Below are 53,785 nucleotides of genomic sequence, written 5' to 3' on the forward strand. Positions count from 1 at the left end.
CCGAGGCCGTCGGCGACGACGGCCGCGTCGTCGCCTGCGAGGTCGACGCCGAGGTCGCCGCGTTCGCGAAGGAGTCGTTCGCCGCGTCGCGGGCCGGCGCGCGGATCGAGGTCCGGGTCGGGCCGGCCGCGGACACGCTGCGCGCCCTCGCCGGAGCCGGCGAGACGTTCGACCTGGTCTTCGTCGACGCCGACAAGGCCGGGTACCGCGACTACCTCGACCTGCTGCTCGGCAGCGACCTGCTCGCGCCGCACGGCCTCGTCGTCGTCGACAACACCCTCATGCAGGGGCAGCCGTGGCGCGGGACCACACCGACCGCCAACGGCGCCGCCGTCGCGGCGTTCAACGACGCGCTCGCCGCCGACCCCCGCGTCGAGCAGGTCCTCGTCCCGCTCCGCGACGGCCTCACGCTCGTCCGTCGCGTCCCCGAGGAGCCCCGGTGATCACGGCACAGCCCCTCGACCCCGTCGGCGCCGAGATCAGCGGCCTCGCCGTGGGGCCGCTCACGCCCGAGCAGGTCGGCACCCTGCGCGACCTGCTCGCCGAGCACGGCGTCCTCGTCCTGCGCGCCCAGGACGCCGACGACGGGGCCGATCACGCGTTCACCGCGTTCCTGCGCAGCCTCGGCGAGCTGGCGTTCACCACCGGGGAGACACCGCTGCCCGGCCACCCCGACCTCAACCTGATCTCGAACGTCGGGCGCACCACGCCGCCGCGCAGCAACTTCCACATCGACACCGGCTACGTCGCCCGGCCGCCCGCCTACACCGCGCTGCGGGCGGTGGAGATCCCCGCCCAGGGTGGCCAGACGCTGTTCAGCAACCAGTACCGGGCGCACGACACGCTCCCGGCCGACCTGCGTGACCGCGTCGCGGGCCGCACCATCCGCCACGTCGTCACCGGCCTGGACCTCGGGCCCGACGACGAGGCCGCCGCCGACCACCCGGTGCTGCGGCCCCACCCCGTCTCGGGCCGGGTCGCGCTCTACCTCGACGCCCCGAAGCGCTGCGCGGCGGTGAGCGGGATGGACGACGACGAGTCCGCCGCGACGATCGGCGCGCTCCTCGCGCACTCCACCCGCGCGGACAACGTGTACCGGCACACCTGGCGCCCCGGCGACGTCGTCGTCTGGGACAACGGCGCCGTGCTGCACCAGGCCGACCACTCCGGGGTCGTCGGGGACCGCGTGATGCACCGCGGGATGGTCGCGGCCTACCCGGGGGTGGCGTGAGCACGCGCTGGGGCACCGCGGCCCGCACGCTCGGCACCCAGGCGCTGCTGCTCGCCGCGCTGCCCGCCACCGCCGCCGTCACCGCCGGGGCCCTGGTGCGCTCCGCCGTCGTCGGGACGCCGGCGCGCGGGGTCCCGGAGCGGCCCCGGACGGTGCTGGTCAGCGGCGGGAAGATGACCAAGGCGCTGACCCTGGCGCGCGCGTTCCACGCGGCCGGGCACCGCGTCGTCCTCGTCGAGTCCGGGCGCTACCGCCTCACCGGGCACCGGTTCTCCCGTGCCGTGGACGCCTTCCACGTCGTCCCGCCGCCGGAGGACCCGGGCTACGCCGACGCCCTGGTCGACGTGGTGCGCCGCGAGGGCGTCGACGTGTACGTGCCGGTGTGCAGCCCGGCCTCGAGCCGCTACGACGCGCTCGCCAAGCCGGTGCTCGAGCAGTGGTGCGAGGTGCTGCACGGCGACGCCGAGGCGATCGACACGGTCGACGACAAGGCCGCCTTCGCCGAGGCCGCCCGGGCCTCCGGGCTGTCGGTGCCCGAGACCCACCGCGTCACCTCGCCCGACGAGGTCGCGGCGTTCGCGTTCCCCGACGACGGCACCCGCTACGTGCTCAAGAGCATCCCGTACGACGCGGTGAACCGTCTCGACCTCACGCCGCTGCCGCGCCCGACCCGCGAGGAGACGGCCGCCTTCGCCCGTTCCAAGCCGATCGGACCGGACACGCCCTGGATCCTGCAGGCGTTCGTGCCGGGCCGGGAGTACTGCACGCACGGCACCGCCCGCGACGGCCGGCTCCGGGTGTACTGCTGCTGCGAGTCGTCGGCGTTCCAGGTCAACTACGCGCCGGTCGACGTGCCCGCGATCGAGCGGTGGGTCGAGACCTTCGTCGCCGAGCGGAAGCTCACCGGGCAGTACTCGTTCGACGTCATGGTCGGCGAGGACGGCGAGCCGGTCGCGCTGGAGTGCAACCCGCGCACCCACTCGGCGATCACGATGTTCCACGACCAGCCCGGGGACCTCGCCCGCGCCTACCTCGAGCACGCCTCCCCCGGCCGCGACGACTCCGTGCTGCGGCCGAGCGCGACGGGCCGCCCCACGTACTGGCTCTACCACGAGCTGTGGCGGATGCTCCGCCACCCGACGAGCGCCCCGGAGCGGCTGCGGGTGGTCCTGCGCGGCACCGACGCGATCTTCGACCTCGACGACCCGCTGCCATTCCTGCTGGTGCACCACCTCCAGATCCCGGTGCTGCTCTGGCACGCGCTGCGCGAGGGCCGCCGGTGGGTGCGGATCGACTTCAACATCGGCAAGCTCGTCGAGCCTGCCGGAGACTGAGAACGGAGTGGACTGACCGTGCGGGTGCTGCACCTCGTCGGGTCGCCCACCGGCGAGTTCCTCGCCGAGCTGTCCCGGCTCTACGCCCGCGACGCGCTCGAGACCCTGGCCGACCCGGAGCGCTACGAGGTCGCGATCGCACACGTCGCGCCTGGCGGCCGGTGGTCGTTCCCGGCCGACCTGACCGGGCCCGGGCTCGACGCGGCCCCGGCGCTGGAGGTCGACGAGGCCGTGTCGCACCTGCGCGCGCTCGCGCCCGACGTCGTCGTCCCCCAGATGTTCTGCCGACCCGGCATGACGTCCTACCGCGCCCTGTTCGAGGTGCTCGGCGTCCCGGTCATCGGCAACCCGCCGGACGTCATGGCCGTCGGCGCCGACAAGCCACGGGCCCGGGCGGTCGTCGCGCACGGTGGGGTGGCCGTCCCGGAGGGCGTCGTGGTGCACCCCGGGGAGCACCCGGCCCTGCCCGCGCTGCCGGTCGTCGTCAAGCCGGCCGACTCGGACAACTCCCTCGGGATCACCCTCGTTCGCCGGCCCGAGGAGGTCGGGCCGGCGCTCGCGGCGGCGTTCGAGCACGCGTCGGCGGCGCTGGTCGAGACCTACGTGCCCGCGGGCCGGGAGGTGCGCTGCGCCGTCGTCGAGCGCGACCGGGCCGGGGGCGGCACCGAACTGGTCTGCCTGCCGCTCGAGGAGTACCCGGTGGACGCCGAGGCGGCGCCGATCCGGCTGCCCGCCGACAAGCTCGCCCGCGACGACGACGGCGGGCTCGGCCTGGTCGCGAAGGGCGCCGGCCGGGCGTGGATCGTCGACCCGACCGACCCGGTGACGCCCGCGGTGTGGGAGGCCGCCCGGCGCTGCCACGTCGCGCTCGGGTGCCGCGACTACGGGCTGTTCGACTTCCGCGTCGACCCCGACGGCCGGCCCTGGTTCCTCGAGGCCGGCCTGTACTGCTCGTTCGCGCGCTCCAGCGTGGTCACGACGATGGCCGTGGCGGCCGGGACCGGACCCGAGGAGCTGTTCGCCGAGATGGCCGGCCGCGCCGGCCGCCGTCGGCAGCCCGAGCGATCGCTCCCGTAGAATCTGGAGCGAGTGCTCAGGTTGTCGGAAGGAGACCGGCCGTGGCGTACGTCTTCCTCGCGGTCGCGATCGTGTCGGAGGTCCTGGCCACCGTGTCGCTGAAGCTCTCCGAGGGCTTCAGCCGGCTCGGTCCTTCGGTCCTGGTGTGCGTGGGCTACGCCGTCGCGTTCGTCATGCTCTCCCAGGCGCTCGTCCGCGGCCTCGGCGTCAGCCTCGCCTACGGGACCTGGTCGGCCGCGGGCGTCGCCCTCGTCGCCCTCATCGGGGCGGGATTCCTCGGCGAGCGGCTCTCCGGGATCCAGATCGGCGGCATCGTCCTGGTCATCGGCGGCGTCCTCGCCCTGGAGCTCGGCGCGGAGCACGGCCCGTGACCGGCACGACCGACGGCCGCCTCCGCAAGGGGGAACGGCGGCGTCGGGCGCTGATCGACGCCACCGTGCGCGTCATCGGCCGGGCCGGGGTGGCGGGGGTGAGCCAGCGCGTCGTCGCCGCCGAGGCCGACGTGCCGGCCAGCGCGGTGACCTACTACTTCCCCACCGTCGACGACCTCCTCCTCACCGTCCTCAGCGACGTCAACGCCGCCTACCTGGCCCGGCTCGACGACGCCGCCCGCGCCGACGACCCCCTCGACGCGCTCACCGACGTGGTCGTCGCCGCCGGCCGCGGCGACGGTGGCGCCCGCGCCGCGGCCGAGCTCGAGCTGTTCGCGCTGGCGGGGCGGGGCGGGCCCTGGCAGGCGGAGTACGAGCGCTGGACGGCCGGCCTCGAACGGTTCCTCGGCCGCTACGACCTCGACGGCGAGCACCTCGCCCTGGCCTCGGTGACCGTGGACGGGCTGTTCCTGCGGGCCTACTGCCTCCCGCACCTGGTCCGGCCGGCGACGGTGCGCGCGGTGCTGCGGACCCTCACCGGCGCGTGAGGTCCCCGGCCTCCCGGGCCAGGAACCCGGTCAGCGTGGCCACGAACCAGTCCGGTTCCTCCTCGGCGACGAAGTGCCCCGTCGGCGCGACGACGTCGGTGAGCCGCGGCGCGTGGGCTCGCAGGGCATCCGCGACCGCGTGGCCCATGCGCCCGCCGCCGCCGACGGCGAGCACCGGCATCGCCAGGGGCCGGCCCGCGAGGAGCGAGCGGTTGTCGGCCCCGTCGGCGAGGAGGTCGCGGTACTGGGCGAAGCCGGCCCGCAGCCGCTCCCGGCCGCGGTAGGCCCGCGCGTACCAGGCGAGATCCGCGTCGGTGAAGGTGCCGGGGTTGCTCAGGGCGGTGAACGAGTCGGTGAAGAACTCGAGCTCGTGGCCGTCGAAGAGCATCTCCGGGACGCCGGGCTGCATGAAGAACCCGAAGTGCCACATGCCGCCGCGGGCGACGTCCATGGCCTCCTCGAGCCCGAGCCCGGGGAACACGACGTCGAGGACCACCAGGGCGGCGACCTCGTCGGGGAACTCGGCCGCCCAGGCCAGGGCGATCATGCCGCCGATGTCGTGGCCGACGACCACCGACGGCCCGGTCAGCCCGAGCGCCTCGAGCACGCCGCGGAGGTCGCGGACCTGCTCGGTCTTGCGGTACCCGTCGTCGGGGAGGTCGCTGTCGCCGGCGCCGCGCAGGTCGGGGACGACGAGCGTGTGGTGCTCGGCCAGCGCGGGCAGGACCCGCCGCCAGGCCCGACCGGTCTGGGGCCAGCCGTGGAGCAGCACGAGCGTCGGGCCGTGCCCGCCGACGGCGACGGCGAGGGTGGTGCCGTGGGTCGCGACGCGGTGCAGGGTGAAGGACCCGGGCAGCCAGTCGTGGAACTCGGCGGTCTCGGTCGTGGTCATCGGGACTCCTCGGGGGTGCGGACGGCGAGCCGGCGGAGCCGCGGCTCGCCGACGGTGGTGAGCGACGGCCTCGGCGATCCACCGGTCAGGCCGCGGCCGGGTGGCGCTCGCCGCCGTTGGCGACGACGACCGAGCCGTTGACGTAGCTGCTGTGCTCGCCCACCAGGAACGCGACCACGCCCGCGATCTCCTCGGGCTCGGCGGCCCGCCCGCGCAGGGTGACCTGGCCGAGGACACCGACGTCGTCGCCGAGCATCGTCGTCGTGCCGAGGGTGCGGACGGGACCGGGCGAGACGGCGTTGACGCGCACGCCCGCCCCGCCGAACTCCAGCGCCCACGACCGCGTGAGCAGCTCGAGGGCGGCCTTGGACGCGCCGTAGGCGGTGCCGACGGGCGACGGCGAGCTCGCCGCGGTGGAGGTGACGTTGACGACGGCACCCCAGCCACGCGCCGCCATCGCCGGGGCCAGGGCCCCGACCAGCAGGAACGGAGCGCGGGTGTTGACCGCCAGGTGCCGGTCGAACAGCTCGGCGTCGGTCTCCGGGGTCCCGGTGAACGCGTAGACGCCGGCGTTGTTGACCAGGACGTCGACCTCGCCCGCCTCCCGCGCGAGCCGGGCGACCTCGGCGGGGTCGGCGAGGTCCGCGGCCACGAACCGGGCCGCGCCGCCGGCGCCCTCGATCTCGGCGACGAGCTCGGCGCCCCGGGCCCGGTCGCGGCCCTGCGCCACGACGAGGGCGCCGCGCGCGGCGAGCTCGACGGCGACGGCCCGCCCGATGCCGGCCGTCGCGCCGGTGACCAGCGCGGTCCGGCCGGTGAGCTCGGCCGGGTCGTTGTTTCTGGGTTCCATGACCCAGTTCTTAGCAACGAACTATGGGTTGCGCAACCCATTCCGGTACGGTGACGACGTGATCGAGCCCGCCACCCGCCCCCGCCTCACCCGCAAGGGACAGGCAACGCGCGACCGCATCGTGGCGGCGGCCGCCGACCTCATCGCCGCGCACGGGGTCGCCGGGCTGAGCCTCGACCAGGTGCGCCGGAGCGCCGCGGTGAGCGGCTCGCAGCTCTACCACTACTTCGACTCCAAGCAGTCCCTCATCGGCGCCGTCATCACCCGGCAGGCGACCGCGGCGACGGAGACCGAGCTCGGCGCGCTCGACAGCCTCGAGGCACTGCGGGCGTGGGCGGACGCCGCGGTCGAGCACCAGGCCCGCAACGGTGGGCGCGGCGGGTGCACCCTGGGGTCGCTCGCCGGCGAGCTCAGCGCCAGCGACGAGACCTCCCGCGCCGGGCTCGCGGACGGGTTCCTGCGCTGGCAGGGAGTGCTGCGCGACGGACTGGGAGCGATGCGCGAGCGCGGCGAGCTGCGCGCCGACGCCGACCTCGACGCGCTGGCGCTCACCCTGCTGGCGGCCCTGGCGGGCGGCAACGTCCTGAGCCAGACGATGCGGGACACGGCGCCGTTGCGCGCGGCGCTCGACGCCGCCCTGGCCCGGGTGTGCTCCTGCCTGACGACCCCCTGAGCTCCCGAGCCGCAGGACGCGTTGCGCTGTGGTGTCGGCGACACTAGTGTCGCCGACACTATGACGCAGCGCTCCGGTCTCGCCCTCGCCGTCCTCGCCCTCGCGGCCGAGGCGCCCATGCACCCGTACCGGATGCAGCAGCTCATCCGGGAGCGCGGCAAGGACCAGGTGGTCAACGTCGGGCAGCGCTCGCAGCTCTACAAGACGATCGACCGGCTCGTCCGCGACGGGCTGCTCGTCGCGCAGGGCACCGAGCGGGAGGCGACCCGCCCGGAGCGCACCGTCTACGCGGCCACCGACGCCGGGCGGGAGCTGGCGGTCACCTGGACCCTCGACATGCTCACCGCGCCCCGGCACGAGTTCGCGGAGTTCATCGCCGCCCTGGCCTACCTGCCGCTGCTCACCCCCGAGGTCGCCGCGGACGCGCTGGCCCTGCGGCTCTCCGACCGCCGCGGCGAGCTCGACCGCATGCGCCACGAGATCCGGTGGGTGGCGCAGGACCTGCCGCGCATCGTGCTGATCGAGAACGAGTACGCGATCGCGCACCTCGAGACCGACGTCGCCTGGCTCGCGAAGGTCCTCGAGGACCTCCACGGCGGCGCCCTCACCTGGACCTACGACGAGCTCGTCGACACCGCACGCCGGATGCACCCCGGCGGGGAGGACCCCTCATGAAGGTGATCGTCATCGGCGCCGGGACCGGCGGCATGTGCCTGGCCCACGGCCTGCGTCGGGCCGGCATCGAGGTCGCGGTCCACGAGCGCGACCGCACACGCAGCAGCGGGCTGCACGGCTACCGCGTCGGGATCTCCCCCAACGGTGCCCGCGCCCTCAAGGCGTGCCTGTCCCCCGAGCTGTTCGCGACGTTCGTGGCCACCACCGCGGCGCCCTACGACACGCTCGCCATGCTCACCGAGCGGTACCGCACGCTCCTGCGGATGCGCATGACGGACCTGCCGCACACCGGCGGGGGCCCCGAGGACCGCGAGCACAACGTGAGCCGCATGACGCTGCGCCAGGTCCTGTTCACGGGCATGGAGGACGTCATCACCTTCGACCACTGCTTCTCCCACCTCGAGCAGCACGACGACGCCCGGGTCACCGCCCACTTCGAGGACGGGAGCTCGGACACCGGCGACCTGCTCGTCGGCGCCGACGGCGCGAGCTCCCGGGTGCGCCACCAGCACCTCCCGCACGCCACGCACACCGACACCGGGCTGGTCGCCCTCGGCGGCAAGACGCTGCTGACCCAGCGCTCCGAGGCGCTCCTGCCGGAGGTCGTCCGCCACGGCTTCGGGATGTACTTCGACCGCCGCGGCCAGTTCGGCATCACGCACGCGGTGCGGATGCCGTGGGGTCGCGACGGCGGGCCGCGCGAGGGGGCGGGCGCGAGCGAGCGGGAGCTGGTGGAGCGCTGGCCGGGCCTGCGGTTCGACAACACCACCGACTACATCTCGTGGGCGATCACGACGTCCCGGACGATCGCGCCGAGCGACCTCCTCGAGCGCACCGGGCCCGAGGCGCTCGCCCTGGCCGCCGAGCTCAGCGCCGGCTGGGACCCCCGCTGGCTGGACCTCATCGCCACGGCCGACCCGGGCTCGACGGTCGCCCTGGCCATCCGCACCGCCGACCCCGTCCCGGCCTGGGCCCCGAGCACGGTCACGATGGTCGGGGACGCGATCCACACCATGACCCCCGGGCGCGGCGCCGGCGCCAACACCGCGCTGCGCGACGCCCGGGAGCTGCGCGACCGGCTCGTGCGGGTGCGCGACGGGGAGATGTCGCTGCTCGAGGGGGTCGGCGAGTACGAGGACCTGATGCGCCGGTACTCGTCGCTCGCCGTCCGGGAGTCCCTCGAGTTCATGAACGACGACGGCACGGCCCGCCGCCCGGTCATCGGTCCCCTGTCGGTGGCGGCGCAGCGGACGGCGCTGCGGTTCGTCGACCACTTCCCGCCGGCCAAGCGACGCATGGCCCGCGGGTTCCAGAAGGTCCGGGACTCCGAGCTGGTGCCCTCGACCGGCCGCGGCTCGGGATGATCAGTCGGGGGCGGCGAGCCCTTCCACGCCGACCATGTTCGCCGTGCTCGTCTCGTCGCGGATGACCTTGATGCCCTCGTACTCGGCGCCGCGGTAGAACGACTCCCACGCCTCCCGGGACGGGAACTCGAGCAGCACGAGGCGGGCGGGTTCCCAGGTCCCCTCGTAGACCGTGTACGCCCCGCCGCGGACGAGGTAGCGGCCACCGGCCGCCTCGAGCGCCGGCCGCACCTTCTCCATGTAGGTCAGGTAGCGGGGCACGTCGGTGATGTCGACGTCGATGACGACGTAGTAGGAGCCGTCGCTGCCCGGCGCGAGGAACGGTCCGGTCATGGCTGCCTCCCGGACAGGATCTACATCATGGGCATGGTGGTGGCGCCCGGGATGGTGAGGCCGGGAACGGCGGTCGGGGCCACGAGGACGAGGACACCGAGCACGACCAGGACGGCCGCGATGCCGTAGGTGGCGGCCCACCGCCAAGGGACGGTCTTCTCGATCGCGATGAGGGCGGCGACGAACGCCATCCACACCACGCTCATGACGCCGAGGGCGAAGAGCGCGAGCATGAGCGCCCAGCAGCACCCGAGGCACCAGCCGCCGAGCCGCACCCCCATCCGGAGCCCACCCACCGGGCCGTCGCGCCACGAACCGAAGAGGAAGCCGAGCGGACTGCGGCATTTGCTCAGGCAGACGTTCTTCCAGGGCGTCAGCTGGTAGGCCCCGGCGAGCACAAGGGCGGCGGCCGCCACGGCGCGGCCGGAGTGGTCCCAGGCCAGGGGATCACCGGGGAGCAGGCCGACCCCGGAGGCGAGCAGCCAGGCCACCACGCCCGCCGCGGTCCACGTCAGCAGGTACCCGGCCGTGAACAGCGGCGAGGACAGCGGGGCCCGGCCCCTGGTCATCCGGGCGTACAGCGCGACGGTCGGCGCGACCGACGGGAACATCATCGCGGCCATCATCACGAGCCAGACCAGCACGAACCAGCCGAAGGCCCCCAGCGCGGTCCACGGACCGTCGTCCATGCCGCGCATCTGCCCGACGGTCCACCACCAGCCGACGCCGGCGAGGACGAACAGCACGACGACGAGCCCGAGGCGCACCCGGACCGCCCGCAGGGCCGGACGCGGTCCGTCCTCGAGCACCGACCGTGGGGCCGACCCGGCGGTCACGACCTCAGGCCGCCCAGGAGAAGTCCGAGGTCGACAGCCCCGTCCGGCCTTCGTACTCGATCCCGAAGGCGTTGATGCGGGAATGCTTCGCCTCGGCCATCGTCAGGTCCGACGCGACGGGGTGGAACATCCCGTCGAACTTCACCGGCCGGCCGGTGTCGACGCCGAACGGGACGATGTCCTCGATCTCGAAGTCGATCCCGCCGGACACGCGGACCCCGTGGCGCAGCCCGTCGTGGTCGATCTCGATGGTGGCCCGCTCGGCGCCGAGCACGTCGCCGATCAGCGGTGCGAGCCCCGCCATCGGCCCACCCAACTGACCGCTGAACACGCGGACGAGCTGGTCGAACTGCGTGTCGTCGGCCTCGTCGCCCACGAACACCCCGACCCGCCAGTTCCCCTCGGTCATGACCTTCGGGGTGTCGGCGATGATCACGACCTTGCAGCCCGCGATGTCGGTGCCCTCGACCGCACCCTCGTGGATGTCGAAGGCGAAGGTCACGCGACAGAAGTCGTACGTCGCGCCGTGATCGAGGGAGAGACTGCACGGGCACATCAGGTCGCACGAGCAGGTCTCGACGTAACTGCCACGCAGATTCCACGACATCGTCATTCCCCGTTTTCCGACACCGCCCCAAGAAACGACGACTGTCCTGCGACCCCCAGGGGCTGTCAAGGAACGTCCGGCCCCATTCCCGACCCCTTTCCCGCCCGCGTCCGGGCCGGCACGGACCGTCACGGATCACTCGTGGGGCGCCTCCGTCGCGAAGTCGACGTCGCGCGTCTCGGGGCCGGCGGCCGCGCCCGCCGCGCCGAGCAGACCGCCGAGCGCCAGCAGGACGACCGACGCGGCGGCGTAGGGCACGACGCTGCCGAGGCCCTCGACGAAGAACGCGTAGAAGGACGGGATCACCACGGACACGCTGAAGCCGAGCCCGAAGCCCGAGGCGCGCACGTCGGTGCGGAACCGCTCGGTGATGTACGGGAGCACCACGCCCCAGGGTGCGGTGACGACCACCGAGAAGGCGCAGACCACCACGACGACCACCCCGAACGGCAATCCCTTCCCGGTGACCAGGACCCCCAGGAGTGCCGACCCGAACACGGCGATCGCCACGCCCGCGATGACGAAGAAGCGCCGGCGCCCGACGCGCTGGCCGAGCACCCCGGACCCGATGTAGCTCGCCACGAGACAGACGTAGGAGACGAGCAGCACCACGGTGACCTGCGAGTTGGACAGCCCGACGAGCTGGCGCAGCACCGTCGTCGGCAGGAACAGCGTGACCAGGTTCTGGGTGAGCCAGAAGCCGGTCATCATCGTGAATACCTGCAGGAACGCGCGGCCGCTCGGCCCGCGCAGCACCGCGAGCAGCGGACGGGCCGCGCTGCCCGCCGAGGTGCCCTCGGCCTTCGCGGCCTCGGCGGCCTCCCAGACCTCGGACTCGGCGACGCTGCGGACGTAGTAGACGACGAGGCACCCGGCCAGGACCGCCCCGAGCACGAAGGGCACCCGCCAGCCCCAGACCGCGTAGGCCGACGTCGCGCCCGCCAGCGGGAAGATCGCGAAGCACGCCATCGCGACGAGCGTGATCACGACGTAGGCCAGCGGGAAGGCGGCGAGGATGACCCCGCCGAGCAGGCCGCGGCGGTGCTTCGGGGCGTACTCCATCGCCAGCGGCAGGGCGCCGGTGTAGCCGCCGCCGAGGCAGACCCCGTCGAGGAAGCGCAGCACGATCAGCAGCCAGTACGACGCGATGCCGATCGTGGCGTGGCCGGGGATCAGCGCGATGAGCAGGGTGATCACGCCGAAGCCGCTCACCGAGGTGATCGTCGCGCGCCGCCGCCCGACGCGGTCGGCCAGCGCCCCGAAGACGGCTGCGCCCACCGGCCGGCCGAGCAGCGTCGTCACGAACACCAGCGAGGTGAGGATCGCGGCGGTGCCCGGGTCGAGCCCCGCGGGCTGGAAGTAGACGAGGGCCGGCGTGAGCACGACCGTCGGCAGGTAGATGTCGAACATGTCGACGAACTCGGCGAAGAACGCGCCCCGCGTCGCCGAGCGGCGCTTGGCCGCCCGTTCCGGGGTCTCGACGTCGGGCCGGGGTGCCGCCCGCTCGGGACTCGTCATCGTGCCCACTCCTCGTGCCCCGCCGATTTTCGTCTGGCTGTCAGACAATCGAGAACGTAAGCTGGGTCACCTCCGGCGTCAACCAGTCGGGGGGAAGGGGACGGCGATGCCGCTCGACGAGGAGCAGATGGCCGCGGCACTGGGTGACCACCTGCTCGCCGGGCTGCCGCCGGGACCACCGGCATCCCTGCTGCTCGACGTGGCCGGCGCACGGCTGCTCGTCGACGTCGCCGGGCGCCACCTCACCCCCCGCGGCGCGCCGGGGATCAACGACACCTGGGACGTGGCGCTCACCCTCACCGCGCAGGACTGGGCCGACGTCTGCGCCGACCCGCCGCCGCGCGGCGCCACGTCCGCGCAGGCCCTCGTCGCCACCCGGGGCTCCGACCGGGTGGGCGGACGGCGCGAGGTCTGGGCCCGCACGGCCGGGCTCCTCGACCGGATCGTGGCCGCGCTGCGGGCCACGGCGCTCGATCCGGCGCCGCGCCGCCCCGATCCCGCTCCCCCGCCGCTCGGGCTCGGGCCCGCCGTCGGGCGGGATCTGCACGTCGAGGTCGACGGGCGGCGGCTGCGCCTCCACGTCGAGACCGCGGGCGAGGGCGTCCCGCTGCTCTGCCTGCACACCGCGGGCGCCGACTCGCGGCAGTTCCGGGGCCTGCTCGAGGACCCGCGGGTCACGGCCCACCACCGGGTGGTCGCCTTCGACATGCCCTGGCACGGGCGCTCCGACCCGCCGGACGACTGGCAGGTCCGCCGCTACACCCTCGACACCGCGACCTACGCCGCCACGGTCCTCGCGGTGGCCGACGCCCTGGAGCTGGAGCGTCCGGTGCTCGCCGGGTGCTCGATGGGCGGCGCGATCGCGCTCTACCTCGCGTCCCGCCACGGCGAGCGGTTCCGCGGGGTGTGCGCGCTCGAGGGCGGGCTGGGCAGCCCGGGGCGGTTCGTCGAGTGGACCCACCGCGCGGACGTCGACCACTCGGCGTTCCTCGCCAGTTGGGTCGGGGGGCTCATGGCCCCGGGCAGCCCCGCCGGCCCCCGCGCGCAGACGCTGTGGGGGTACGCGAGCACCGGTCCCGGCGTCTACCAGGGCGACACGTACTTCTACTCCGTCGACTTCCCGAAGGTCTCCGGCGAGCTCGGCCCGGCGTCGTGCCCGCTCTACGTGTTCAGCGGGGAGTACGACTACTCCGCCACCACCGAGATGAGCCGCGAGGCCGCCCAGCGGCTCGGCGGCGAGCTCGTGGTGATGCCCGGGCGTGGCCACTTCCCGATGTCCGAGGACCCGGAGGGCATGGCCGAGTACCTGCTGCCCGTGCTCGCGACGCTGCGGGAGGCGCCGTGAGCGGCGGGGAGGTGCTCGCGGTCCGCTACGGCACCCGGACCACCACGTGTGCCGAGAGCTACCTGAACTGGCACGTGTACCGCGAGCCCGACGCCGCGTTCACGATGGACTACTTCTTCTGGGTCGTCCGCGACGCGACCGGCCGCACCACGCTGCTCGACTGCGGCTTCGCACCCGACGTCGGGCGGCGGCGGAACCGGGACCTGCTCGCCGACCCGGTGGCCGTCCTCGACGCCCTCGGGATCGACCCGGGGAGCCTGGAGCGCCTCGTCGTCAGCCACGCGCACTACGACCACATCGGCAACCTCGACCGGTTCCCGGCCGCCGAGGTGGTGATGACGCGCCGCGAGCTGGAGTTCTGGAGCGGCCCGCACGCCGCGCGGGTGCAGTTCGCGCACTCCACCGAGCCCGACGAGCTCGCCACCCTCGCCCGGGCCCGCGACGACGGGCGGGTGACGACCTTCGACGGCCACCTCGACCTGGGCGGCGGGGTCGAGCTGATCGAGGTCGGCGGGCACACGCCCGGCCAGCTCGTCGCGCTGGCCCCGGTGCCCGGCGGCCGCGCGGTGCTCGCCGCCGACGCCCTCCACTTCTACGACGAGCTCACCGCCGACCGTCCGTTCTTCGTCGTGGCCGACCTGGCGGCGATGTACGCCGGGTTCGACCTGCTCGGCGAGCTCGCCGCCCCCGCGGACCACGTCCTGGTCGCGGGCCACGACGCCGAGGTCGGGCGCCGCTTCCCGGGGCGCGTGCCGGGCACCGACGACCTCGCGATCCGGATCGAGGTGGACGCATGACCGGCCCCGTGGGCTTCGTCGGGCTGGGCAACATGGGCGGGCGGATGGCGCGCCGCCTCGTCGCGGCGGGGACACCCGTCGTCGGGCACGACCCGGTGGCCGGACGGGCCGAGGCCGCGGGCGCCGCGCCGGCGGCCGATCCGGCGGCGGTGGCCCGCGCGTGCCGCGTCGTGCTGCTCTCGCTGCCCGACTCGGGCGTCGTCGAGCCCGTCGTCCGCGGCCCCGACGGCGTGCTCGCCGGCGCCGCGCCCGGCAGCACCGTGGTCGACCTGTCGACCGCGGACCCGTCGTCGACGGCGGCCCTCGCCCGGGAGGCCGCCGCCCAGGGGGTGACCTTCCTCGACGCGGGCATCTCGGGCGGCGCGGCCGCCGCGGAGAAGGGGACGCTGATCATCACCGCGGGCGGCGACCCGGAGGCCGTCGACGCGGTCCGCCCGGTGCTCGCGGCGTTCGCGGCGACCGTCCACCACCTCGGGCCGGTCGGGGCGGGGCACACCGCGAAGCTGCTCAACAACTTCCTCAACGCGGTGACGCTCGCGGCCACCGCGGAGGTGATGGTCGCCGGGACGCGGGCCGGGCTGGACCTGCGCACGCTGCTCGCGGCGATCAACGGCGGCAGCGGACAGTCGTTCGCGTCGGTGAACCGGTTCCCGCGCATCGTCGAGGGCGACTACCTCGAGGGGGGCCTGACCACTCGGCTGATGACCAAGGACGTCACGCTCTACACCGAGCTGCTCGGCCGGCTCGGCGTCCCCTCGCTCAACGCGGCCGGCCCGCTCGCGAGCTTCGGCCTCGCCGCGCACCTCGGATACGGCGACGTCATCTCGAACCGGGTCGTCGACGCGCTCGGCGACCTCGCCGGCGGCACCCGCATCCAGCAGAGCCGGCACACCCGGCACGACCGGCCCGACCAGGAGGGATGACACCGTGCACATCGTCCACGGACGCGCCGCGGGCGCGAGCGCCGAGGCGCGGGGCGGGACGTTCACCGGCACCGTCTACGGCGACCCGGTGCTGCCGAGCACCGACGGCACCACCGTCAACTCGGTGACCTTCACCCCGGGCGCCCGGACGTACTGGCACCACCACGAGCGCGGCCAGCTGCTGGTGGTGACGGCGGGCAGCGGCTGGGTGTGCGCACACGGCGAGGCCCCGCAGCCCCTCACGGTCGGCGACCTGGTCTGGACCGCCCCGGGCGAGCGGCACTGGCACGGCGCCGGACCGGGCACGATCATGACCCACCTCGCCGTCTCGCTCGGCACCACGACGTGGCTCGACGAGGTCTCCGCGGCCGAGTACGGGGAGGCCCGGTGAGCACCGTGAGCGGCAGCAACGGCGCCGATCCCCGCCTCGAGCAGGGGATGGCGGTGCGCAAGGAGGTCCTCGGCGCCGCCCACGTCGAACGCTCGATGGCGAACACCAGCGAGTTCTCCCGGCCGGTGCAGGAGTACGTGACCCGGGCGTGCTGGGGCGACGTGTGGAGCCGCCCGGGACTCGACCGCCGCACCCGCAGCCTGCTGAACCTCGTCATGCTCACCGCGCTCAACCGCTCGCACGAGCTCGCGGTGCACGTGCGCGGCGCGGTCACCAACGGGGTGACCGTCGAGGAGATCCAGGAGACGCTGCTGCAGGCGACGGTCTACTGCGGGGTGCCGGCCGGGCTCGAGGCGTTCCGGGTGGCCGAACGGGTGCTGTCCGAGATCGCCGAGGAGCAGCGATGACCGCCGACCTGGCCGGGCGGACCGTCGGCTTCGTCGGCCTCGGGCACATGGGCACCCCCATGGCGGCGCAGCTCGCCGCGGCCGGGGTGCACGTCCGGGGCCACGACGCCGCCGACGCCGCCCGGGACGCGTTCGCGGCGCAGGTCCCGACGGCGGAGGTGGTCCCGACGCCGGAGGCGGTCGCCTCGGGCGCGGAGGCGGTGCTGCTCTGCCTGCCGGACTCCGACGTCGTCGGGACGGTCGTCGGCGGGGGCCTGCTCGACGCGCTGGAGCCCGGTGCGGTGCTCGTGGACATGAGCTCGTCCGAACCGCTGCGCACGCGCGAGCTCGCCGAGCGGGCCGCGAAGGCCGACCACGTGCTCCTCGACGCCCCCGTCTCGGGCGGGGTGAGCGGCGCGCGGGCGGGGACGCTGTCGGTGATGGTCGGCGGCGACGACGACGCCGTCGCCGCGGTGTGGCCGCTGCTGTCCGCGATCGGGCGGCCGCGCCACGTCGGACCCACCGGGGCGGGGCACGCCCTCAAGGCGCTGAACAACCTCATGAGCGCGGCGCACCTGCTCGCGAGCTCCGAGGCGCTGCTCGTCGGCGAGGCGTTCGGGCTCGACCCCGAGGTGATGCTGGAGGTGGTCAACGCCTCCACCGGGCGCAGCGGGTCCACCGAGGTGAAGTGGCCCCGCGACGTGCTGCCCGGCACGTTCGCGTCCGGCTTCGGGCTGGGCCTGATGCTCAAGGACATCCGGATCGCGCTCGACCTCGCGCGGACCACCGGGTCGGCCTCCCGGCACGCCGCGAGCACCGTCGGGCTCTGGGCCGAGGCCGCGGCCGCCCTGCCGCCCGACGCCGACCACACCGAGATCGTCCGCTGGCTCCGACGCGGGGAGGACCGATGACCACCACCGAGCTCACCGACGAGCAGGAGGCGCTCAAGGCGGAGTTCGTCCGGGTGCGCGGCACCTGGGGCGAGCCGTGGCAGCGGATGCTCGAGCTCGACCCGGCGTTCCTGCGTGCCTACCTCGGGCTCTCGTCGGTCCCGCTGCGCCGCGACCCCGGTGCGCTGGAGCCGAAGGTCCGCGAGCTGCTGTTCATCGCGGTCGACGCCGCCGCGACGCACCTCTACACCCCGGGCATCCGCCAGCACGTGGCCGCGGCCCTCGACGCCGGCGCCACCCCGGCCGAGGTGATGGAGGTGCTCGAGCTGACCAGCACGCTCGGCATCCACGCGGCGAACATCGGCGTCCCGCTGCTCGTCGAGGTGCTCGAGGAGGAGGGCCTGCGCGACGGGCCCGCCCCGCTCGACGAGCGCCAGGAGCGCCTCAAAGCCGAGTTCACCGCGACCCGCGGGTACTGGCACGACTTCTGGGACGAGATCCTCGAGCTCGACCCGGACCTCTTCGAGGCCTACGTCGCGTTCTCCTCGGTGCCCTGGCACACCGGCACGCTCGAGGCCAAGGTCAAGGAGCTCGTCTACTGCGCGTTCGACGCGTCGGCGACGCACCTCTACGTGCCCGGCCTCAAGCTGCACCTGCGCAACGCGCTGCACCAGGGCGCGTCGGTCGCCGAGATCCTCGAGATGTTCGAGATCGCCAGCGTCGTCGGGATCCACGCGGCGACGGTCGGGGCGCCGATCCTCGCCGAGGTCGCGTCCACGCGCTGAGCCGGACGCGGGTGGGACTCGGACGCGGGTGGGACCATGGGCACCGTGACGTCGTCGGTGTGGGGGTCCGAGCCGCTGCCGCGGGTCGCCGCCCCGCTGCGCGAGGTGGCGACCGACCGGGTGCGGGCGGCGATCCTGGACCTGCGCCTGCGGCCGGGACAGCGGCTCATCGAGCGCGAGCTGGTCGAGAACCTCGGCGTCTCCCGCGCGACGATCCGCGAGGTCATCCGCCAGCTCGCCACCGAGGGCCTCGTGACCGTCGTCCCGCAACGCGGGGCGGAGGTCACGTCGCTGTCGGCCTCCGACGCGGCGGACCTCTACGAGATGCGCGCGGCGCTGGAGGCCCTGGCGGTGCGACGGTTCGTGCAGCGCGCGTCGGACCGCGACGTCCGGGCGCTGCGCCGGGCGGTCGACGCCATCGCCCGATCCGCCGAGGACGACGGCGGGGCGCAGTCCCAGCTGGCCGCGAAGGACCGCTTCTACGAGGTCCTCATGGCCGGGTCGGCCAGCGGTCCGCTGCAGCAGACCCTCGCCGGGCTGCAGGCCCGGGTCCGGCTGCTGCGCGCGACGTCGTTGTCGGTACCGGGCCGGCCGCGCGAGGCCGCGGCGGAGCTGCGCGCGGTGGTCGACGCCGTCGAGGCCCGCGACGCCGACCGGGCCGCCGAGGCCTGCGTGGAGCACATCCGCCACGCCGCGGAGACGGCGACCCGGGCCCTCGGGCACGTCTGACTCAGGCGGCGACGCCCGCGACGAGCCCGGCGAGGTGGTCGGGCCGGTCGAGCATCGAGAACGTGCGGGCGCCCTCGACCACCTCGAGCCGGGCGCGCGGGATGACCCGGGCGAGACGGTGGGCGTCGTCGAGGGGGAAGAACACGTCGTCGGCGGACCAGGCGATCAGCGTCGGCAGGGTGATCTCGCCCAGCCGGTGCCCGACCTCGATGGACGTCGCGGCGTCCAGTGAGGCGGTGAGGCGGCGGAGGTCCTCGACCACGCCGGGGTCGGCGAGGGCGGGCCGGACCCAGGCGGCGGTGAGCGCGTCGATGTCGGTGTGGGCGAGCCCGCCGAAGGCGCGCCGGCGCACGGCCGCGAGGCGCAGCGGCCACACCGCCGCGCGGAAGGTGGCGCGGCTCCGCGACGCCAGGACGAAGGGGCGCAACACCGGCGGTGGGAAGTGCTCGAAGGCGTCGCAGCTGGTGAGCACGAGGGCGCCGAGCCGCTCCGGGTGGTGGACGGCGACCAGCTGGGAGACGAGGCCGCCGGTGTCGTTGCCGACGAGCACCACGTCGCGCAGGTCCAGCGCGTCGAGGAGCTCCGCGACCGTGCGGGCGACCGCGGGGAGGTCCGACGGCGCCCCGGGGTGCAGCGGCTCGGGGTGGGCGCCCAGCGGCCACGTCGGGGTCAGGCACCGGAACCCCTGGTCGGCGAGCCGTGCGGCCAGCGGCTCCCAGAGGGACCCGCCCATGGCGTAGCCGTGGACGAACACGACGGGGCGCCCGCCGTCGGGCCCCCGGGACTCGTAGTGGATGTTGGCCGTGCTCACCGCGGCGATCGGCATCGGACGCCTCCTGGTGTGGATACTTACGTGCAGGCTGTTCGCAACTTACCGGCAGGATGTATGGAAAACAAGCGACGGACCCAGGCGGAGCGCTCGGCCGCCACGAGCGCCGCCCTCCGGGCGGCAGCCCGGCGGCTGTGGGCCGAGCGCGGGTACGCCGAGGTCGGCACCCCGGAGATCGCCACCGCCGCCGGCGTGACGCGCGGCGCGATCTACCACCAGTTCGCCGACAAGACCGCGCTGTTCGTCGCGGTGCTCGACGACGTCGAGCGCGACGTCGTGGCGCGGCTGGCGGCGGCGGTGGTCACCGCCGGCAGCACCACGCCCGCGGCCGCGCTGCGGGTGGCCCTGGACGAGTGGTTGTCGGTGTGCCTCGACCCGGAGGTGCACCGCCTGCTCCTGCTCGACGGGCCGAGCGTGCTCGGGTGGGCCCGGTTCCGGGACCTCGCCCAGCAGCACAGCCTCGGCATGACCCAGCAGCTCCTGCAGGCCGCGATCGACGCCGGCGAGCTGCGTCCCCAGCCCGTGGGCACGCTGGCGCAGATCCTCACCGGCGCCCTCGACGAGGGCGCCCTGGTCATCGCGACCGCCGCCGACCGGGACCGCGCGCACGCCGAGGTCCACGAGGTGCTCCACCACCTCGTGGACGGGCTGGTCGGCCCCGCCCCGGGTTGAGCCCGCGTTCGGTCCATGATCGCGATCCGTGTGACGAAACCAGGCGGGGACCGAACGGTCCGTCACACGGACGTCGAACACGGCGCCGGCCGCGGATCGCCCGCTCGCCCGCGCTGCGCAGCGCGCGGTCCCGGGCGGTGCGGCCCACGCCGCGCTGCGGCAGGGTGCGACCCGGGAGGAGATCGCCGCGGCGATCGCGCTCGCGGTGCCCACCGGAGCGAGGACCCTGGAGCTGGGCATGGCCGCGCTGCACACCCACCGGGCCGGGCCGGACACCGACGACGAGGGGACGTGAGGGACGTGGCTGCGTTGGACACCGAGGAACGGTTCGTCGTGGAGACCGTGCGGGCGTTCGTGGACAAGGACGTCCGCCCCGTGGTGCGCGAGCTCGAGCACGCCAACACCTATCCCGAGGCGCTGATCGAGGCGATGAAGGAGCTCGGGATCTACGGGCTGGCGATCCCCGAGCCGTGGGGCTCCGCGCCGGTGTCGATGCCCTGCTACGCCCTGGTCACCGCCGAGCTCGCCCGGGGCTGGATGTCGCTGGCCGGCGCGATGGGCGGCCACACCGTCGTCTCCAAGCTGCTCGTCGAGTTCGGCACCCGCGCCCAGCAGGACCGCTACCTCCCGCGGATGGCCACCGGGGAGCTGCGCGCCACGATGGCGCTGACCGAGCCGGGCGGCGGGTCGGACCTGCAGGCCATGACGACGACGGCCCGCCGCGACGGCGAGCACTACGTGGTGAACGGCTCCAAGACCTGGATCTCCAACGCGCGCCGCTCCGGACTGATCGCGCTGCTGTGCAAGACCGACCCCGCCGCGGAGCCGAAGCACCGCGGCATCTCGATCCTGCTCGTCGAGCACGGCCCCGGCCTCGAGATCTCCAAGGACCTGCCCAAGCTGGGCTACAAGGGCGTCGAGGCCTGCGAGCTGGCCTTCACCGACATGCGCGTGCCCGTCGACGCGGTGCTCGGCGCGCAGGAGGGGCGCGGGTTCGCGCAGATGATGCGCGGGCTGGAGACCGGGCGCATCCAGGTCGCCGCCCGCGCGCTCGGCGTCGCGACCGCCGCGTTCGACGACGCCCTGCGCTACGCCCAGCAGCGCGAGGCGTTCGGGAAGCCGATCTGGCAGCACCAGTCGGTCGGGAACCACCTCGCCGAGATGGGCACGAAGATCACCGCGGCGCGGCAGCTGATCCTGCACGCCGCCGAGCGCTACGACGCCGGGCGGCGCGCCGACATGGAGGCCGGGATGGCCAAGCTGTTCACCTCCGAGATCGCCATGGAGGTCGCGCTCGACGCCGTCCGGATCCACGGCGGCTACGGCTACTCCACCGAGTACGACGTCGAGCGCTACTTCCGCGACGCCCCCCTGATGATCGTCGGCGAGGGCACCAACGAGATCCAGCGCAACGTCATCGCCTCCCAGCTCGTCTCCCGCGGGGGACTCGGCGAACCCTGAGCCGACCATTCTCGGATCGGCCTTGCGTTTCCCGGACAGTTCCCGTTCGGGGGACCCACCCTGGAATCCCTGCCATTCCTCCCTCGGTAGCCTCCCGCCGAACACCCGGTGAACGAGGAGTGTTTCCCAGGAGGATCGACCATGGCGACGGAACACGACGAATTCGACAATCTGTCGCGAATGGTGCGGTTCGCCCTTCTCCCCACCGCGGTCGGGTTGGCCGTGGTCCTCACCGGCTGGGCCGTGAGCCACCGGTCCGGCGGGCACGTCGTCGCGTTCCTGCTCGGCGACCGCGACACGGGTGACCAGGGCTCGGAGTGGACGGGCTTCTTCAAGTTCCTCGGTTCCGAGGCGCTCCTGGCGGCCACCGGGATGCTGCTGTTCGCCGTCGGGCTGGCCCACGCCTGGCGCCGCCGGGGCGGGACGGCACCATCGGCAGGCCGGGCGGACCTCGCGATCGCGGTCGGCGTGGTCGTCCTGGTGCTGGACGACCTCTTCGTGCTCCACCACACCGTCCTCCCCGGTGTCGGGATCCCCGCGAGCGTCGGCACCGCCTGCTACCTCGTCGTCCTGGGCCTCCTCGGGGTGCTCGGAAGGGGGCCTGCGCGCGACGCGGGCCTCGGACTCGCGTTCTGGACCGCGCTCACATGCCTGGCCGTGGCGGCGGTCGTCGTCGCCGTCGCCGCCCACCTCGAGGGGACGCACGAGCCCGCCGGACTGCTGGCGAACACCGGCGGCGTCGTGAAGTTCCTCGGGGTGGCGGGGCTGTGCTGGGTGCTCGTGGCGCGGGCCCGGAGCGTCACCGGCCGCGTCGTGCGCCCGGCCGGGGCGGCGACGGTGGAGGAGGCGGTCACCGGACCGGTGCTCGGCGCCGGCGCGGCCCTCGGGGACGCCACGCCGCCGACGGAGCCGCTGGCCCGCCCCGCCGGGGACCTCTGGACGGTCCGCGGGGAGCTCGGGGAGCTGTGGCGCACCGTGTCGAGGGCGGTGGTGCCGGCGGGGATCGGGTTCGCGGTCGTCCTCACCGCGTTCGCCGCGAGCGGCCACGCCATCGAGATCGCGCTCCAGGACCAGGACACCTCACCCGGCTCCTCGGCGTGGTCGGGCCTGTTCACGTTCGTCTGCTGCGGCGCGCTCGTCGTCGCGGCCGGCGTGCTGCTCGGGGCGCTCGACCTCGCGCGGACCCGACCCGGGGCGGACCGGCGCGCGCTCCGCGCCGGCCTCGGCGTCGTGGTCCTCGTCCTCCTGGTCGCCTTCGACGATGTCTTCATGATCCACGACTCGATCCTGCCGAGCTTCCGCATCCCGGAGATCGTCGGCAACGGCTTCTACGTCGTCGTCGGCGCCGCGATCCTGCTGTGGGTCGCGCTGCCGGTGCACCGCCTGGGCCTGCTGCTGCCGATGCTCCTGGGCCTCGCGGGGCTGGCCGTGTCGGTGGCCGGCGACAAGCTCGAGGACGTGTTCGAGGTGACCGACCCGTCCCTGTCGCACCTGCTGGGCAACGCCGAGGACGTCACCAAGTACCTCGGCTACGCCGCCCTCTGCTACGTCCTCGTGGCGTTCGCGCGCAGCGTCACGAACCGGACCGTCCGCGACGTCCCGCTCGCGCGGGTCCCCGGCACGCACCCGACGGGCGCCCCCGACAGGTCCATGATCACGTCTTCGTAGCGGATCCGGACGCCCAGCCCCCGAATCCGCCACCGGAAGACGATCACGGTCCGGTCGCCGACGCGCCACTGCCCCGGAACGGCACGTCCAGGTACTCGAAGACGGCCCCGTCGGGATGACGGGCGATCATCCGCGACCGTTCGGCCCCGGAGCGGGGTCCTCGAGGACCTCTCCCCCGGCGGCGGCGATCTCCTCGGCGACCGCGTCGAGGTCGTCGACGAGCACCGTCGCGGCGCGGTCACGGAAGGGCGCGAGCTCCTCGGGCGTCCCGGCGAGCAGCAGGAACGGCCCCACCCACGCGAGCTCCACGCCGCCGAAGGCGAACCGGCGGACCGGGGCGCCCTCGGCGAGGCGGGAGTAGAGCGGCAGCGCCGCGTCCAGATCGACGACGTAGACCCGCGCGAGGACCTGCTCGATGCGCGCCACGCGTCGAGTGTCGCCCCGCGCTCAGATCCGCGCGCGACCCCTCCGGCCGGCGACGAGCCGGTAGATCAGGAGCAGGACGAGCGCGCCGATCAGGGCGATGACCCAGGTGCGCAGGTCGAAGAAGGTCCCCGTCGTGACCCCGAAGAACCGGCCGCCGATCCAGCCGCCGAGCAGCCCGCCCACGATGCCGATGAGGGTCGTGACGATGATCCCGCCCGGGTCCCTGCCCGGCATGATCGCCTTCGCGAGGAGCCCCACGACCAGACCGACGACGATCCACCCCAGAATGCCCATGGCGAGCTCCTCACGCTGCGGGCCCGCACTCCGGGCCCCGCTACCCCAGTGTGACAGCGACCACAAGAGGCCGAACGGTCCCGCGCCGCGGGCACCTCGTCACGCGGGATAGGCCGCCGTCCGCTCGCCGACGGCGTCGGCGCGGGCCACCCGCCGCCCGTCCGCGTCGACGAAGGCCACCTCCAGGAGCTCGCCGGTCTCGCGGTGGCGCCAGAGCACGGTGGGTCCGCACTCGGCGGGCAGGTGGGCGTCGCCCCACTGCTGCAGCGCTGCGAGGACCGGCCTGAGCTCGTCGCCGGCCTCGGTGAGGCGGTACTCCTCGCGCGGCCGGCTCCCGGCCTCCCGGTAGTGCTCGCGCACCAGCACACCCGCCGTGACCAGCGCGCTCAGCCGGTCGCTCAGCACGTCGCTCGCGATGTGCAGCCGCGCGCGGAAGTCGGAGAAGCGGGTGACGCCGCCGAAGGCCTCGCGCAGGACCAGGAAGGCCCACGGGTCCTTCAGGACGTCGACGGTGCGGGCGATCGAGCAGGTCTCGCCGCCGCGGATTCCCCGGGCCACGACCACCAGCGTACGCGTGGTTGGCGATCCGGTTTCAGCATGCTAGGTTGGATATACCAACTCAGGAGGTCCTCCATGACCCTCGACCTCGGTGCCGCCACCGTCCTGGTCACCGGCGCCAACCGCGGCTTCGGCCGCCACCTCGCCGAGCAGCTCCTGGCGCGCGGCGCCACCGTCTACGCCGGCGCCCGCGACCCTCGCTCGGTCGACCTCCCCGGCGCCCGGCCCCTCGCCCTGGACGTCACCGACCCGGCCTCGGTCACCGCCGCGGCCCGGGAGGCCGGCGACGTCACGGTGCTGATCAACAACGCCGGCGTCGCGACCGGCGCCGCGTGGCTGGACGACGACCTCGCCGACGTCCACCGCGAGTTCGACACCAACGTCTTCGGCACGCTCGCGGTCACCCGCGCATTCGTCCCGGTCATCGAGGTGAACGGCGGCGGCGCGCTCCTCAACGTCCTGTCCGTGGTGTCGTGGTTCGCGCCCCCGCACCTGGCCGCCTACAGCGCCTCGAAGTCGGCCGAGTGGTCGATGACCAACGGGCTGCGGCTCGCGCTCGCCCCGCGCGGCATCCAGGTCAGCGGGCTGCACGTCGGGTACATGGACACCGACCTCGCCGCGGGCATCGACGACGCCAAGTCCGACCCCGCCGCGATCGCGAAGACCACGCTCGACCGGTTCGCCGCCGGCGACACCGAGATCCTCGCCGACGACGTCAGCCGCCGGGTGCAGGCGGGGCTGGCCGGCGGGGTCGCCGCCCTCTACCCGGACGTCGCCTGATCAACGAGCATCGCGCCCGTGATCCACGAGCTGAACGGGCCCGGCGACGTCGACCTGGACGCCGTCCGGCGGGTGGCCTGGGCCGGGGAGGCGGTGCGGCTGGGCCCGGCGGCGCTGGCCGCCGTCGGGCGCCGTCGCGACGAGTTCGTCGCCTTCGTCGAGGCGCACGCCGCCGACCACCTGTACGGCATCACGACCAAGCACGACGTCGCGGCCCGCACCGTCCTCGACGACGCGGCCCGCGCCGAGTTCGGCCGCGTGCTCCCGCCGACCCCGCCGTCCCCGCTCACGGTCGGCCCGGCGCTGCCCGAGCGCGTGGTGCGGGCGGTGGTGCTCGCCCGGCTCACCGACGTGCTGCACGGCACGGCGGCGATCCGCCCGGCGACCGCCGAGCGGCTCACCGGGCTGCTCGACGGGCCCCTCCCGACGGTGCCCGAGGGCGGGCACGGCGACCCCGGCGACGTCGTCGCGCTGGGCCGGCTGCTGCGCCCGGCCTTCGAGGGCACCCTCGAGGTCGGCGAGGGGATGGCGCTGATCAACGGGTCGCCCGTCGCCTCGGCGGTGCTCGCCGACGCCGTCCTGCTCGGCGTCGACCGTGTCGGGCGGCTCGAGCCGGTCCTCGCCCTGGCCGCGGTGGCCGCGGGGCTGCCCGACATGCACGTCGACGCCCAGCTCGGCGTGCTGTGGGGCGACCCGCACCAGGAGCGGGTGCTCGCGCGGTTCCGCGAGCTCCTCGCCGGCGGCCGGTGGCCCCGCCGCGCCTACCAGGCGCCGGTGTCGTTCCGCAGCGCGCCGCGGGTGCTGGGCGGGGTCGCGCGCACGCTCGACCAGGCGCGCGAGGCGGCCACGACGTCGTTGCGCGCCGCGTCGAACAACCCGGTGTTCGTCGGGCCCGACGTGCGGCCGCCGCTGGGTGCCGTGCTCTCCAACGGCGGCTACCACGACCCGCTAGTCGCCCCGACGCTCGACGCGCTGGCCCACGCCTGGGCCGACCTCGCCCAGCTGGTCACCGCCCAGCTCAACCGCCTGACCGACCCGCCCGACGGGATCGCCGCCCTCGAGTCCGAGCCGCGGACCTCGCTCTTCCCGATGACGGCCTCGGGCTGGGCCGAGCAGGCACGCGCCGCCGCCCGGCCCAGCCTCGTCGGGCTCGGGCGCAGCGGGCAGACCGACACCAGCACGCCCGACGTCCTCGCCTGGCGCCGGGCCGTCGACGCCGGCGCCGCGCTCGACGCCCTGCTCGGCCTGCTGGCCGTCACCGCGACCCACCTCGTGGCGCGCCGCGGCGACACCCTGCCCCCGGCGCTCGCCGGGCTCGGCGCCGCCGTCCTGGAGCGCTACCCCGTGGACACCGCGCCGCTCGACGTCGCCGCCGCGCTCGACGCGGTGCTCGACCACCTGGCCCGCCGCTAGGCCGTCACACGGCACCGGGCCGTCGTCCTCGAAGAAGCCGCCGGTGGGGACGCCGTCCAGCTGCTGCGGCTCATCGCGCTCGGCCGGGCCTGCGCGGTGCTGCCGACCCGGCTCTGACACCCCGGACCCGAGTCCCACGGGGTCACGACGACGGGTCGGCGCGGTCGGCCAGGAACGGCACCAGGACCTCGGCGAGCTCGTGCGGGTGCGTGAGCGGCAGCATGTGCCCGCCGGCCGGGAGCGTCGCGGCCCCGATCCCCGGCCGCAGCGCGGCGAGGTCGTCCAGCCAGGCGGCCGGGGCGATGAGGTCCCGGGGCCCGCGCACCGCCAGCACCGGGTGGTCGAGCCCGGCGAGCACCGGCGCGAGCGCGTGCCGCCGCGCGGCGTCCATCGCCCGCGCGAAGGTCAGCAGGCCGGAGTGCGGGTAGTCGCGGAGCAGGAGCGGGACCTGGCCGAGCCGCTCGTGCCCGGCGGTCGCGAGCCAGCGGGCGGCGAGCCGGGGCCAGGTCGGTGCCCGGGGGTCGGTCGTGGGGCCCACCAGGACGAGCGCCCGCACCCGGTCGGGCGCCCGGCGGGCCGCCTCGGCCACGACCTGACAGCTCGCGGAGTGACCGACGAGCACGACCGGCCCGGCGCCGAGGGCATCGAGGCGCTCGAGCAGCCGGCACGCCGAGGAGACCGGGTCGAGGAGCTCGTCGGGGCGGGCCGGGAGCCCGTGCGCGGGCAGCGCGACCGCGGCGGTGCCGATCCGCAGCCGGCCCGCCAGCAGCAGCGCCGGCGCCCGCCACCCGTCGACGGAGAGCCCCAGCCCCGGCACGAGGACGACGTCCGGTGGGTCCCCGCCCCGCCGCAGCAGGTCCGGGGGCGCGCCGGGGAGGCGACGCCGGAGGTCGGTCACCGTCGGGGGCGGCGTGCGAGGGTCACGGTGGCCGGGGGCGCATTGCGCCAGATCGTGCGGCTGACGACGACCTCCTCGAACGCCTCGTGCAGGGCCCGCTCGGCGGCGCGGGCCCAGGGCAGGAGCCGCGCCCAGCTGTGCTGCACCTGGGTCAGGGCGCCGGTGGGCGTGAGCAGCGCCCCGGCGGCGGCCAGGAAGCCGCGATCCTCGGCGAGGCTGAGCGGGAGCGTGCTGACCACGAGGTCGACCCGTTCCCCGCGGGCGGCGAGCCCGGCGAGCGCGTCGACCGCGTCGTCGCGGAGGACCTCGACCGCCGGGAACCGCGCCGCCAGCACCGCGGCCAACCGGGGGTTGACCTCCACCGCGAGGTGCCGGCCCCGTCCGCCCAGGCGGCGCTGGACGACCGCGCTGGTCGCGCCGGCACCCGCGCCGAGCTCGAGCACCACCGGATCGCCGTGGTCGGGCAGCGGGGCGAGCGCGACGTCGCACGCCGCGGTCGAGGTCGGCCACGGTGAGGCCGTCGTCCACGGGGACCGGACGAACTCGCGGCTGAAGGTCAGGACGTCGGACACGGCGCTCTCCTGAGGCGTCGAGGTGGCCGCGCGAAGCTCCCCGCTGTCGGGTCCCGGTAAACCGTCCGACCCGGCGACCCGTCCGGCACGACTTGACCTCGTCCGGAGGATCTGTTCCGCTCGTCACAGGTTCCCCCTGTCGGCGGTCCAGCCCGCGGCCGATGACCCCCTCGCACCGATGACCGAGGACGGCCCATGCCACGCACCGCACCGCTCGCCCCTGCCACCGCTACCGGCCCCCGGCAGCCCGCCGGCGACGTCCCCCGCCCACGCACCGCGCGCGAGTGGCGCGACGCCCTGGACGACTACCGCCTGCCCGCCGGCCCCGACGGCTGGTGGGCCCCGGAGTTCCCCGGGGCCCCCGAGCACGCCGCGGGCCGCGCCGCCGGGTGAGCGGCGGGCGGCCCAGGAGGAGCCCGGACGACGTCGACCCGCCCACCGGAGGGTGGGCGGGTCGAGGTCGGGGGCGCGGAGGGTCAGCCCGAGTACACCGCGGTGGGCTGGTCGTCCGGGTCCAGCTCGTCCAGCTCGTCGTGGGCCGGCCCGCCGGCCGCGTGCGCCGGGGCCGGCGCGCCACGACGCATCAGGAACATCCGCACGCCCATCGCGGCGACGCCGGTGCCGGCGATCAGCGCGATCAGGACCGGGACACCCATGCCGCCGGCGGCGTCGTCCGCGGGCAGCGCGGAGTTGTTGCTCGCCGAGACGACGTTGGCGGCGGGGTCGGCGGGCGCCGCCGCCGCGGGAGCCGCCGCGGGTGCCCCCGCCGCGGGAGCGGGCGCCGCGAGCAGCTGGGACGCGGAGAAGGGGGCCGACGCCGTGCCGAGGCTCCCGGCGTCCGACGAGGCGGCCGTCTTGGGGGCCGTCGCCGCGGGGGCCTTGGCCGCCGGTGCGGCGGCCGCGGCACGGGGTGCCGGGGCCGCGGCCGCGGCCGCCGGGGCCGCCGCCGCGAGGCGCGGCGCCGCGGCGGCCGGTGCCGCAGCACCCGGGGCGACGGCGGCGGGCGCGGCCGCACCCGGGGCGGTTGCCGCCGGAGCCGCGGCCATCGGCGCGTAGGCCGGCGCCGGCGCGTAGTAGGTCGGCGGCGCCACCATCCGGACGTCCACGTCGCACCCCGGACGGGAGATCGACGACGGGATGTGCGCCGTGGTCCCCGGCGACCCCCCGACGGTGTAGTCCTGCGGCATGCCCACCTTCGGCGTCACCCGCACCGTGTCGCCCGGCGTGGCGGAGACGGTCTGCCCGCACGAGGCGGGGACGAGGGCCGTGGGAGCCGGGGCCGCGGACGCGATCCCCCCACCGAGCGCCACCGAGCCGAGCAGCAGCCCCCCGGCTGCGGCGGCCGTGGTGACCAGACGTGCGACGAGCGCCATCGTGGACCTTTCGCGGTGCTGCTGTGCCCATCCCGGCCCCTACCCGGGCGCGGAACGGGCTCCGACGCCCCTCCAACGAGGCAGCGGGCACTTGGTCACCGCCTCGGTGAGACCGAGTCGTGACGCCGTCGTCATCCCCGGGCGCTGGACTGTCCGGACCGGGGCCGGGAGGTGACGACGTGGGCGTCTGGGACATCGCCGCGCTCCCGCCGCGCGAGCAGTTCGGCTACTGGCACGAGGTCATCTGCCAGGCCTTCGTCCCCCTGACCCCGCACCGCACGGTCGACGAGGAGGGGTTCGCGGCCAAGGTCGAGACCCGGCCGCTCGCGGAGCTCTCCCGGGCCCGCCTGCGCGCCCGGCCGCAGCGCACCGACCACGGGCCGCGCGACGTCGCCCGCACCGACGGGGCGTACTACTTCGTCAACCTGCAGCTGGCCGGGCGCTGCGCCACGCGGGTGCGCGACGAGACGGTGGTGGTGGAGCGCGGCCAGTTCGTCGTCGTCGACACCACGCAGCCCTACTGGTTCCACCTCGACCAGCCGTGGCAGATGCTCTCCTACCGGCTCCCCCACGCCGCGCTCGCGGACGCGCTGCGGGGACGGCGGCTCACCCTCGGCCGCGCCGTCGACGGCACCGGGGCCGGCGCCGCGGTCACCGCGCTGATGACGGCGCTCTGGCCGGTCGCGCCCGGGACGCCGGGCGCCGACGACCTCACCGGGTCCTTCGCGGCCGCGGTCGCCGCGGCGCTCGCCGTCGACCCGCCGGGTGCGGCCGACCCCGCCGAGCGCCGCGCCGTGACTCGCGCCGCCGTGCGGGCCCACGTCGAGCGCCACCTCGACGGCGACCTGTGTGTCGCCGCGGTCTGCCGGCGGTTCGCGATCTCCCCGCGGACCCTGCACGGCCTCTTCGCCGACGCCGGCGAGTCCTTCGCCGCGACCGTGCGCCGCCTGCGCCTGGAGCGGTGCGCGGCGCTGCTCGCCGACCCCGCGACCACGCGCAGCGTCACCGCGATCGCCGCGGCGCACGGCTTCGCCGACCCGACGTCGTTCAGCCGCGCGTTCCGCCGCCGCTACGGCGTCGCGCCCCGGGAGGTGAGGGCCGCGGGGACGGTGCCGGACGGGCCCTGAGCAGTCGGGGCCGGGGCGCTGCACGAACGGCCAGCCCCCGTGCACGCACGGCCGAGACGCCGGGTCGTCCCCCGGCGATCCTGGCGGCGTCCCCGACGTCCGAACCCTCCAGGAGCCGGCCGTGGCCGTGTCGTTCACGTTGTCCCCCGAGCAGGAGGCGCTCAAGGCCGCGGCCCGCGCCTTCGCCACCGAGCACCTGCGGGACCTCGCCGCCGCCGTCCGCGCCGAGCCCGACCCGCTGAGACGCGCGCTGCTGGCGCGGCCGGTCTTCGAGAAGGCGGTCGGGCACGGGTTCCTCAAGGGCCTGATCCCCGCCGCGGTGGGCGGCGCCGCCGGCGGCGGGGTGGAGGCGGCGCTCTTCGTCGAGGAGTGGGCCACCGAGAGCCCCGACTTCACGATCTCGTTCGCCGGGCCGCTCATCGCCCTCATGCCGGTCTACGAGGTCGGCACCCCCGAGCAGGTGCGGCGCTTCGTCGCGCCCTTCCTCGCCGACTCCGGCGCCCCGCTCGCCGCCATGGCCTTCAGCGAGCCCGGCGGGAGCGCCAACTTCGACGCCGCCCCGCCCGCGGCCGGGATCACCACGACCGCCGAGCGCGACGGCGACCACTACGTCCTCCACGGGACCAAGGCCTGGGCGTCACACCTGTCGGGCTGGGACGGCGACGGCCCCGACCTCATGACGGTGGTGTGCCGGGCCCCGGGCGGGATCTCGCTGATCGTGGCCGAGCGCGAGCACCTCGCCGGGCACCTCGAGGTCGAGGCCCACCACGACCTCCCCGGGCTGCGCGGCTGCCTCACCTCCCGGGTCCGCCTGCACGACGTGCGCGTCCCGACGGCGAACCTGCTCGGCGAGGAGGGCCAGGGCGCCGCGCTGACCCGCCGGGCGTTCCTGCCCAGCGGCGCCTCGATCGGTGTCTTCTCCGTCGCGGCGATGCGCGGCGCGTTCGACGTGGCCTTCCGCTTCGCCCGCGACGAGACCCGCGGCGGGAGCGCCGCGATCCTCACCCACCAGGCGGTCTCCGACGTCCTGGCCGACGCGAAGGCCCGCATCGAGGCCGTCCGCCTGCTGTCCTGGCGGGCCCTCGACGCCGTGATGTCCGGGCACCCCGCGGCCCTCGAGCTGGGCCTGCACGCCAAGGTCCTCGGCTCGGAGACCGCCGTGCAGGTGATCAACGCGCTGGTGGGGGTCGTCGGGGTCTCGGCCTACGACGAGGGGTTCCCGCTGGTGGAGTACCTCCACGAGGCGCTCGCGTACCCCGTCATCGAGGGCAGCAACATCGGGGTGCGCCGCCGCCAGCTCCAGGAGCTCTTCCTGTCCCCCGACTACGACCCGCTGGCCGCGTCGGGCATGGCCTGACGCCTCGACGTCGTCGGGGTCAGCCCTCCTGGGCCGCGGTGGCGGCCCGCAGCCGCGTGTCGAGCTCGGTGAGCTGGTCGCGCAGGGCGGCGATCTCGGCGCCGTCCATCCCGGTCGCGAACTCGACGTCCCGCTGCACGCCGCGCGCCTTCTCCCGCAGCGCGACCCCCTCCTCGGAGGGGGCGATCTCGAGGGTGCGCTCGTCCTCCGGACGACGACGACGGGTCAGCAGGCCCTGCCTCTCGAGGCGCTTGAGCAGCGGGGACAGCGTGCCCGAGTCGAGGTGGAGCTGCTCGCACAGCGACCCCATCGTCACGGCCTCCTGCTCCCAGAGCACGAGCATCACCGCGTACTGGCTGTAGGTGAGCCCCAGCTCCTCGAGCCCCTGCCGGTAGCAGGCGGTCATCGCCCGCGAGGCCGACACCATCGCGAAGCACAGCTGCTCGTCGATGGACGTGGTGCGCCCGGTCGGGGTCGTGTCCGCCGTGGTCATCCACCCAGGGTAACCACGTCGGACGCCCGGTCCGACCCGTCCGTCCCCCTCGGCGGACCGTGGCCGGCGCGCCCGGTCCGGCACGCGGCCGGACCGGGGCCCGGGCTCACTTCGGGTCGAGCACGAAGACCGGGATCTGCCGGTCGGTGTTCTGCTGGTACTCGGCGTAGGACGGGAAGGCATCGACCGCCCGCTCCCACCACTGCGCCCGCTCCTGCCCCGACACCTCGCGGGCGACGTAGGTCTTCGTCTCGGTGCCGTCCTGGAGCGGGAACTCCGGGTGCGCCTTGATGTTGTAGTACCAGACCGGGTGCTCGGGAGCGCCGCCCTTGGAGGCGACGACGGCGTAGCTGCCGTCGTGCTCGACGCGCATCACCGGCGTGTACCGGCGCTTGCCGGACTTCGCGCCCCGCAGCGTCAGCAGCACCACCGGCGCGCCGCGTACCTCGACGCCCTCGGTCGTCCCGTTCTCGAGGATCTTCTCGGTCTGGCCCTTGACCCAGTCGGTCGGGCTGAGTTCCACCTGGTCGTCGCTCACGTCCCCGGGAACCCCGTCGGGCCCCGACCTCATTCCCGCCGCGCCGCCGGACGGCGTCGCGGAGGCCTCCCGGGTGCAGTCGAGATGCTGATACCCCGGCGACGCCCGCCCGGCCGACGATTTCCGGCAACGCCCCGCGGGGCCCGACGTCGAGGGAGTCCGATCATGAGCGAGACCACGATCGTCCTGGTGCACGGCGCCTTCGCCGACGCCTCCGGCTTCGCGGGGCTGATCCGCGAGCTGCGGGACGCCGGCCACCGGAGCTTCGTCGCGCCGCCGAACCCGCTGCGCACCCTGTCCGGGGACGCCGCGGCGCTGGCGGCGGTGGTGTCGGCGATCGACGGGCCCGTCGTCCTGGTCGGCCACTCGTACGGCGGTGCGGTCGTCACGCAGGCCTCGGCCGGGCTGGACAACGTCACCGGCCTGGTCTACCTCGCCGCCTTCGGCCTCGACGTCGGGGACAGCTGCGCGAGCGTGACCGAGCCGTTCGCGCCGCCGCTGCTGGCGAGCACCTCCTACGCGAGCTCCTACGACGCCCCCGGCGCGCCCGGTGGCCCCGACCTGTTCATCCGGCAGGACCGCTTCCGCGAGACCTTCTGCGGCGACGTCCCGGTCGACGTCGCCGACGTCATGGCCACCACCCAGCGACCGCTCTCGGCGGCTGCGCTCGGCGAGCAGGCCACCAGCGCGGGGTGGCACACCAAGCCGTCCTGGTACCTGGTCTCGGACGGCGACAACATGATCAATCCCGACGCCGAGCGCTTCATGGCCGAACGGATGGGCGCCACCACGGACACGATCCACGGCTCGCACTGCGCGTTCGTCTCCCAGCCCGTGACCGTGGCGGAGTTCGTCGCCCAGGCGATCAAGTAGGAGGGATCACCAGGCGGTCGGCTCCATCTCGGCGGCCATCTCCCGCCACGCGACCGGCTCGCCGCAGTGCGCGCACGTCATCCGCGGCTCCGCCCGGTGCCCGCAGCCGCGGTGCACCAGGCGGACCGGTGGGACGTCGTTCTCGTGGCGGTCGCCCCACGCCATGAGGGCGACGAGCACCGGGTAGAGGTCGGCGCCCTTGGCCGTGAGGCGGTACTCGTGCCGCGGCGGGGAGTCCTGGTAGCGGACCCGCTCGAGGACGCCCTCCTCGGTGAGGACACGCAGCCGGTCGTTGAGCACGTTGGCGCCCAGGCCGAGCTTGGTGCGGAAGTGGTCGTAGCGGCGCTCGCCGCGGAAGCACTCGCGCAGGATCATCATCGTCCAGCGCTCGCCGATCACCGACCACGTCCGGGCCACGGAGCAGTAGACGTCGCCCAACTCGTCGTGCCTCACACCCCGCAGTGTAGGACTCGTTCCGAGTCCTACCTGCTTGCAGGCCTGTCGGGGCAGCCGTTACCGTCGCACTCGAATCGAGTCCGACCCACCGACGGAGGCGAGCGTGCCCTTCTACCAGTTCACCGTCCCGACCGGCGACGCGACGCTGGACCACCGGGCTGAGGTCGCGGCCGCGATGACCAAGGTGCACGCCGAGGTGACGGGGGCGCCGAGCGCCTACGTGCACTGCTCGTTCACCGAGGTGGCCCCGGGCAGCATCTTCGTGGCCGGTGAGCCGGTGACCGGCCCGCGCATGGTGGGCGTCATCCGCTCCGGACGCTCGGCCGAGGTGCGGGGCCGCCTGCTCCACGAGCTCGCCGACGCCTGGTGCGAGATCACCGGGCTGGCGAAGAAGGACGTGGCGATCTTCCTGACGGAGGTCCCGGGCGCCAACGTGCTCGAGGACGGCGCGGTGCTCCCCGAGGCCGCGGACGACCCGGTCTAGCCGCCCGTCGCGACGGTCCGCGAGGACAGCTCCGCCGGCGTGTTTCGGGCCTCGGTCAGGGTGACGGTCGCGCCGAGCACCTCGCCGGTGTCGGCGCGGCGGGTGGAGACCACCACGTCGAAGGCGCGGGGGCGGTCCGGGGCCGCGCACGGCACGACGATGCGGACTGGTGTCCGGAGCTGCCCGCGGATGGCCGCGCGGATCGCGCGCCCGACCTCGGCGCTGGGCTCGTCACCGCCTGCGTCGCACGCCGCGAGGTAGGAGCAGCCGACACCCGCCGCGCGCGGATCCCCGCCGTTGGCCAGGCAGAAGGCGTCCCAGGCGGGGTTCGTCCACACGATGACCCCGTCGGAGTCCAGCAGGGCGATCTCACCGTCGTCCGCGGCCTCGCCCGGCGCGTGCGGGAGCGCCGCCGCGCGGGTCCGGCCCACGACGACCTGGCGGGCGGCACGGATGGCGCCGTCGAGTTCCTCGCAGAGGTCGAGCAGGACGTCGCGCCGGTGCGGGTCGAGTGTGGAGGCGACGGCGGTGAGCCGGAGCACCACGTGCATCACCTCGCCCAGACTGCGGGCGCTGAGCTCGTGGAGGAGCTCCTCGGCGACGTCCTGCCGCGCGGCCCGCACGAGCGCGCGGGCGGTCTGCTCCGGGATGGGGTCGAGATCGCGGTCGGTGATCACGACACCTCCGGCGGACGACCGCGTGTCTCCCCCGCACCGTCGGGGATCGACGATTCGCCGCGGGATCGCGAGAATGGGTCCGCGGATGCGGCACGTCGTCGTCTCGTCAATTCCGCCCCTCGCCACGCGCGCCCGGCCTCCCGGCCGATCCGGCGCCGGGGTCAGGGGCTCCGCTCGGTGATCCGCACAGTAGCGACGTTTCCACCGTCGGGGCAACCGTGGCGACGGTCCGGGTGAGAATCCTCGGAATTCCGGATGCCGACAGTTCTGGCGTGCGCGGCGACCGCGTGCCCGTCGTGCTGGAATGGCGGCATGAACAGCACGGGCAGCACGGCGGAACGGGCGCCGGAGGCCGACCCGGCGGGGCGCGAGGCGGCGCTGCTCGCGGCGCTGGTGGACCTCACCTCGAAGCTGGTGTCCGACTTCGACGTCGTCGAGGTGCTCGAGGACCTGACCGGCTACAGCGTCGACCTGCTGGCGGTCGATGCGGCCGGACTGGTCCTGGCCGACGACCACGGCACCCTCCGGGTGATGTCCTCCTCCACCGACGAGGCCCGCCAACTGGAACTGTTCCAGCTCGCGACCTGCGAGGGACCGTGTGTGGACGCCCACGCCACCGGCGCCCCGGTGGCGTCCGGCGACCTCGACGAGCACCGGGACCGGTGGCCGCGGTTCGTCGCACGAGCCCGTGACCTGGGCATCCGTGGGGTGCACGCCCTGCCCCTGCGCTGTCCCGACGGTGCCCTCGGCGCGCTGAACCTGTTCACCGTCACGCGGCGGGGGCTGCCGGAGGCCGACCTGCGCGCCGCGCAGGCCCTCGCCGACGTCGCCAGCACCGTGCTCCGGCAGCAGCGCAGCCTGCACGAGGCGCACCGCACCGCCGCCCAGCTCCAGACCGCCCTGGACCACCGCGTGATCATCGAGCAGACCAAGGGCGTCCTCAGCGAGCGCGGCGGGATCAGCGCGGACGAGGCCTTCGTGCGGCTCCGCCGGTTCGCGCGGAAGAACAACCTGAAGATCACCGACGTGGCCCGCGCGGTGATGGACGACGCCCTCGACACCACGCCGCTGCTGGGCTCCTGAGCCGCGGAGCGAAACACGCGCCACGAATCGTCCACCATGCGAAAGGCCGTGCCCGGAGCGTCGTGGGTCGCGCCGATCCGGAACAGATCTCCGATTGGCTCAACCTGCCTCCGCCTCGAGCTTCCAGCGGGCCTGCGCGACGGAGACGTCGTGGTTCAGCGAGTCGATGTCGTACGCGCCGTAGTGGCGTCGACCGTTCACGAAGAACGTCGGCGTGCCCGAGACCCCGCTGCGGTCGGCGGACTCGAGGTCGGCGGCGACCCGCTCGGCGGCGTCGGGCGAGCGCAGGTCGCGTCGGAAGCGCTCGACGTCGAGACCCAGCGCCTCCGCGTGGTGCTCGAGGTCGATCGCGCGCAGCTCGTCCTGGTGGTCGAGCAGCCGGTCGTGCAGGTCCCAGAAGGCGCTCTGCGCGGCGGCCGCCTCGGTCGCGCGGGCGGCCAGCTCCGCGTGGGGGTGGACGTCGCGCAGCGGGAGGTGGCGCCACACGTAGCGCACGTCGCCGTGCTCGGCGAGGAGCTCCCGCACGCTCGGCTCGGCCTGCCCGCAGTAGGGGCACTCGAAGTCGCCGTACTCGACGACGGTGACCGGGGCGTCGTGCGGGCCGCGGATGTGGTCGCGGTCCGGGTCGACCGCGTCGAGGAGGTCGATGATCACCGGGGAGGAGCCGAGCAGCGCGCTGCGCCGCCGCGACGCCGGCATGAGCGCCAGGGCGCGGAACACCAGCCACGTCACGACCGGCGCGACGACGGCCGAGGCGAGCACCCCCAGCTTCGCCTCCGCCAGCGCGGGTCCGGTGAACGCGAGCGAGGCGATGAGCAGCGCGACCGTGAAGCCGACGCCGGCGATGGTGCCGCCGCCGACCACCCCGCCCCACCCCACCGGCGGGCGCAGCCGGCCGCGGGTGAGCCAGGTGACCAGCGCCGAGGTGCCCACGATGCCGACGGGCTTGCCGACGACGTAGGCCACGAGCACCGCCCACGTCGTCGGGGAGGTCGCCGCCCGGGCGAGGAAGGCGCCGTCGAGCGAGATCCCGGCGTTGGCCAGCGCGAACAGCGGGACGACCAGGAACGACACCCAGGGCGAGACCACCGCCTGGAGCCGGTCGTTGGGCGACACCGCGGCCCGGACCCCGACGCTGGCCGACCGCGCCAGCTCGGCCGTCGGCTGCTCCCGGAAGGCCCGCACGAGGTCGGTGGCCCGCTCGAGGTCCCCGCGGGCGGCGGGGTAGGCGAAGGTCAGCAGGCCCATCGCGAGCCCGGCCGCGACCGGGTCGAGCCCGCTGGCGAGCAGCGCCGCCCAGGTGCCGATGCCGAGCGACACGTACACCGGGGTCGACCGCGCCCCGAGCGCGCGGATCCCGACGACGACGCCGATCAGCGCGACCGCGACCAGCAGGCCGGGCAGCCGGACGTGCTCGGTGTAGGCGATCGCGATCACCACGAGGGCGGCGAGGTCGTCCACGACGAGCACCGTCACCAGGAACGAGCGCAGCGTCGCCGAACGCGTCCCGACCAGCCCGAGCAGCCCGAGGGCGAGCGCGGTGTCGGTCGACATCACCACGCCCCAGCCGTGCGCGGTCGCGCTCCCGGCGGTGAGCGCGAGGTAGAGCCCGACCGGGACGGCCATGCCGAGGAGCCCGGCCAGCAGCGGGAGCACCAGGCGCGGCCGCTCGCGCAGCTCCCCCAGGTCGAACTCGCGGCGGGCCTCGAGGCCGACCAGGAAGAAGAACAGCGTCATGAGCCCGCCGTCGACCCACGCCCGCAGGTCCTGGGAGAGCGCCTCGTCGCCGAGGCGGACCTCGAACGGCATCGCCCACAGCCCCTCGTACGACGCCGGGGCGACGTTCGCCCACACCAGCGCGACGACGGCGGCCGCGACGAGCGCCGCGGCCGGCGCGTTCTCGCCGCCGAGCAGCCGGCGCACCCGCCGGGCCCACGACAGGTGCCAGGGGGTCTGCCCGGTCATCGTGCCGGGCTCGGGCTCCACGGGAGTCGACGGTAGCCGAGCCCGCCGCCCGGCCGAAGCGTGATCGTCACCCCTCGACGAGCGACTGCGTGCCGAGCACGATCGCGAGCGCGAGGCGCTCGGCGTCCTCGGTACCGGGCTCGGCGGTGTAGACCATGATCCGGACGTCGTCGGTGGCGACGAACAGCGTGTCGCAGTCCAGCGTGATCGGTCCGACCGCCGGGTGCTCGACCGTCTTGCGCTTCGACGGGTCCGGCCGCGGTCCGGGGTGGGCGCCGGACTCCCAGAGCTCGGCGAACCGGGGACTCGCCGCGCGGAGCTCGCGGACGAGCCGCGCGAGGCCCCGGTCGGCGGGGTAGCGCGCGGCGGTCATCCGCAGGTCGGCGGCGAGGTGGGCCACGTGCTGGGCGTGCTCCTCGGGCGTGTGCACCACACGGGTGCCCGTCCCGACGACGTTGCGCCACACCGCGTTGCGCTCCGGGCCGCGCCACGTCGAGGTCTCCCCCATGAGCGCGTCGAACGGGGCGTTCGCGACCAGCAGCGTCCACGCCGCGTCGTAGACGACGACGGGGGTGTGGGTGAGCCGGTCGAGGAGCCGCTGCACGCTCGGGGTGATGCGCGAGGGCACGACGTCGGGCCCGGGCGCGACGTGGCCGGCCAGTTCGTGGAGCAGGTCGCGCTCGGCGTCGTCGAGCCGCAGCGCGCGGGTCAGCGCCTCCACCACCTGCGCCGACGGCGACGTCGCCCGCCCCTGCTCGAGCCGGGTCAGGTAGTCGGTCGAGATGCCCGCGAGCCGGGCGAGCTCCTCGCGGCGCAGACCGCGGGCGCGGCGCCGGCCGCCCGGGGGCAGGCCGACGGTCTCCGGCGTGACCCGGTCCCGGGCCCGGCGCACCAGCCGCCCGAACTCCCACGTGTCCACGACGCCGAGTGTGCTCGCGGCTCCCGGCCCTGTCCTGGTCCTGGCAGTCCTACGGCGGTGCAGTCCTACGACGGTGCAGTCCTACGGCGGTGCAGTCCTACGACACGCGGACGCCTGCCTGGCCGCCCGTCGTCGTCGCAGGCTCGGCGCCATGACCACGACACTCGTCACCGGCGCCACCCGCGGCATCGGCCGGGAGACCGCCCGCCAGCTCGTCACCGCCGGGCACACCGTGTACGTCGGCGCGCGCGACGACGACCGGGGTCGCGCCGTCGCCGAGGAGATCGGCGCCCGCCACGTCCGGCTCGACGTCACCGACGACGAGTCGGTCGCCGCGGCCCTCGCGCAGATCGAGGCCGAGGGCGGGCTCGACGTCCTCGTCAACAACGCCGGCATCGCGATGTGGGGGCGCAACGGCCCGGACGCGCTCGCCATGTTCGACACGAACTGCGTCGGCGTCGTCCGGGTCACCGAGGCCGCGCTGCCGCTGCTGCGCAGGTCCGGCAACCCCGTCGTCGTGAACATCTCCAGCGCGCTCGGCTCGTTCACCGCCAACCACGACCCGGCCAAGCCCGCGTCGCAGGTGCAGGCCATCGTCTACGGCGCCACCAAGGCGGCCGTCTCGATGCTCACCGTGCAGTACGCCCGGGCCGTGCCCGAGGTGAAGGTCAACGCGCTGGAGCCGGGCTACACCGCGACCGAGCTCGGCGGCGTCGCGAACCCGCACGGACGCCCGGTGGGCGTCAGCGCGGCCACCGTCGTGCGCATGGCCTCCCTCGGCCCGGACGGCCCGACCGGCACCTTCGTCGAGGACGACGCCGAGCTCGGCTGGTGAGCCTCGCGGCTCCCGACGGCGTCCAGTCCCGACGGCGTTCGGGGGCTCGTCGGTCCGCCGTGTGGCGCGCGCCCTGACGGTCGCGGGGTGGAACGCCGATCGGCAGCAGGGGTGTGTCGCCAACCCTGGACTTCCGTGGGTCTTGTCATCGCGCGCGTGGCTGTCGTGGGCGCCGGCGCCGCCTACCGTCGGAGGAGCGGACGGGGCCCGACGTCGACCCTTCCGGGGCGGCCCGACGTCGACCGCGGGCTCCGGACCCGCGTCCAGCAGACCGTCCCCCCGCGTGCCGGGCCGCGCTCCGCGCCCGGCGGCACGAGCCGACGCCACGAGCTCGGGGGCGGCGCGACACCGCGCACGACGGACGGGCCCTGACGGGCCGTCCCGAGGAGATCCGATGACGCAGCCAGCCAATCGCACGAGCACCACCCGACGACGTGACGACGCAGCCGACGAGTCCGCCCAGCCCGCCCGGCGCACCGGCACCGCCCGCCGCACCGGCACCGGCAGCGGCAGCGGCAGCGGCAGCGGCGAGCGCACCGAGCGCGTCCGGGCCACGGGGTCCGACGAGCGCACCCGGTCCGCCGGGCGCACCGCGTCCGGTGAGCGCAGCACCTCCGGCGAGCGCACCGCCTCCGGTTCCGCCGCACGGCGTACGGCGACCGGGAACGGTGACGCCCAGCCCGAGGGCCGGCCCGGTCCGCAGGGGCCGCCCGGCGAGAAGGGACAGCCCGGGGAACGGGGACCGGCCGGCGACCAGGGCCCGCGCGGCGACCAGGGCCCGCAGGGTCCGCCCGGTGACCAGGGCGAGCAGGGCACCCACGGCGAGCAGGGCGAACCGGGCGACCGCGGCGAACAGGGGCCGCAGGGCGAGCAGGGCACCCACGGCGAGCAGGGCGACCAGGGGCCGCAGGGCGAGCAGGGCGACCAGGGCGACCAGGGGCCGCAGGGCGACCGCGGCGAGCAGGGCAGCCGCGGGGAGCAGGGCAGCCGCGGGGAGCAGGGCGGCCGCGGGGAGCAGGGCACCCGCGGGGAGCAGGGGGTCCAGGGCGAACAGGGCGTGCACGGGTTCCCGGGCCCGCAGGGGGCACCCGGTGAGCAGGGTCTCCAGGGCACGCAGGGCGAGCAGGGCGTGACCGGCGACCGGGGCGCTCCCGGTCCGCAGGGCCCGGCCGGTCCCCGCGGCGAGCAGGGGCCGCAGGGCGAGCCCGGCCCCGCCGGCCCGCAGGGTCCCCCGGGACCGCAGGGCGAGCCCGGCCCGGCGGGCCCTCCCGGTCCGCAGGGTGCTCCGGGGCCGCAGGGCGCTCCGGGTCCGGAGGGTCCGCAGGGGTGGATCGCCGAGCCGGCGCGGCGCGGCGACGGCCGGTCCACCGACGGCCGGGATTCCCGGGCCGAGCTCGTCGACGTCGAGGACTCGGACACCGACCGCGGCGACGGCGGGTTGGGGCACGTGGTGGTCTCCACCCTGCTGTTCCCGCTGCACGCGGCGGAGGCGACGGTCCGCTTCGGGCTCCGCTCGATCGGGCTGCTCCGGCGGAGCGACCGCTCCTGAGCACCGCGGGGCGAGGGCGCGGGTCCGCCCGGAGGTCTCGTCTCTCCGGGCGGACCCCGTCGTCGTCCCCTGCGGCCGACCGGTCGGCGTCACGCGGCCCGCAGGCCGCGCAGGACGATCGCGGCGAACCGGCGCGCCGCGGCGGCGCGCGCCGCGCCCGTCGCAGCGCGGACCCCGCCGTGGGCGGTGAGCGCGAGGACCAGGTCGGCGGCCCCGACGTCGGGACGCAACTGCCCCGTGGCCCGGGCCCGCCGGACCACCTCGGCGAGGACGTGGTGGCTGTGGGCCCGCTCGGCGTCGAGGTCGGCCGCGTCCGGGTAGGTCGCCGCGAACGCCTCGACGAAGCCGGCGGTGCGCGCGTACAGCTCGCCGCCCCGTTCGACGAGGTGGCTCACCGCGCGCCACGGGTCGGGCTCCGCGAGGGCTCCGTCCACCACGCCACGGCACTCGCCGACCTGGTCGGCGAAGGCCGCGACGGCGAGCTCCCGCTTCGTCGCGAACCGGCGGTAGACCGTGGCCGGCGCGACCCCCGCGGCCCGGGCGACGGCGCTCACCGGGACGCCGAAGCCCTCGTCGGTGAACAGGGCGCGAGCCGCCGCGACCACGCGATCGCGGTTGTCGGCCGCGTCGGCACGCAGGGAGCGAGACGATCGGGCCGCCACGTCTCTCACTCTAGGGCCGCGCCCGCCGTCCTTCCCTAGCGTCGGTGGCCGGTCCCCCCCGGCGGGACCGGCGAGGAGGCGGTGGTGAAGGCGATCGTGATCCGGGCGTTCGGTGCGCCCGAGGGCCTGGCGGTCGTCGACGTGGCGGACCCGGCGCCCGGGCCGGGCACGGTGCTCGTCGACGTCGAGGCGATCGGGGTGGGCGGGGTCGACGCGGTGATCCGGCGGGGAACGCTCGGGGCGTACGGGTTCGCGGAGGGCCACGTGCCCGGCAGCGAGGTCGCGGGCACGGTGCGGGCGGTCGGTGAGGACGTCGAGGCCTCCTGGGTCGGCCGCCGGGTGTGGGCCTTCACCGGCACGGGCGGCGGCTACGTCGAGCGTGCGGTGGCCGCGGCGTCGGAGCTCGTCGAGCTCCCCCACGGGCTGTCCGCCGCGGACGCGGTGGCCCTCGGGAGCGCGGGGATCGTGGCCCACTTCGGCCTGTCCCACGCCCGGTTCGCCGCCGGCGAGTCGGTGCTGGTGCGCGGGGCGGGCGGCAGCCTCGGGATCACGACGGTGCAGCTGGCGGCCCGGGGCGGCGCGGGGGCGGTCGGCGTCACCACCTCGTCGCCGGCCCGCGGCGCCCGGCTGCACGACCTCGGCGCCACCCACGTCCTCGACCGCGCCGGGAACGGCGACCCGGAGGCGCCCGCGGAGTGGGACGTCGTCGTCGACGTCGTCGCCGGACCGGACCTCCCATCGTTCCTGGCCCGCCTGCGCCCGAACGGCCGCCTGGTGGCGGTGGGCGCCGTCGGCGGGATGCCGCCCGCGGACTTCGGGACGACGCTGCTGGCTGCCTTCCAGCGATCCCTGTCCTTCGCCACGTTCAGCGCGGCGACCGTGCCCGAGGCCGACCGCCACGCCGTGCGGACCGCGCAGTTCGCCGCCGCGGCGGACGGCGGCCTGCGCACGGTCGTCCACGAGGTGCTGCCCCTGCACCTCGCCGAGCAGGCCCACCGGGCCATGGACGCGGGCGAGGTGTTCGGACGGATCGTGCTGGTGCCGTGAGTGCTCGGGGCCGGCGGGATCAGACCACCACCGGGGCCTGCATCGCGGCGATGAGCTGACCGGTGTCGACGAACCCCCGCAGCGCTGACACCCGGCCGTCGGCGGCGAAGGTGAACAGGTGCACCTCGGTGTCGATCACTCGGCGTCCGGTGGCGCGCACGGTGTAGTCGACGTCGACGAAGGCCGCGACCTGGTCGGCGTTCTCGAGCATCGTCGCGACGGAGAACTCCGCCATCTCGAGCTCGGCGGCGCACTCGAAGAACCCCACCACCTCGGCCTTGCCGGTACGGGCCCGCTCGATCTCCAGGCCTGCCGCCTGCCCGGAGTGCCCCGGACGCTGGTGGTTCCAGGTCACGTCCTCGGTGAGGTGGTCCAGGATCGCGGGCAGGTCCCCCCGCCCGAACGCCTCGTAGATCGCGGTCACCGTGGCGGTGTGGCCGGAGGGGTCCATGAGGTCACGCTCCTTCCCGACGGTGCTCGGTGACCGTCGACGAGGTAGCACAGAGTGACACTCATGCCGAGTTGGTGGGGTCGCTGTCGCCTATCCGTCCGATAACACCCGGTTCTGCTGTGACGAAGAGTGGTCGACGGATCGCTGTAGGACGAGGTCCGCCCCGTCACCCGGTGCGGCGCAGCGCCTCCGGGGTCAGGTCCTTCATCGTCGGATAGCCGTCGACCGCCATGATCAGATCGACCTCGGCGAGGATCATCCGCAGCACGTGCTCGACGCCCGCGGTGCCGCCGACCGCGAGGCCCCAGGTGACCGGGCGCCCGATGCCGACCGCGCTCGCACCGAGCGCCATCGCCTTGACGACGTCGGAGCCGCCGCGCACGCCCGAGTCGAACAGCACCGGCAGCCCGTCCGCGGCCTCGAGCACGTCGGGCAGGCACTCGAGCGTGGTGAGGCCGCCGTTGGCCTGCCGCCCGCCGTGGTTGGAGCAGTAGATCGCGTCGATGCCGAGGTCCTTGATGCGCCGGGCGTCCTCGGGGTGACAGACGCCCTTGGCCATGATCGGCAGGTCGGTCTCCGCGCGGAGCCACTCCAGATCCTCCCAGCGGAACGGTCCGCCGAAGATCGGGAGGTTCTGGATGAACGTCTCCACGGGGTCGTCGCCCGGGTACTTCCGCCGGAACTCCGGGTCGCTGGTGTAGTTGGTGAGGCAGGTGCTCGGCACCTGCGGGTAGTGCGAACCCCGCAGGTCCCGGGGCCGCCACCCGGTGACCCACGTGTCCAGGGTGACCGCGATGCCCCGGAAGCCGGCCGCCTCCGCGCGGTGCACCAGGCTCGCCGCCAGGTCGCGGTCCGGCGGCGTGTAGAGCTGGAAGAAGCCAGGGGTGTCCCCCAGTGCCGGGGCCACGTCCTCCATGGGGTCCGCCGAGAGCGTGCCCGCGAAGAACGGGACTCCGGTCCGGGCCGACGCCTCCGCGCAGTGCAGGTCACCGTGCCCGTCCTGGGAGCAGGGCCCGTACACGCCGATCGGTGCCATGAAGATCGGCGACGGGAACCGGATCCCGAACAGCTCGATCGACAGGTCCCGCTCCTCGGGCGCGACCAGCATCCGCGGGTAGAGCCCCCACCGCTCGAACGCCCGGACGTTGGACCGCTGCGTGTGCTCGTCACCGGCACCGCCGGCCACGTACCCCCAGGTCTTGGGGGTCATCATGTGCGACGCCTTCTCCTCGAGGTCCGCGAACGCGATCGGGTACTGCGGCGAATCCCCGCGCCGCCCCTGCGCGTACAGCTCGTCCTGGTACTCGGCGAACGTCATGGCACAGGGTGACCCGTTCGATGCGCCAACCAACCTGTTCGAGGTGGCCGAGAAGTGCCGGTTCTTCGGCCGACGCCGCACCGAGGCGATCGACGCGCGCCGACCGCGGTGGCAGTCTCGTCCGCGTTCGACCACGTCGCCCGGGGCTCCCGCTCCCCTCCCTGGTGCCGAACCGAGGAGGACCGGGATGGACGACCGGGCCGGCTACACGATCGCTCGCGGGACTGCCGACGCCGACCGGCTCGCCCGGATGTCGTCGGTGATGGCCACCTCGACGCTCCGGTTCCTGCAGGGCGTCGGGCTGCGGGCCGGCGCCTCGTGTCTGGACGTCGGCTGTCGCGACGGCCAGGTCGCGATCGACATGGCACGACTCGTCGGGACGGCCGGGCGGGTGGTGGGCGTCGACGCGGACGACGGTGCCCTCGACATCGCCAGGCGTGCCGCTCGGGACGCCGGGGTGCACGCCGACTTCGTCCACGCCGACCCCGCCCGGGACTGTCTCCCGTTCACCGACGTCGACCTCGCCTTCTCGCGGCTGCTGCTCAGCCACCTGGTCGAGCCGATGGCCGCGCTCCGCGCGATGGTGTCGACCGTCCGTCCGGGTGGCGTGGTCGCGGTCGAGGACCTGTTCACCCCGACGCTGCACGCCGAGCCGCGGGTGACCGCGCTGGAGGACCTCGCCGAGGTCTACAGCGCCACCGTCCGTTTCCACGGCGGTGACCCCACGATCGGGCCCCGCCTCGGGGCCCACCTCGGTGCCGCCGGACTCGTCGACGTCCATGAGGAGACGGTCGAGAACCGCATGACCACCACCTCGCAGAAGATGTTCCTCGCCGAGCTGCTCGACAACATGCACGAGGCGATCGCGTCGGCCGGCACGGCGACACCGGACCAGGTCCGCAGCATCCGGACCGCCGTCGCCACCGAGGCGGAGCGCGCCGACACCGTGTTCGTCCAGGCCCGGATGCACCAGGTGTCCGCCCGCCGACCGCCCCGGTAGCGCCCGGGCCAGCCTGCCGTCGGCGTGTGTCGTCGCGCCAGCAGGGGGTCAGGCGGCCGGGGTGGTGTGCCAGGGGCGGTTGTGGCGTGGTCTTTGGTGGGGGTCGATGTAGGTGGGTGGGGTGAACCAGGGCAGCCCGTCGACCATGTGGACGTGCCAGCCGGAGTGGTGGATCAGGCTGTGGTGGTAGCTGCAGAGCAGCACGCAGTTGTCGAGGCTGGTGTCGCCGTCGTCGGCCCAGTGGCGGATGTGGTGGACCTGGCAGCGGCGGGCGCGGCGGCGGCAGCCGGGGTGGGCGCAGTGGCGGTCGCGGGCGATCACGGCGCGGCGTAGGGCGCGGGTGACCAGGCGGTGGCTGCGGCCCAGGTCGAGGGGTTCGCCGCGGGTGCCCAGGACGAGGGGGATCAGTTCGGCGTCGCAGGCCAGTCGGCGGGCGGTGTCGGGGCGGATCCAGGTGTTCTCGCCGAGCAGGGCGAGGCGGCCGGTGTGGCCGTCGCCGGGGCTGGTGGTGGGCTCGGGCAGGTTCGACAGCGCCGCGCGCAGGGTTTGGTAGTTCAGGGTGAGGGTGAGCGCGACCCGTTCCCCACCTTCGACATCGGCGCGGCTCCAGCCCGGCGGACCCTGACCCGGCGCCCCCTCACCAGGTGGCGTGGCGTCCCCGCCGGCGCGCGGGGCAGCGGGGACGTCGTCGGCGCCGGCGTCATCGGTGTCCTCGCTGTCGTCGGCGCAGCGTTGGCCGGCGCAGCCTTCGTCGGCGCTCGCGCCGTCGGCGCTGACGTCGAGGTCGGCGGCTGCCTCGTCAGGGTCGTCGCGCTCACCGGGGTCGGCGTCGGGGTCGGGGAAGATGCCGGCGGCGGTGGTGTCCTCCGGCTCACCGCGGTTGTTCTGGCCGGGCTCGCTGCTTTCGGGCTGGTCGGGCTGGTCGGGGGTGTTGAGGCCGCGGGTGAGGGCTTCGGTGGCGAGGTCGAGCAGGGCGTGGGCGCGGCGGGCGGGCAGGGTGTGCAGCGCGGCCTCGTCGGCGCTGTAGCCCCGCGGCCCCGTGCCGGTACCGCTGCCGGTACCGGTGTTGGGGGCGGGGTGGTCGTCGGGGACCTGGTCCGGTGGTGGGGTCGCCGCGGACAGCGCGGTGTGCAGGGCTTCGGCGGCGGCGGGGTCGCGGTAGGTGAACCGGCCGACCAGACTGCCGTTGCGCCGCCGCAGGTAGTGCAGCTCGTTGTCCGGGGCCGGGGTGTCGGTGGGGGCGGTGCCATCGGGGTCGAGCAACGCCAGGATCGCGGTCGCGGCCTGGGCCAGCGCGGCGGGGCTGTGGGTGGCCGCCAGCGCCGCGAGCTCGGCCTCGGTGGTGGCCAGCACCTCGGCGGGCAGGGCGGGTTGCACGAGCCCGAGGCGGTCCATGCTCCGGCGGATCACCTCGACGTGGCCGGGCCCGATCACCCCGGCCCCCACCTGCTCCGCGGTCGCGGGCAGCTCCGCCGCCACCACCGCCCCGGACGGTGACACCGACGCCGTCAACACCCGGGCGTGACGCGAGAGTCGGAGGGCTTCGGCGGGGTCGATGCGCAGCTGGTCCTCCAGCAGCCGCGAGGCGTACCGGTAGCCGGACTCGGCCAGCGCCTCCGACGCCGCCAGCGCCGTCAGGGCCCGGTAGCAGCGGGCGTGGGCGTGCCGCAGCACCGTCCACGCCGCCGACAGCTCGGCGAGCACCGCCCGCGACGCCGCCGACAACCCGGCCCCATCACCGTCGTCAGCCGCGGACACCCCCGGCACCACCCAGCCGGGATCGGGGCCTTCGGACCGGTCGAGCTCGGCGTCGATCAACGCGGAGAGCTCGTCGTCGATCCAGCCGCCCAGCTCCTCCACGGCGGCCTGCTCGACCAGGAACGCTTCGGAGGGGACGTCGTCCTCCCACCAGAAGGGTTCGACCGGGGCGACCATGCACCCAGTGTCGAACATATGTTCGAACAACGGAAGCCAGCGGACGGCGCAATTCGATCTCCGCAGATGGATCACCCTGGCCGTTGCGCCAGATGGACCCGCCTGCACAGACGGCTCTCCTGCACAAGGCTTGCATCTGCGACACGGTCGAGGGAACGTCTCGTGCCGTGACCCTCACCGCGCCTGCCCCCACGCGCCGCTTCGCCCTGACCCCTCCGGAGAAGCGGTCAGTAGCGGGGATGACGGGGTTCGTGGTGCTGCTGCACGTGCTCGGCTGGGGCACGCTCGCGTTCTTCATCGCGCCGGCGCACTACCAGCTCGGCGGGGCGGGCGTCTTCGGCCTCGGTCTCGGCCTCACCGCCTACCTGCTCGGGATGCGACACGCCTTCGACGCCGACCACATCGCCGCGATCGACAACACCACCCGCAAGCTCCTCGCGGACCGGAACGGCGACGGGGAGCGCACGGGGGACGGCGCCGAGGACCGTCCCCGGCCGCTCTCGGTCGGATTCTGGTTCTCGCTGGGCCACTCGACGATCGTGTTCGTCCTCGTGCTGCTCCTCGGGCTGGGCGTCCGGGCGGTCACCACGGAGATCGGCGACGACAACTCCCCGCTCAAGGTCATCGGCGGCCTCGTCGGGACCGCGGTGAGCGGCGTGTTCCTCCTCCTGATCGGCATCATCAACCTCGTCGTGCTGATCGGGATCGTGCGGATCTTCCGGCGGATGCGCCACGGCGACTACGACGAGGCCGAGCTCGAGCGCCACCTCGACGAGCGCGGCTTCATGAACCGCATCCTCGGGCGCGTCACCAAGGCCGTCCGCAAGCCCGTGCACATGTACCCCACGGGCGTGCTGTTCGGCCTGGGCTTCGACACCGCCACCGAGATCTCGCTGCTCGTGCTCGCGGGCGGCGTCGCGGCCGCGACCCTGCCGTGGTGGGCGATCCTCGTGCTGCCCGTCCTGTTCGCGGCCGGCATGAGCCTGTTCGACGCCCTGGACGGCGCGTTCATGTGCTTCGCCTACGGCTGGGCGTTCATGCGGCCGGTCCGCAAGGTCTTCTACAACATCACCATCACGACGCTGTCGGTCGTCGTCGCGCTCGTCATCGGTGGCATCGAGCTGGTGTCGATCCTCGCCGAGCAGCTCGACATCGAGCACGGACCGCTGGCGTGGATCGCCGGGCTGGACCTCGGCAACGTCGGGTTCGTCATCGTCGGGCTGTTCGTGGCGGCGTGGGTGGCAGCGCTCGCGGTGTGGAAGCTCGGCCGCGTCGAGGAGCGCTGGCAGCAGGATCTGCGCGCCTGACGGACGGGCGCGTCGTCGGCAGGAGGCGGCGCACCAGCACGACGGCGAGCACCACCGCGAGCCCGGTGACCGTGTCGACGACGAAGTGGTGGCCGGTGGCGAGGACGACCGCCACCGTCAGGGCCACGTGCGCCACCGCGAGGCCCCGGACCCACGGCCTGGTGCTCAACAGGACCAGGCCGACCGCGCTGACGGCCGCCCAGGCGACGTGCAGCGACGGCAGCGCGCCGAACGGGTCCGGGGGCGCCGGCTCGCCGCACGCCAGTCCCGAGCCCGGGAGCAGACAGGGCGGCGCTACCGGGTACGCCCAGAACACGGCGTAGGCGAGCAGGGTGGTGGCGACGAAGGTGGACCGCATCGCCCGGTACCGCTCGACGTCGTGGACCACGAGCAGGATCGCGACGACGGCGGGGACGAGGTAGATGCTCTCGGCGTAGTAGAGGTGTGCGGCGTCGAGGAGCGCGGAGTGCCCGGCCAGGGCGTCGTACCAGGACCGCTCGACGTCGACCCCCCAGGCGGCTTCGAGGTCCCACAGGGCGTGGCCGTGCCCGACGGCGCCCGCCGCGTCGCCGAGCGCGTGGGGGACGACGAGGTCGTAGAGGTCGAGGAGGACCCAGAGGAGGACCAGCTCGGTCACCACGAGCGTCACGCTCTCCCACCAGCGCTGCTCGACGAGACGGCCGGTGGGGACCGCGACGGGACCCGCCGTCGTCAGGACCATGGTCAGGAGTATGTCGACCATGGCGCGGACCTCAGGAGGCGGCGCCCTCCCCGGCCTCGTCCTCCCCCAGGTTCTGCCGGACCGCGCGGACGAACTCGAGGGCGGCCACCCGCCCGGCGGGACCCAGGTCGTCGCCCGAGGCCTCCACGCGTGCGGAGAACGACCCGAGGATCTCCTCGATCTCGCGCCCGCCGGAATCGGTCAGCTCGACGAGCAGCCGACGCCGGTCCCGCGGGTGCGGACGCCGGACCACATGCCCGAGGGCCTGCAACCGGTCGACGAGCTCGGTGGCCGAGGCCGTCGTGATGTCGAGCAGCGCGGCGAGCTCCGAGGGCCCCCGCGGGCCGTCGAGGAACAGGGTCGACAGCACCGTCACCGACGACGGGCTGAGCCCCCGACGGCGGCCCGCTCGCGCGCGGAACCGCTCCCCGGCCAGCACCAGGTCCCGGACCGCCCGCGTGAACTCCGGGTGCCCGTCCATGCTCGCTAGGTTACCTGGTGACATGGCTTCCTGACGGCCACTACCATGATGTGATCCACATCACGCCGGAGGAGGGCCGATCATGACCCGCAAGATCGTCGACTGCCGGGACGTGCCCAGCGAGAGCGGCTGCACGCTGACCCTCACCGGTGAGGAGGACGAGGTCGTCGAGGCGGCCTCGCAGCACGCCGTCGCCGTCCACGGACACGACGACGACGCCGCGCTGCGCGACATGATCCGCGCCGGGCTGAAGGACGCGCAGCCGGCGACGGTGCCCGGCGCGTTCGTGCAGCTCATCGAGTTCCCCATCGAGCGGCTCGAGGAGTTCGACGCCGCGGTGGACGACTGGATGCGTGAGATCGGCCCCGACCGCACGGCACGCTGGTTCGTGCTCGGCGCCGACCGCGAGCGGCCCGGCGTCCACGTCGAGCTCGTCGAGTTCCCCAGCTACGAGGACGCGATGACGAACTCGAAGCACCCCGCGACCGCGGCGATCGCGGAGCGTCTGACCACCATGGCCGGCGGCCAGGTCAGCTTCCGCAACCTCGACGTCGTCCGCGCCCAGATGCCCTGACGAGCACGACCAGGATCGGAGGAGACATGAGCAGCATCGCCGTCAAGCGCATGGACGCCCCGGACGAGACGCGGACGCCGGCCCTGACCCACGTGGACGTGGTCGCCCTCGGCGACGCCACGATCGCCCGGATGACGTTGCAGCCGGGCTGGCGCTGGTCGGAGTGCATCAAGCCGGTCGCCGGGACCGAGAGCTGCCAGGCCGCGCACCTCGGCTACCTCGTCTCGGGGCAGCTGCACGTCGTCGCCGAGGACGGCACCGAGGCCGACCTCGTCGCGGGGGGCGCCTACCGCATCGCGCCGGGGCACGACGCCTGGGTCGTCGGGAACGAGCCCGTCGTGGGGCTGGAGTTCGAGTCCAAGACCGCCGAGACCTACGCCCGCGCCTGAGGAGAGACGGACATGAGCGTCCTCGTCACCGTCACGTTCCCGGTCCCGGCCGAGACGATGGAGAAGGTCGTCCTCGACAACACCGCCACGATGGCCGCCATCAGCGAGGACGGCCGGCGCCACGGCGCGATCCACCACCAGTTCGTCCAGCACCCGGACGGCAGCGCGGTGGTGGTCGACGAGTGGCCCGACGAGGAGTCGTTCCACCGGTTCTTCGACTCCCAGGACGAGATCCGGAGGATCATGGCCGAGGCCGGGGTCAGCGAGCCGCCCGCGGTGCGGGTCTACCCGGTGCTCGACACCCCGGACCGCTTCTGAGTCAGGCGCCGCGCACGGCGCGGTGGGAGACCCAGCGACCGAACGGACTGTTCCCGGTCCCGACGGCCGCGACGTCGGTGAACCCGGCGGCGGCGAGCAGCGACCGCACCGTCGCCGGGTCGTTCGCGACGGGCGCGAGGGCCTCGTCGTGCCCGTCGTGCCCGCCGTGCCCGTGCCCCTCGCCGTGCCCGTGCCCGTGCCCGTCGCCGTGCCCGTGCCCCCGGCCGTGGCCCACCGCCCGTAGCAGCGGGGTGAGCAGCCGGTACGGGCGCGGCAGGCCCTCGAAGTCGACGAGGAAGAGCACGCCGCCCGGCGCGAGCACCCGTCGGACCTCCCGCAGCATCGCCTCCTTCGCCTCCTCCGGCAGGTGGTGGAACATGAAGGCCGACAGGACGCGGTCGACGCTGCCGTCGGGATGCGGCAGCTCGTCCGCGAAGCCCTGCTCGACCCGCACGGGCAGTCCCCGGCGGCGGGCCTTGGCGTGGGCGCGGTCGAGGGCCGCGGAGTCGGGGTCGAGCCCGATGACCGTCGCGGCGGGCTGCGCGCGGGCCGCGGCGAGCAGCAGGTTCCCGGTGCCACAGCCGATCTCCAGCACGGTCTGACCGGGAGCCGGGTCCGCGGCCCCCACCAGGCGGCGGTGGGCGCTGCGCGCGCCGAGCCAGGAGACCGCGTCGTAGAGCGAGAGCGGCCCGGCGGTGCCCAGGGCGGGCAGGAAGGACCGGTCGTGCGACCCGGCGGCCGGCGTCGTCGGCTCGGACATGGGTTGTGCTCCTGTCGGCTCGATGGGACGGTTCTCCGTCGTCGACTCCAGCCTCCCGACGCCGGGAGCTGCGGACAAGGAACGGAACACGGTGAGGGCAGGACTTTCCTCCGACGTCCCCGGGCCGGTGTCGACGAGCCCGGACGGGGTCCCGGTGATGGGGTACGCCCGAGCGCCGGGCGTCCCCGCCGTCACCGTGCGCCGGCGCTCCGGCCCGGGGCCGCAGGGCGGCGCCGCCCTCGGTGCGCACATCCACGACTTCCTCGTCCTGATCTACGTCGAGCGGGGCGGCGGGAAGGTCCGGGTCGACGAGCGGACGTGGTCGGTCCGGCCGGGGGACGTCGTCGTGGTCGCCCCGGGCACCGTCGTGACCCCGCTCGACGACCACGACGACCCGGCGGCGGACGTCTGGACGGTCTTCTTCCCCGCGGATCTCGTCGACGCCGAGGCGCCATCCTCCCCGCTGGCCTGGCGGGCGCACCCGTTGCTCTACCCGTTCACGCGCGGCGGGCGGCCCGGCGGCGAGCGGCTGCACGTCCCGGCCGCGGAGCGGGCGGCATGGCTCGGCGAGCTCACCGCACTCGAGACCGAGCTGCGCGACCGCCGCGACGGCTACGCCGAGGCCGCCCGCGCGCACGTGACGCTGCTGCTCGTGCGGCTCGGGCGGCTCGCCGCGGACGTCCCGGCCGACCTGCGCGAGCACGACGAGACGCTGGTCGCGGCGGTGTTCGACGCCCTCGAGGCCCGGTTCCGCGAGCCGATCACGGCCCGGGACGTGGCCGCGGCGGTCGGGCGGTCCCCCGGGCACGTCACGACCGTCGTGCGACGACGGACCGGGCGCACGGTGGGGCGGTGGGTCACCGAACGGCGACTGCAGGAGGCCAGGCGGCTCCTGGCCGGCACCGACCTGACGGTGACCGCGATCGCGCACCGTGTCGGCTACCGCGACCCCGGCTACTTCATCCGG

General features: G+C 74.9%; 63 protein-coding genes (2 of these 63 cut by a window edge). 37 read left to right on the plus strand and 26 right to left on the minus strand.

What is annotated here, in order from left to right; all coding sequences use genetic code 11:
- The 6 genes in view from HH311_RS01315 to HH311_RS01340 are tightly spaced (at most 41 nt apart) and all read left to right on the plus strand, a layout consistent with a single transcriptional unit that may run on beyond the window.
- A protein-coding gene (locus HH311_RS01315) for a class I SAM-dependent methyltransferase (protein ID WP_169181785.1) crosses the window boundary here: on the plus strand, nt 1-443 show its 3' portion. It extends 400 nt beyond the left edge of the window; only the last 443 of its 843 coding nucleotides appear in the window; its start codon lies off the left edge, out of view; it ends in the stop codon at nt 441-443.
- Nucleotides 440-1,231 (plus strand): TauD/TfdA family dioxygenase, encoded by a 792-nt coding sequence (locus HH311_RS01320; RefSeq protein WP_312029864.1) that lies wholly within the window; start codon nt 440-442, stop codon nt 1,229-1,231. The genes HH311_RS01315 and HH311_RS01320 overlap by 4 nt, the downstream gene beginning before the upstream one ends.
- The gene (locus HH311_RS01325; RefSeq protein WP_169181786.1) at nt 1,228-2,565 is read left to right on the plus strand and encodes an ATP-grasp enzyme; all 1,338 of its coding nucleotides are present in this window, start codon (nt 1,228-1,230) and stop codon (nt 2,563-2,565) included. The genes HH311_RS01320 and HH311_RS01325 overlap by 4 nt, the downstream gene beginning before the upstream one ends.
- Nucleotides 2,566-2,583: 18 nt before the next feature.
- Nucleotides 2,584-3,642: a D-alanine--D-alanine ligase gene (locus HH311_RS01330; RefSeq protein WP_312029865.1), complete on the plus strand. Its 1,059-nt coding sequence runs from the start codon at nt 2,584-2,586 to the stop codon at nt 3,640-3,642.
- A gap of 41 nt (nt 3,643-3,683) precedes the next feature.
- Entirely contained in the window at nt 3,684-4,013 is a 330-nt protein-coding gene (locus HH311_RS01335) for a multidrug efflux SMR transporter (protein ID WP_169181787.1), read from the plus strand.
- A complete protein-coding gene (locus HH311_RS01340) occupies nt 4,010-4,561 on the plus strand; it encodes a TetR family transcriptional regulator (protein ID WP_169181788.1) in 552 nt (183 codons plus the stop codon). Before HH311_RS01335 ends, HH311_RS01340 begins: the two co-directional genes overlap by 4 nt.
- Here the strand turns inward: HH311_RS01340 and HH311_RS01345 are convergent.
- Nucleotides 4,548-5,453, minus strand: coding sequence for an alpha/beta fold hydrolase (locus HH311_RS01345; protein WP_169181789.1), 906 nt, complete (start codon nt 5,451-5,453; stop codon nt 4,548-4,550). The genes HH311_RS01340 and HH311_RS01345 overlap by 14 nt on opposite strands.
- Before the next feature lie 85 nt (nt 5,454-5,538).
- Nucleotides 5,539-6,303 (minus strand): SDR family NAD(P)-dependent oxidoreductase, encoded by a 765-nt coding sequence (locus HH311_RS01350; protein WP_169181790.1) that lies wholly within the window; start codon nt 6,301-6,303, stop codon nt 5,539-5,541.
- A 58-nt stretch (nt 6,304-6,361) separates the two neighbouring features.
- On the opposite strand from HH311_RS01350, the gene HH311_RS01355 reads away from it, so the two are divergent.
- From HH311_RS01355 to HH311_RS01365, 3 genes are read left to right on the plus strand one after another with little or no spacing between them, the layout of a single operon-like run.
- Nucleotides 6,362-6,976: a TetR family transcriptional regulator C-terminal domain-containing protein gene (locus HH311_RS01355; RefSeq protein ID WP_312029866.1), complete on the plus strand. Its 615-nt coding sequence runs from the start codon at nt 6,362-6,364 to the stop codon at nt 6,974-6,976.
- 60 nt (nt 6,977-7,036) lie between these two features.
- Entirely contained in the window at nt 7,037-7,651 is a 615-nt protein-coding gene (locus HH311_RS01360; RefSeq protein ID WP_169181792.1) for a PadR family transcriptional regulator, read from the plus strand.
- The gene (locus HH311_RS01365; RefSeq protein ID WP_169181793.1) at nt 7,648-9,015 is read left to right on the plus strand and encodes an NAD(P)/FAD-dependent oxidoreductase; all 1,368 of its coding nucleotides are present in this window, start codon (nt 7,648-7,650) and stop codon (nt 9,013-9,015) included. Before HH311_RS01360 ends, HH311_RS01365 begins: the two co-directional genes overlap by 4 nt.
- Here HH311_RS01365 and HH311_RS01370 read toward each other — a convergent pair whose 3' ends face one another.
- The 4 genes from HH311_RS01370 to HH311_RS01385 all read right to left on the minus strand — a co-directional run bounded on the left by HH311_RS01370 (nt 9,016) and on the right by HH311_RS01385 (nt 12,309).
- Nucleotides 9,016-9,348, minus strand: a complete 333-nt coding sequence (locus HH311_RS01370; RefSeq protein ID WP_169181794.1) for a DUF1330 domain-containing protein — start codon at nt 9,346-9,348, stop codon at nt 9,016-9,018.
- A gap of 20 nt (nt 9,349-9,368) precedes the next feature.
- Entirely contained in the window at nt 9,369-10,184 is an 816-nt protein-coding gene (locus HH311_RS01375; protein ID WP_211189460.1) for a DUF2182 domain-containing protein, read from the minus strand.
- A 4-nt stretch (nt 10,185-10,188) separates the two neighbouring features.
- Nucleotides 10,189-10,797 (minus strand): DUF1326 domain-containing protein, encoded by a 609-nt coding sequence (locus tag HH311_RS01380; protein WP_312029967.1) that lies wholly within the window; start codon nt 10,795-10,797, stop codon nt 10,189-10,191.
- Nucleotides 10,798-10,926: 129 nt separating this feature from the next.
- Nucleotides 10,927-12,309: an MFS transporter gene (locus HH311_RS01385; protein WP_169181796.1), complete on the minus strand. Its 1,383-nt coding sequence runs from the start codon at nt 12,307-12,309 to the stop codon at nt 10,927-10,929.
- Between the two features lie 106 nt (nt 12,310-12,415).
- On the opposite strand from HH311_RS01385, the gene HH311_RS01390 reads away from it, so the two are divergent.
- The 8 genes from HH311_RS01390 to HH311_RS01425 are packed head-to-tail and all read left to right on the plus strand — an operon-like array spanning nt 12,416 to nt 18,555.
- On the plus strand, nt 12,416-13,654 hold the full coding sequence (locus tag HH311_RS01390) for an alpha/beta fold hydrolase (RefSeq protein WP_211189462.1): 1,239 nt from the start codon (nt 12,416-12,418) through the stop codon (nt 13,652-13,654).
- Entirely contained in the window at nt 13,651-14,451 is an 801-nt protein-coding gene (locus HH311_RS01395) for an N-acyl homoserine lactonase family protein (RefSeq protein ID WP_169181797.1), read from the plus strand. The genes HH311_RS01390 and HH311_RS01395 overlap by 4 nt, the downstream gene beginning before the upstream one ends.
- Entirely contained in the window at nt 14,448-15,374 is a 927-nt protein-coding gene (locus HH311_RS01400; RefSeq protein WP_169181798.1) for an NAD(P)-dependent oxidoreductase, read from the plus strand. The genes HH311_RS01395 and HH311_RS01400 overlap by 4 nt, the downstream gene beginning before the upstream one ends.
- 4 nt (nt 15,375-15,378) lie before the next feature.
- The gene (locus HH311_RS01405; protein WP_169181799.1) at nt 15,379-15,765 is read left to right on the plus strand and encodes a cupin domain-containing protein; all 387 of its coding nucleotides are present in this window, start codon (nt 15,379-15,381) and stop codon (nt 15,763-15,765) included.
- Nucleotides 15,762-16,172 (plus strand): carboxymuconolactone decarboxylase family protein, encoded by a 411-nt coding sequence (locus HH311_RS01410; RefSeq protein WP_312029867.1) that lies wholly within the window; start codon nt 15,762-15,764, stop codon nt 16,170-16,172. The genes HH311_RS01405 and HH311_RS01410 overlap by 4 nt, the downstream gene beginning before the upstream one ends.
- On the plus strand, nt 16,169-17,062 hold the full coding sequence (locus HH311_RS01415) for an NAD(P)-dependent oxidoreductase (protein WP_169181800.1): 894 nt from the start codon (nt 16,169-16,171) through the stop codon (nt 17,060-17,062). Before HH311_RS01410 ends, HH311_RS01415 begins: the two co-directional genes overlap by 4 nt.
- Nucleotides 17,059-17,826, plus strand: coding sequence for a carboxymuconolactone decarboxylase family protein (locus tag HH311_RS31235; protein ID WP_169181801.1), 768 nt, complete (start codon nt 17,059-17,061; stop codon nt 17,824-17,826). Before HH311_RS01415 ends, HH311_RS31235 begins: the two co-directional genes overlap by 4 nt.
- Before the next feature lie 36 nt (nt 17,827-17,862).
- Nucleotides 17,863-18,555 (plus strand): GntR family transcriptional regulator, encoded by a 693-nt coding sequence (locus HH311_RS01425; protein ID WP_169181802.1) that lies wholly within the window; start codon nt 17,863-17,865, stop codon nt 18,553-18,555.
- Between the two features lies 1 nt (nt 18,556).
- Here HH311_RS01425 and HH311_RS01430 read toward each other — a convergent pair whose 3' ends face one another.
- A complete protein-coding gene (locus HH311_RS01430; protein WP_169181803.1) occupies nt 18,557-19,381 on the minus strand; it encodes an alpha/beta fold hydrolase in 825 nt (274 codons plus the stop codon).
- 60 nt (nt 19,382-19,441) lie between these two features.
- Here HH311_RS01430 and HH311_RS01435 point away from each other — a divergent pair, with 60 nt between their 5' ends.
- From HH311_RS01435 to HH311_RS01445, 3 genes are all read left to right on the plus strand, one after another.
- Nucleotides 19,442-20,056, plus strand: a complete 615-nt coding sequence (locus HH311_RS01435; protein WP_169181804.1) for a TetR/AcrR family transcriptional regulator — start codon at nt 19,442-19,444, stop codon at nt 20,054-20,056.
- A 300-nt stretch (nt 20,057-20,356) separates the two neighbouring features.
- Nucleotides 20,357-21,517: an acyl-CoA dehydrogenase family protein gene (locus tag HH311_RS01440; protein ID WP_169181805.1), complete on the plus strand. Its 1,161-nt coding sequence runs from the start codon at nt 20,357-20,359 to the stop codon at nt 21,515-21,517.
- A gap of 180 nt (nt 21,518-21,697) precedes the next feature.
- On the plus strand, nt 21,698-23,185 hold the full coding sequence (locus HH311_RS01445) for a hypothetical protein (RefSeq protein WP_169181806.1): 1,488 nt from the start codon (nt 21,698-21,700) through the stop codon (nt 23,183-23,185).
- A gap of 126 nt (nt 23,186-23,311) precedes the next feature.
- Here HH311_RS01445 and HH311_RS01450 read toward each other — a convergent pair whose 3' ends face one another.
- The 3 genes from HH311_RS01450 to HH311_RS01460 all read right to left on the minus strand — a co-directional run bounded on the left by HH311_RS01450 (nt 23,312) and on the right by HH311_RS01460 (nt 24,463).
- A complete protein-coding gene (locus tag HH311_RS01450) occupies nt 23,312-23,611 on the minus strand; it encodes a VOC family protein (RefSeq protein WP_211189463.1) in 300 nt (99 codons plus the stop codon).
- Between the two features lie 21 nt (nt 23,612-23,632).
- Nucleotides 23,633-23,905, minus strand: a complete 273-nt coding sequence (locus HH311_RS01455; protein ID WP_169181807.1) for a GlsB/YeaQ/YmgE family stress response membrane protein — start codon at nt 23,903-23,905, stop codon at nt 23,633-23,635.
- A gap of 99 nt (nt 23,906-24,004) precedes the next feature.
- Nucleotides 24,005-24,463 (minus strand): helix-turn-helix domain-containing protein, encoded by a 459-nt coding sequence (locus tag HH311_RS01460; protein WP_312029868.1) that lies wholly within the window; start codon nt 24,461-24,463, stop codon nt 24,005-24,007.
- 75 nt (nt 24,464-24,538) lie between these two features.
- On the opposite strand from HH311_RS01460, the gene HH311_RS01465 reads away from it, so the two are divergent.
- Nucleotides 24,539-25,243, plus strand: a complete 705-nt coding sequence (locus HH311_RS01465; RefSeq protein WP_169181808.1) for an SDR family oxidoreductase — start codon at nt 24,539-24,541, stop codon at nt 25,241-25,243.
- 18 nt (nt 25,244-25,261) lie between these two features.
- Nucleotides 25,262-26,656: an aromatic amino acid lyase gene (locus HH311_RS01470; protein ID WP_169181809.1), complete on the plus strand. Its 1,395-nt coding sequence runs from the start codon at nt 25,262-25,264 to the stop codon at nt 26,654-26,656.
- Nucleotides 26,657-26,798: 142 nt separating this feature from the next.
- Here the strand turns inward: HH311_RS01470 and HH311_RS01475 are convergent, their stop codons facing one another.
- Both HH311_RS01475 and HH311_RS01480 read right to left on the minus strand, forming a co-directional pair.
- Complete coding sequence (locus HH311_RS01475; RefSeq protein ID WP_169181810.1) at nt 26,799-27,554, minus strand: alpha/beta fold hydrolase; 756 nt, start codon at nt 27,552-27,554, stop codon at nt 26,799-26,801.
- Nucleotides 27,551-28,126: a methyltransferase domain-containing protein gene (locus HH311_RS01480; protein WP_169181811.1), complete on the minus strand. Its 576-nt coding sequence runs from the start codon at nt 28,124-28,126 to the stop codon at nt 27,551-27,553. The genes HH311_RS01475 and HH311_RS01480 overlap by 4 nt, the downstream gene beginning before the upstream one ends.
- Nucleotides 28,127-28,321: 195 nt before the next feature.
- On the opposite strand from HH311_RS01480, the gene HH311_RS01485 reads away from it, so the two are divergent.
- Nucleotides 28,322-28,519, plus strand: a complete 198-nt coding sequence (locus tag HH311_RS01485) for a hypothetical protein (protein ID WP_169181812.1) — start codon at nt 28,322-28,324, stop codon at nt 28,517-28,519.
- An 83-nt stretch (nt 28,520-28,602) separates the two neighbouring features.
- On the opposite strand, the gene HH311_RS01490 is transcribed toward HH311_RS01485, so the two are convergent.
- On the minus strand, nt 28,603-29,499 hold the full coding sequence (locus HH311_RS01490; protein ID WP_169181564.1) for a hypothetical protein: 897 nt from the start codon (nt 29,497-29,499) through the stop codon (nt 28,603-28,605).
- A 179-nt stretch (nt 29,500-29,678) separates the two neighbouring features.
- On the opposite strand from HH311_RS01490, the gene HH311_RS01495 reads away from it, so the two are divergent.
- Nucleotides 29,679-30,626 carry a helix-turn-helix domain-containing protein gene (locus HH311_RS01495; protein ID WP_169181813.1) on the plus strand — a complete coding sequence of 316 codons (948 nt, stop codon included), beginning with the start codon at nt 29,679-29,681 and terminating at the stop codon, nt 30,624-30,626.
- 121 nt (nt 30,627-30,747) lie between these two features.
- Nucleotides 30,748-31,983, plus strand: a complete 1,236-nt coding sequence (locus tag HH311_RS01500) for an acyl-CoA dehydrogenase family protein (RefSeq protein WP_169181814.1) — start codon at nt 30,748-30,750, stop codon at nt 31,981-31,983.
- Between the two features lie 19 nt (nt 31,984-32,002).
- Here HH311_RS01500 and HH311_RS01505 read toward each other — a convergent pair whose 3' ends face one another.
- Both HH311_RS01505 and HH311_RS01510 read right to left on the minus strand, forming a co-directional pair.
- Nucleotides 32,003-32,476 carry a MarR family winged helix-turn-helix transcriptional regulator gene (locus tag HH311_RS01505; RefSeq protein ID WP_169181815.1) on the minus strand — a complete coding sequence of 158 codons (474 nt, stop codon included), beginning with the start codon at nt 32,474-32,476 and terminating at the stop codon, nt 32,003-32,005.
- A 106-nt stretch (nt 32,477-32,582) separates the two neighbouring features.
- Nucleotides 32,583-33,014: a nitroreductase family deazaflavin-dependent oxidoreductase gene (locus tag HH311_RS01510; RefSeq protein WP_312029869.1), complete on the minus strand. Its 432-nt coding sequence runs from the start codon at nt 33,012-33,014 to the stop codon at nt 32,583-32,585.
- Between the two features lie 165 nt (nt 33,015-33,179).
- Here HH311_RS01510 and HH311_RS01515 point away from each other — a divergent pair, with 165 nt between their 5' ends.
- Nucleotides 33,180-33,887, plus strand: a complete 708-nt coding sequence (locus HH311_RS01515; protein WP_211189464.1) for an alpha/beta hydrolase — start codon at nt 33,180-33,182, stop codon at nt 33,885-33,887.
- A gap of 6 nt (nt 33,888-33,893) precedes the next feature.
- On the opposite strand, the gene HH311_RS01520 is transcribed toward HH311_RS01515, so the two are convergent.
- A complete protein-coding gene (locus tag HH311_RS01520; protein ID WP_169181817.1) occupies nt 33,894-34,340 on the minus strand; it encodes a winged helix-turn-helix transcriptional regulator in 447 nt (148 codons plus the stop codon).
- A 106-nt stretch (nt 34,341-34,446) separates the two neighbouring features.
- Between HH311_RS01520 and HH311_RS01525 the strand changes: the two genes are divergently transcribed.
- Entirely contained in the window at nt 34,447-34,827 is a 381-nt protein-coding gene (locus HH311_RS01525) for a 4-oxalocrotonate tautomerase family protein (RefSeq protein WP_169181818.1), read from the plus strand.
- On the opposite strand, the gene HH311_RS01530 is transcribed toward HH311_RS01525, so the two are convergent.
- Nucleotides 34,824-35,504 carry a PAS domain-containing protein gene (locus HH311_RS01530; RefSeq protein WP_169181819.1) on the minus strand — a complete coding sequence of 227 codons (681 nt, stop codon included), beginning with the start codon at nt 35,502-35,504 and terminating at the stop codon, nt 34,824-34,826. The two genes, HH311_RS01525 and HH311_RS01530, sit on opposite strands and share 4 nt — an antisense overlap.
- A gap of 312 nt (nt 35,505-35,816) precedes the next feature.
- Here HH311_RS01530 and HH311_RS01535 point away from each other — a divergent pair, with 312 nt between their 5' ends.
- On the plus strand, nt 35,817-36,587 hold the full coding sequence (locus HH311_RS01535; protein WP_169181820.1) for a GAF and ANTAR domain-containing protein: 771 nt from the start codon (nt 35,817-35,819) through the stop codon (nt 36,585-36,587).
- Nucleotides 36,588-36,686: 99 nt separating this feature from the next.
- Here HH311_RS01535 and HH311_RS01540 read toward each other — a convergent pair whose 3' ends face one another.
- The gene (locus tag HH311_RS01540) at nt 36,687-38,573 is read right to left on the minus strand and encodes a Na+/H+ antiporter NhaA (protein ID WP_312029870.1); all 1,887 of its coding nucleotides are present in this window, start codon (nt 38,571-38,573) and stop codon (nt 36,687-36,689) included.
- A gap of 46 nt (nt 38,574-38,619) precedes the next feature.
- Nucleotides 38,620-39,471, minus strand: a complete 852-nt coding sequence (locus tag HH311_RS01545; RefSeq protein ID WP_169181821.1) for a helix-turn-helix domain-containing protein — start codon at nt 39,469-39,471, stop codon at nt 38,620-38,622.
- Between the two features lie 151 nt (nt 39,472-39,622).
- Here HH311_RS01545 and HH311_RS01550 point away from each other — a divergent pair, with 151 nt between their 5' ends.
- The gene (locus HH311_RS01550) at nt 39,623-40,306 is read left to right on the plus strand and encodes an SDR family NAD(P)-dependent oxidoreductase (protein WP_169181822.1); all 684 of its coding nucleotides are present in this window, start codon (nt 39,623-39,625) and stop codon (nt 40,304-40,306) included.
- 394 nt (nt 40,307-40,700) lie between these two features.
- Nucleotides 40,701-41,855, plus strand: coding sequence for a collagen-like protein (locus tag HH311_RS01555; protein ID WP_169181823.1), 1,155 nt, complete (start codon nt 40,701-40,703; stop codon nt 41,853-41,855).
- A gap of 89 nt (nt 41,856-41,944) precedes the next feature.
- Here HH311_RS01555 and HH311_RS01560 read toward each other — a convergent pair whose 3' ends face one another.
- Nucleotides 41,945-42,517, minus strand: a complete 573-nt coding sequence (locus HH311_RS01560; RefSeq protein ID WP_312029871.1) for a helix-turn-helix domain-containing protein — start codon at nt 42,515-42,517, stop codon at nt 41,945-41,947.
- An 84-nt stretch (nt 42,518-42,601) separates the two neighbouring features.
- Here HH311_RS01560 and HH311_RS01565 point away from each other — a divergent pair, with 84 nt between their 5' ends.
- Nucleotides 42,602-43,564, plus strand: a complete 963-nt coding sequence (locus tag HH311_RS01565; protein ID WP_169181825.1) for a zinc-binding dehydrogenase — start codon at nt 42,602-42,604, stop codon at nt 43,562-43,564.
- A gap of 19 nt (nt 43,565-43,583) precedes the next feature.
- Here HH311_RS01565 and HH311_RS01570 read toward each other — a convergent pair whose 3' ends face one another.
- Nucleotides 43,584-44,015, minus strand: a complete 432-nt coding sequence (locus HH311_RS01570; protein ID WP_169181826.1) for a nuclear transport factor 2 family protein — start codon at nt 44,013-44,015, stop codon at nt 43,584-43,586.
- A 166-nt stretch (nt 44,016-44,181) separates the two neighbouring features.
- A complete protein-coding gene (locus HH311_RS01575) occupies nt 44,182-45,333 on the minus strand; it encodes an alpha-hydroxy-acid oxidizing protein (RefSeq protein WP_169181827.1) in 1,152 nt (383 codons plus the stop codon).
- A 187-nt stretch (nt 45,334-45,520) separates the two neighbouring features.
- Here HH311_RS01575 and HH311_RS01580 point away from each other — a divergent pair, with 187 nt between their 5' ends.
- The gene (locus HH311_RS01580; protein ID WP_169181828.1) at nt 45,521-46,333 is read left to right on the plus strand and encodes a methyltransferase domain-containing protein; all 813 of its coding nucleotides are present in this window, start codon (nt 45,521-45,523) and stop codon (nt 46,331-46,333) included.
- Between the two features lie 48 nt (nt 46,334-46,381).
- Here HH311_RS01580 and HH311_RS01585 read toward each other — a convergent pair whose 3' ends face one another.
- Entirely contained in the window at nt 46,382-48,268 is a 1,887-nt protein-coding gene (locus HH311_RS01585; protein ID WP_169181829.1) for a DUF222 domain-containing protein, read from the minus strand.
- A gap of 167 nt (nt 48,269-48,435) precedes the next feature.
- On the opposite strand from HH311_RS01585, the gene HH311_RS01590 reads away from it, so the two are divergent.
- Entirely contained in the window at nt 48,436-49,575 is a 1,140-nt protein-coding gene (locus tag HH311_RS01590) for a HoxN/HupN/NixA family nickel/cobalt transporter (RefSeq protein WP_312029872.1), read from the plus strand.
- Here HH311_RS01590 and HH311_RS01595 read toward each other — a convergent pair.
- On the minus strand, nt 49,478-50,317 hold the full coding sequence (locus tag HH311_RS01595) for a phosphatase PAP2 family protein (RefSeq protein ID WP_169181831.1): 840 nt from the start codon (nt 50,315-50,317) through the stop codon (nt 49,478-49,480). The two genes, HH311_RS01590 and HH311_RS01595, sit on opposite strands and share 98 nt — an antisense overlap.
- 10 nt (nt 50,318-50,327) lie before the next feature.
- Nucleotides 50,328-50,777, minus strand: a complete 450-nt coding sequence (locus HH311_RS01600) for a MarR family winged helix-turn-helix transcriptional regulator (protein ID WP_211189465.1) — start codon at nt 50,775-50,777, stop codon at nt 50,328-50,330.
- A gap of 82 nt (nt 50,778-50,859) precedes the next feature.
- On the opposite strand from HH311_RS01600, the gene HH311_RS01605 reads away from it, so the two are divergent.
- From HH311_RS01605 to HH311_RS01615, 3 genes are read left to right on the plus strand one after another with little or no spacing between them, the layout of a single operon-like run.
- Entirely contained in the window at nt 50,860-51,351 is a 492-nt protein-coding gene (locus tag HH311_RS01605; protein WP_169181833.1) for a DUF1059 domain-containing protein, read from the plus strand.
- Between the two features lie 26 nt (nt 51,352-51,377).
- The gene (locus HH311_RS01610; RefSeq protein ID WP_169181834.1) at nt 51,378-51,740 is read left to right on the plus strand and encodes a cupin domain-containing protein; all 363 of its coding nucleotides are present in this window, start codon (nt 51,378-51,380) and stop codon (nt 51,738-51,740) included.
- Nucleotides 51,741-51,752: 12 nt separating this feature from the next.
- Nucleotides 51,753-52,058 (plus strand): hypothetical protein, encoded by a 306-nt coding sequence (locus tag HH311_RS01615; RefSeq protein WP_169181835.1) that lies wholly within the window; start codon nt 51,753-51,755, stop codon nt 52,056-52,058.
- Between the two features lies 1 nt (nt 52,059).
- Here the strand turns inward: HH311_RS01615 and HH311_RS01620 are convergent, their stop codons facing one another.
- A complete protein-coding gene (locus HH311_RS01620) occupies nt 52,060-52,818 on the minus strand; it encodes a class I SAM-dependent methyltransferase (protein WP_169181836.1) in 759 nt (252 codons plus the stop codon).
- Between the two features lie 157 nt (nt 52,819-52,975).
- Between HH311_RS01620 and HH311_RS01625 the strand changes: the two genes are divergently transcribed.
- Nucleotides 52,976-53,785, plus strand: the 5' portion of a protein-coding gene (locus tag HH311_RS01625) for an AraC family transcriptional regulator (protein WP_169181837.1). The gene runs 54 nt beyond the window's last position; only the first 810 of its 864 coding nucleotides appear in the window; the start codon lies at nt 52,976-52,978; its stop codon lies beyond the right edge, outside the window.

It is taken from the genome of Actinomycetospora sp. TBRC 11914 (assembly GCF_012933465.1).
In the GTDB taxonomy this organism is placed as follows: domain Bacteria; phylum Actinomycetota; class Actinomycetes; order Mycobacteriales; family Pseudonocardiaceae; genus Actinomycetospora.

Excerpts from the sequence above, each read along its gene's own strand:
- HH311_RS01345 (WP_169181789.1), bottom strand. The coding sequence starts at position 5,453 with ATGACCACGACCGAGACCGCCGAGTTCCACGACTGGCTGCCCGGGTCC.
- HH311_RS01350 (WP_169181790.1), bottom strand. The coding sequence starts at position 6,303 with ATGGAACCCAGAAACAACGACCCGGCCGAGCTCACCGGCCGGACCGCG.
- HH311_RS01360 (WP_169181792.1), top strand. The coding sequence starts at position 7,037 with ATGACGCAGCGCTCCGGTCTCGCCCTCGCCGTCCTCGCCCTCGCGGCC.
- HH311_RS01365 (WP_169181793.1), top strand. The coding sequence starts at position 7,648 with ATGAAGGTGATCGTCATCGGCGCCGGGACCGGCGGCATGTGCCTGGCC.
- HH311_RS01370 (WP_169181794.1), bottom strand. The coding sequence starts at position 9,348 with ATGACCGGACCGTTCCTCGCGCCGGGCAGCGACGGCTCCTACTACGTC.
- HH311_RS01380 (WP_312029967.1), bottom strand. The coding sequence starts at position 10,797 with ATGACGATGTCGTGGAATCTGCGTGGCAGTTACGTCGAGACCTGCTCG.
- HH311_RS01385 (WP_169181796.1), bottom strand. The coding sequence starts at position 12,309 with ATGACGAGTCCCGAGCGGGCGGCACCCCGGCCCGACGTCGAGACCCCG.
- HH311_RS01390 (WP_211189462.1), top strand. The coding sequence starts at position 12,416 with ATGCCGCTCGACGAGGAGCAGATGGCCGCGGCACTGGGTGACCACCTG.
- HH311_RS01400 (WP_169181798.1), top strand. The coding sequence starts at position 14,448 with ATGACCGGCCCCGTGGGCTTCGTCGGGCTGGGCAACATGGGCGGGCGG.
- HH311_RS01415 (WP_169181800.1), top strand. The coding sequence starts at position 16,169 with ATGACCGCCGACCTGGCCGGGCGGACCGTCGGCTTCGTCGGCCTCGGG.
- HH311_RS31235 (WP_169181801.1), top strand. The coding sequence starts at position 17,059 with ATGACCACCACCGAGCTCACCGACGAGCAGGAGGCGCTCAAGGCGGAG.
- HH311_RS01425 (WP_169181802.1), top strand. The coding sequence starts at position 17,863 with ATGGGCACCGTGACGTCGTCGGTGTGGGGGTCCGAGCCGCTGCCGCGG.
- HH311_RS01430 (WP_169181803.1), bottom strand. The coding sequence starts at position 19,381 with ATGCCGATCGCCGCGGTGAGCACGGCCAACATCCACTACGAGTCCCGG.
- HH311_RS01435 (WP_169181804.1), top strand. The coding sequence starts at position 19,442 with ATGGAAAACAAGCGACGGACCCAGGCGGAGCGCTCGGCCGCCACGAGC.
- HH311_RS01445 (WP_169181806.1), top strand. The coding sequence starts at position 21,698 with ATGGTGCGGTTCGCCCTTCTCCCCACCGCGGTCGGGTTGGCCGTGGTC.
- HH311_RS01455 (WP_169181807.1), bottom strand. The coding sequence starts at position 23,905 with ATGGGCATTCTGGGGTGGATCGTCGTCGGTCTGGTCGTGGGGCTCCTC.
- HH311_RS01465 (WP_169181808.1), top strand. The coding sequence starts at position 24,539 with ATGACCCTCGACCTCGGTGCCGCCACCGTCCTGGTCACCGGCGCCAAC.
- HH311_RS01485 (WP_169181812.1), top strand. The coding sequence starts at position 28,322 with ATGCCACGCACCGCACCGCTCGCCCCTGCCACCGCTACCGGCCCCCGG.
- HH311_RS01490 (WP_169181564.1), bottom strand. The coding sequence starts at position 29,499 with ATGGCGCTCGTCGCACGTCTGGTCACCACGGCCGCCGCAGCCGGGGGG.
- HH311_RS01505 (WP_169181815.1), bottom strand. The coding sequence starts at position 32,476 with ATGACCACGGCGGACACGACCCCGACCGGGCGCACCACGTCCATCGAC.
- HH311_RS01515 (WP_211189464.1), top strand. The coding sequence starts at position 33,180 with ATGAGCGAGACCACGATCGTCCTGGTGCACGGCGCCTTCGCCGACGCC.
- HH311_RS01535 (WP_169181820.1), top strand. The coding sequence starts at position 35,817 with ATGAACAGCACGGGCAGCACGGCGGAACGGGCGCCGGAGGCCGACCCG.
- HH311_RS01550 (WP_169181822.1), top strand. The coding sequence starts at position 39,623 with ATGACCACGACACTCGTCACCGGCGCCACCCGCGGCATCGGCCGGGAG.
- HH311_RS01555 (WP_169181823.1), top strand. The coding sequence starts at position 40,701 with ATGACGCAGCCAGCCAATCGCACGAGCACCACCCGACGACGTGACGAC.
- HH311_RS01570 (WP_169181826.1), bottom strand. The coding sequence starts at position 44,015 with ATGGACCCCTCCGGCCACACCGCCACGGTGACCGCGATCTACGAGGCG.
- HH311_RS01575 (WP_169181827.1), bottom strand. The coding sequence starts at position 45,333 with ATGACGTTCGCCGAGTACCAGGACGAGCTGTACGCGCAGGGGCGGCGC.
- HH311_RS01580 (WP_169181828.1), top strand. The coding sequence starts at position 45,521 with ATGGACGACCGGGCCGGCTACACGATCGCTCGCGGGACTGCCGACGCC.
- HH311_RS01585 (WP_169181829.1), bottom strand. The coding sequence starts at position 48,268 with ATGGTCGCCCCGGTCGAACCCTTCTGGTGGGAGGACGACGTCCCCTCC.
- HH311_RS01595 (WP_169181831.1), bottom strand. The coding sequence starts at position 50,317 with ATGGTCGACATACTCCTGACCATGGTCCTGACGACGGCGGGTCCCGTC.
- HH311_RS01600 (WP_211189465.1), bottom strand. The coding sequence starts at position 50,777 with ATGGACGGGCACCCGGAGTTCACGCGGGCGGTCCGGGACCTGGTGCTG.
- HH311_RS01605 (WP_169181833.1), top strand. The coding sequence starts at position 50,860 with ATGACCCGCAAGATCGTCGACTGCCGGGACGTGCCCAGCGAGAGCGGC.
- HH311_RS01610 (WP_169181834.1), top strand. The coding sequence starts at position 51,378 with ATGAGCAGCATCGCCGTCAAGCGCATGGACGCCCCGGACGAGACGCGG.
- HH311_RS01615 (WP_169181835.1), top strand. The coding sequence starts at position 51,753 with ATGAGCGTCCTCGTCACCGTCACGTTCCCGGTCCCGGCCGAGACGATG.
- HH311_RS01620 (WP_169181836.1), bottom strand. The coding sequence starts at position 52,818 with ATGTCCGAGCCGACGACGCCGGCCGCCGGGTCGCACGACCGGTCCTTC.